This window comes from Thalassovita litoralis (genome assembly GCF_900182725.1).
Taxonomy (GTDB): domain Bacteria; phylum Pseudomonadota; class Alphaproteobacteria; order Rhodobacterales; family Rhodobacteraceae; genus Thalassobius; species Thalassobius litoralis.
In genome coordinates, this window is sequence record NZ_FXTO01000029.1 from 1 (window position 1) to 40,399 (window position 40,399).

General features: G+C 60.0%; 41 protein-coding genes, 1 tRNA gene and 1 pseudogene. 17 read left to right on the plus strand and 26 right to left on the minus strand.

Annotated features, from left to right (window positions below; genetic code table 11):
• Positions 1-549: 549 nt before the first annotated feature.
• The 4 genes from eno to FN828_RS16100 all read right to left on the minus strand — a co-directional run bounded on the left by eno (position 550) and on the right by FN828_RS16100 (position 4,354).
• On the minus strand, positions 550-1,824 hold the full coding sequence (eno, locus tag FN828_RS16085; RefSeq protein WP_142494442.1) for a phosphopyruvate hydratase: 1,275 nt from the start codon (positions 1,822-1,824) through the stop codon (positions 550-552).
• A gap of 121 nt (positions 1,825-1,945) precedes the next feature.
• Entirely contained in the window at positions 1,946-2,833 is an 888-nt protein-coding gene (locus tag FN828_RS16090; RefSeq protein ID WP_142494443.1) for a DMT family transporter, read from the minus strand.
• Between the two features lie 138 nt (positions 2,834-2,971).
• Positions 2,972-3,862: a restriction endonuclease gene (locus tag FN828_RS16095; protein ID WP_142494444.1), complete on the minus strand. Its 891-nt coding sequence runs from the start codon at positions 3,860-3,862 to the stop codon at positions 2,972-2,974.
• A gap of 75 nt (positions 3,863-3,937) precedes the next feature.
• Positions 3,938-4,354, minus strand: a complete 417-nt coding sequence (locus tag FN828_RS16100; RefSeq protein ID WP_142494445.1) for a Fur family transcriptional regulator — start codon at positions 4,352-4,354, stop codon at positions 3,938-3,940.
• Positions 4,355-4,699: 345 nt separating this feature from the next.
• On the opposite strand from FN828_RS16100, the gene FN828_RS16105 reads away from it, so the two are divergent.
• Entirely contained in the window at positions 4,700-5,998 is a 1,299-nt protein-coding gene (locus tag FN828_RS16105) for a DEAD/DEAH box helicase (RefSeq protein WP_235891507.1), read from the plus strand.
• A 141-nt stretch (positions 5,999-6,139) separates the two neighbouring features.
• On the opposite strand, the gene FN828_RS16110 is transcribed toward FN828_RS16105, so the two are convergent.
• From FN828_RS16110 to FN828_RS16120, 3 genes are all read right to left on the minus strand, one after another.
• Positions 6,140-6,982: a PhzF family phenazine biosynthesis protein gene (locus tag FN828_RS16110; RefSeq protein ID WP_142494446.1), complete on the minus strand. Its 843-nt coding sequence runs from the start codon at positions 6,980-6,982 to the stop codon at positions 6,140-6,142.
• Positions 6,979-8,247: a cation:proton antiporter gene (locus tag FN828_RS16115; protein WP_142494447.1), complete on the minus strand. Its 1,269-nt coding sequence runs from the start codon at positions 8,245-8,247 to the stop codon at positions 6,979-6,981. The genes FN828_RS16110 and FN828_RS16115 overlap by 4 nt, the downstream gene beginning before the upstream one ends.
• A gap of 63 nt (positions 8,248-8,310) precedes the next feature.
• Positions 8,311-9,021: an endonuclease/exonuclease/phosphatase family protein gene (locus tag FN828_RS16120; protein ID WP_142494448.1), complete on the minus strand. Its 711-nt coding sequence runs from the start codon at positions 9,019-9,021 to the stop codon at positions 8,311-8,313.
• Positions 9,022-9,059: 38 nt separating this feature from the next.
• Between FN828_RS16120 and FN828_RS16125 the strand changes: the two genes are divergently transcribed.
• On the plus strand, positions 9,060-9,695 hold the full coding sequence (locus tag FN828_RS16125; protein WP_142494449.1) for a hypothetical protein: 636 nt from the start codon (positions 9,060-9,062) through the stop codon (positions 9,693-9,695).
• Between the two features lie 42 nt (positions 9,696-9,737).
• Entirely contained in the window at positions 9,738-10,625 is an 888-nt protein-coding gene (locus FN828_RS16130; protein WP_142494450.1) for a DMT family transporter, read from the plus strand.
• An 83-nt stretch (positions 10,626-10,708) separates the two neighbouring features.
• On the opposite strand, the gene FN828_RS16135 is transcribed toward FN828_RS16130, so the two are convergent.
• From FN828_RS16135 to mazG, 5 genes are all read right to left on the minus strand, one after another.
• Entirely contained in the window at positions 10,709-12,130 is a 1,422-nt protein-coding gene (locus FN828_RS16135; protein WP_142494451.1) for a protein adenylyltransferase SelO, read from the minus strand.
• A gap of 55 nt (positions 12,131-12,185) precedes the next feature.
• Positions 12,186-12,632 carry a GNAT family N-acetyltransferase gene (locus FN828_RS16140; RefSeq protein ID WP_142494452.1) on the minus strand — a complete coding sequence of 149 codons (447 nt, stop codon included), beginning with the start codon at positions 12,630-12,632 and terminating at the stop codon, positions 12,186-12,188.
• Positions 12,629-13,570 (minus strand): nucleoside hydrolase, encoded by a 942-nt coding sequence (locus FN828_RS16145; RefSeq protein WP_142494453.1) that lies wholly within the window; start codon positions 13,568-13,570, stop codon positions 12,629-12,631. The genes FN828_RS16140 and FN828_RS16145 overlap by 4 nt, the downstream gene beginning before the upstream one ends.
• Positions 13,571-13,798: 228 nt before the next feature.
• A complete protein-coding gene (locus FN828_RS16150) occupies positions 13,799-14,812 on the minus strand; it encodes a Fe(3+) ABC transporter substrate-binding protein (RefSeq protein ID WP_142494454.1) in 1,014 nt (337 codons plus the stop codon).
• Positions 14,813-14,896: 84 nt separating this feature from the next.
• On the minus strand, positions 14,897-15,727 hold the full coding sequence (gene mazG / locus FN828_RS16155) for a nucleoside triphosphate pyrophosphohydrolase (protein WP_142494455.1): 831 nt from the start codon (positions 15,725-15,727) through the stop codon (positions 14,897-14,899).
• Between the two features lie 63 nt (positions 15,728-15,790).
• Here mazG and FN828_RS16160 point away from each other — a divergent pair, with 63 nt between their 5' ends.
• From FN828_RS16160 to FN828_RS16185, 6 genes are all read left to right on the plus strand, one after another.
• Positions 15,791-16,951 carry a M20 aminoacylase family protein gene (locus tag FN828_RS16160; protein WP_142494456.1) on the plus strand — a complete coding sequence of 387 codons (1,161 nt, stop codon included), beginning with the start codon at positions 15,791-15,793 and terminating at the stop codon, positions 16,949-16,951.
• A 59-nt stretch (positions 16,952-17,010) separates the two neighbouring features.
• Positions 17,011-17,976, plus strand: coding sequence for an agmatinase (speB, locus tag FN828_RS16165; RefSeq protein WP_142494457.1), 966 nt, complete (start codon positions 17,011-17,013; stop codon positions 17,974-17,976).
• Positions 17,977-18,049: 73 nt separating this feature from the next.
• Positions 18,050-18,466, plus strand: a complete 417-nt coding sequence (locus FN828_RS16170; protein ID WP_142494458.1) for a DUF1499 domain-containing protein — start codon at positions 18,050-18,052, stop codon at positions 18,464-18,466.
• 69 nt (positions 18,467-18,535) lie between these two features.
• Complete coding sequence (prfA, locus tag FN828_RS16175; protein ID WP_142494459.1) at positions 18,536-19,585, plus strand: peptide chain release factor 1; 1,050 nt, start codon at positions 18,536-18,538, stop codon at positions 19,583-19,585.
• Complete coding sequence (gene prmC / locus FN828_RS16180; RefSeq protein ID WP_142494460.1) at positions 19,582-20,415, plus strand: peptide chain release factor N(5)-glutamine methyltransferase; 834 nt, start codon at positions 19,582-19,584, stop codon at positions 20,413-20,415. Before prfA ends, prmC begins: the two co-directional genes overlap by 4 nt.
• A 231-nt stretch (positions 20,416-20,646) precedes the next feature.
• A complete protein-coding gene (locus FN828_RS16185) occupies positions 20,647-21,315 on the plus strand; it encodes a DUF4167 domain-containing protein (protein WP_142494461.1) in 669 nt (222 codons plus the stop codon).
• Positions 21,316-21,376: 61 nt separating this feature from the next.
• Here the strand turns inward: FN828_RS16185 and rsmA are convergent, their stop codons facing one another.
• Genes rsmA through lptF form a run of 6 tightly spaced genes read right to left on the minus strand, consistent with a single transcriptional unit; the run spans position 21,377 to position 28,818 of the window.
• Complete coding sequence (gene rsmA / locus FN828_RS16190) at positions 21,377-22,219, minus strand: 16S rRNA (adenine(1518)-N(6)/adenine(1519)-N(6))-dimethyltransferase RsmA (protein ID WP_142494462.1); 843 nt, start codon at positions 22,217-22,219, stop codon at positions 21,377-21,379.
• Positions 22,216-23,193: a 4-hydroxythreonine-4-phosphate dehydrogenase PdxA gene (gene pdxA, locus FN828_RS16195; protein ID WP_142494463.1), complete on the minus strand. Its 978-nt coding sequence runs from the start codon at positions 23,191-23,193 to the stop codon at positions 22,216-22,218. Before pdxA ends, rsmA begins: the two co-directional genes overlap by 4 nt.
• Positions 23,190-24,419, minus strand: coding sequence for a peptidylprolyl isomerase (locus tag FN828_RS16200; protein ID WP_185959057.1), 1,230 nt, complete (start codon positions 24,417-24,419; stop codon positions 23,190-23,192). The genes pdxA and FN828_RS16200 overlap by 4 nt, the downstream gene beginning before the upstream one ends.
• A 3-nt stretch (positions 24,420-24,422) precedes the next feature.
• Positions 24,423-26,603 carry an LPS-assembly protein LptD gene (locus FN828_RS16205; protein WP_142494464.1) on the minus strand — a complete coding sequence of 727 codons (2,181 nt, stop codon included), beginning with the start codon at positions 26,601-26,603 and terminating at the stop codon, positions 24,423-24,425.
• Entirely contained in the window at positions 26,600-27,697 is a 1,098-nt protein-coding gene (gene lptG / locus FN828_RS16210) for an LPS export ABC transporter permease LptG (RefSeq protein ID WP_142494465.1), read from the minus strand. The genes FN828_RS16205 and lptG overlap by 4 nt, the downstream gene beginning before the upstream one ends.
• Positions 27,694-28,818, minus strand: coding sequence for an LPS export ABC transporter permease LptF (gene lptF, locus FN828_RS16215; protein ID WP_328592216.1), 1,125 nt, complete (start codon positions 28,816-28,818; stop codon positions 27,694-27,696). The genes lptG and lptF overlap by 4 nt, the downstream gene beginning before the upstream one ends.
• A gap of 125 nt (positions 28,819-28,943) precedes the next feature.
• Here lptF and FN828_RS16220 point away from each other — a divergent pair, with 125 nt between their 5' ends.
• Both FN828_RS16220 and FN828_RS16225 read left to right on the plus strand, forming a co-directional pair.
• Complete coding sequence (locus FN828_RS16220) at positions 28,944-30,413, plus strand: leucyl aminopeptidase (RefSeq protein WP_142494466.1); 1,470 nt, start codon at positions 28,944-28,946, stop codon at positions 30,411-30,413.
• A gap of 4 nt (positions 30,414-30,417) precedes the next feature.
• Positions 30,418-30,873, plus strand: coding sequence for a DNA polymerase III subunit chi (locus FN828_RS16225; RefSeq protein WP_142494467.1), 456 nt, complete (start codon positions 30,418-30,420; stop codon positions 30,871-30,873).
• Between the two features lie 17 nt (positions 30,874-30,890).
• On the opposite strand, the gene FN828_RS16230 is transcribed toward FN828_RS16225, so the two are convergent.
• The 4 genes from FN828_RS16230 to FN828_RS16245 all read right to left on the minus strand — a co-directional run bounded on the left by FN828_RS16230 (position 30,891) and on the right by FN828_RS16245 (position 34,373).
• Entirely contained in the window at positions 30,891-31,469 is a 579-nt protein-coding gene (locus tag FN828_RS16230) for a retropepsin-like aspartic protease family protein (protein ID WP_142494468.1), read from the minus strand.
• A 50-nt stretch (positions 31,470-31,519) separates the two neighbouring features.
• The gene (locus tag FN828_RS16235) at positions 31,520-32,140 is read right to left on the minus strand and encodes a MarC family protein (RefSeq protein ID WP_185959058.1); all 621 of its coding nucleotides are present in this window, start codon (positions 32,138-32,140) and stop codon (positions 31,520-31,522) included.
• A gap of 63 nt (positions 32,141-32,203) precedes the next feature.
• Entirely contained in the window at positions 32,204-34,057 is a 1,854-nt protein-coding gene (locus FN828_RS16240; RefSeq protein WP_142494470.1) for an ABC-F family ATP-binding cassette domain-containing protein, read from the minus strand.
• 31 nt (positions 34,058-34,088) lie between these two features.
• Positions 34,089-34,373 carry a hypothetical protein gene (locus tag FN828_RS16245; protein WP_142494471.1) on the minus strand — a complete coding sequence of 95 codons (285 nt, stop codon included), beginning with the start codon at positions 34,371-34,373 and terminating at the stop codon, positions 34,089-34,091.
• Positions 34,374-34,545: 172 nt separating this feature from the next.
• On the opposite strand from FN828_RS16245, the gene ndk reads away from it, so the two are divergent.
• Together ndk and FN828_RS16255 are read left to right on the plus strand one after the other, a co-directional pair.
• Positions 34,546-34,968: a nucleoside-diphosphate kinase gene (ndk, locus tag FN828_RS16250; protein WP_142494472.1), complete on the plus strand. Its 423-nt coding sequence runs from the start codon at positions 34,546-34,548 to the stop codon at positions 34,966-34,968.
• A gap of 341 nt (positions 34,969-35,309) precedes the next feature.
• Positions 35,310-35,654 carry a RidA family protein gene (locus FN828_RS16255; RefSeq protein WP_142494473.1) on the plus strand — a complete coding sequence of 115 codons (345 nt, stop codon included), beginning with the start codon at positions 35,310-35,312 and terminating at the stop codon, positions 35,652-35,654.
• 452 nt (positions 35,655-36,106) lie between these two features.
• Here FN828_RS16255 and FN828_RS16260 read toward each other — a convergent pair whose 3' ends face one another.
• On the minus strand, positions 36,107-37,729 hold the full coding sequence (locus tag FN828_RS16260; protein WP_142494474.1) for a long-chain-fatty-acid--CoA ligase: 1,623 nt from the start codon (positions 37,727-37,729) through the stop codon (positions 36,107-36,109).
• 294 nt (positions 37,730-38,023) lie between these two features.
• Here FN828_RS16260 and FN828_RS16265 point away from each other — a divergent pair.
• A tRNA-Ile gene (locus FN828_RS16265) sits at positions 38,024-38,099 on the plus strand.
• A 75-nt stretch (positions 38,100-38,174) separates the two neighbouring features.
• Here FN828_RS16265 and FN828_RS16270 read toward each other — a convergent pair.
• The 3 genes from FN828_RS16270 to FN828_RS16275 all read right to left on the minus strand — a co-directional run bounded on the left by FN828_RS16270 (position 38,175) and on the right by FN828_RS16275 (position 39,771).
• The gene (locus FN828_RS16270; RefSeq protein WP_142494475.1) at positions 38,175-39,239 is read right to left on the minus strand and encodes a tyrosine-type recombinase/integrase; all 1,065 of its coding nucleotides are present in this window, start codon (positions 39,237-39,239) and stop codon (positions 38,175-38,177) included.
• A gap of 14 nt (positions 39,240-39,253) precedes the next feature.
• Positions 39,254-39,430, minus strand: coding sequence for a hypothetical protein (locus FN828_RS20625; protein ID WP_185959059.1), 177 nt, complete (start codon positions 39,428-39,430; stop codon positions 39,254-39,256).
• 65 nt (positions 39,431-39,495) lie between these two features.
• Entirely contained in the window at positions 39,496-39,771 is a 276-nt protein-coding gene (locus FN828_RS16275) for a DUF2312 domain-containing protein (RefSeq protein WP_142494480.1), read from the minus strand.
• A gap of 173 nt (positions 39,772-39,944) precedes the next feature.
• Between FN828_RS16275 and FN828_RS16280 the strand changes: the two genes are divergently transcribed.
• The 3 genes and pseudogenes from FN828_RS16280 to FN828_RS16285 all read left to right on the plus strand — a co-directional run.
• Positions 39,945-40,202 (plus strand): tail fiber assembly protein, encoded by a 258-nt coding sequence (locus FN828_RS16280; protein ID WP_221930562.1) that lies wholly within the window; start codon positions 39,945-39,947, stop codon positions 40,200-40,202.
• A gap of 14 nt (positions 40,203-40,216) precedes the next feature.
• Positions 40,217-40,342 (plus strand): hypothetical protein, encoded by a 126-nt coding sequence (locus FN828_RS21020; RefSeq protein WP_268987214.1) that lies wholly within the window; start codon positions 40,217-40,219, stop codon positions 40,340-40,342.
• A pseudogene (locus tag FN828_RS16285) lies at positions 40,306-40,399 on the plus strand (IS66 family transposase zinc-finger binding domain-containing protein); the annotation flags it as partial. The gene FN828_RS21020 and the pseudogene FN828_RS16285, both read left to right, overlap by 37 nt.

Below are 40,399 nucleotides of genomic sequence, written 5' to 3' on the forward strand. Positions count from 1 at the left end.
GGGAAAGAACGGTCGCAGCCGCGCCATCTGTTCGTCGGTCAGCCAAAATAGATTGCTCATGATACCCCCTGAAAGTTTGGGGATTTGAAGCATGCGACCAATGCGATCTCAAGCCGATTAATGGGTCCTGAGCCTAGGGTGGGCTGTGCTGTGATCGGCAACATGTGGGGGCAGATGCCGGGCCGGGGCTGGCTGGGCAACGGACAGGGCCAGTATCAGGGCCGGGACAAAGATCGGCCAAGAGGGAACCACCCGCGAAATGCAGGCAGCCCGAGACAAAGGGGCGGAGTGGCGCATGGTGAATGGGCGGCGAATGCCGTTCCTGTGCTGTTTCGGTTTTCCCCACCCGAAACACTGTCATTACAGTCTATTCCACGAACCGTTTTCGCAAGGAAATGTTCCCTCCATAGGGGAATAAATTTCAAATAAATCTATCCTGAGGTTAATGACTTCTGTCGCCGAAAATTGTCCTCATCCGCGCAACAAAAATCGCACAAAGAAAAGGCCCGCCAGATTGGCGGGCCTTTATTCGGGTCCGTCGAACCAAGATTATTTCAGGATCGAACGGCCTGCATATTCGGCGGTTTCGCCCAGCAGTTCTTCGATGCGGATCAGTTGGTTGTATTTCGCCAGCCGGTCCGAACGCGCCAGCGATCCGGTCTTGATCTGGCCGCAGTTGGTGGCAACTGCCAGATCGGCAATCGTTGCATCCTCGGTTTCGCCCGAACGGTGCGACATCACATTGGTATACCGTGCGCGATGGGCCATATCGACGGCCTTCAGGGTTTCGGTCAGCGATCCGATCTGGTTCACCTTCACCAACATCGAGTTGGCAACACCCTGCGCGATACCATCGGCCAGACGGGCGGGGTTGGTCACGAACAGGTCATCACCGACCAGTTGCACCTTGTCGCCGATTTTATCGGTCAGCAGTTTCCAGCCCGCCCAGTCGTCCTCGGCCATGCCGTCTTCGATGGAAATGATCGGATAGTCATTGCAAAGCTCGGCCAGATAGTCGGCGTTTTCTTCGGATGTCAGCGATTTGCCTTCGCCTTTCATCTCGTACTTGCCGTCTTTGTAATATTCGGTCGAGGCGCAATCGAGCGCCAGATAGATATCTTCGCCCGGCTTGTACCCGGCCTTTTCGATCGACGCCAGAATCAGGTCCAGCGCGGCGCGGGTCGATTCCAGATTGGGGGCAAAACCACCTTCGTCGCCCAGCCCGGTGTTGTGGCCTGCGGCGGTCAGTTCCTTTTTCAGGGTGTGGAACACCTCGGAGCCCATGCGCACGGCATCACGGATATTCGTGGCCGAAACGGGCATGATCATGAATTCCTGAATGTCGATGGGGTTGTCGGCATGTTCGCCGCCGTTGATGATGTTCATCATCGGAACCGGCAGAACACGGGCCGAGGTGCCGCCGACATAGCGGAACAGCGGTTGCGCGGTGAAATCGGCGGCTGCCTTGGCGCAGGCCAGCGACACACCCAGAATGGCGTTTGCGCCCAAACGGCCCTTGTTGGGGGTGCCGTCCAGTTCGATCATCGCCATGTCGATGGCAACCTGTTCGGTCACGTCGAAACCCACCAGAGCCTCGGCGATTTCGCCGTTCACGGCAGCGACGGCTTCCAGCACGCCCTTGCCCATGTAGCGGGATTTATCGCCGTCACGTTTTTCCACGGCTTCGTGTGCGCCGGTCGATGCGCCCGACGGAACAGCAGCGCGGCCCATGGTGCCGTCTTCCAGGATCACGTCCACCTCGACGGTGGGGTTGCCGCGGCTGTCCAGAATTTCGCGGGCGTGGATGTCGATAATGGTGCTCATTGGGTCGTTTCCCTTTTGCAAAAGCCGTTTGATCGGGCTTTTACGGCGGGAACCGCCCGGTGAAAAGGCCCAGCAGGGACGTTTGCGCAAACGGTGGGAAATTGCCGCGCTTGTGCGTGTTTTAGGTGGCAATCTTCGGGGCATAGCGGGCCGCAAGGCGGCGTTCGCGCAGATAGGTATACAGCCCCGATCCGATAATCAGCGCCGACCCCACATAGGTCATCAGGTCAGGCTGTTCGCTGAACATCATCATGCCAAGGATGATGGAAAAGATCAGGCGCGTATACCGGAACGGGGTGATCGCGGCGGCATCGCCAGTGCGTGTGGCGGTCACAATGGCATAATAACCCAGAACCCCGCACACCATCGCAGCCGCCAGTTGCCCAGCCTGAACGGTATTCGGCAGGGCGGGCAGGTCCGTTTTCGCCAGCATCAGGAACGGGCCGACAACCGCCAGCGCGGCAAAGCCATGAAAGCTGACCACAAAGCTGGACATATCCGACGGCAACCGGCGCGAGATCAGATCCCGCGTGGCAATCCCCGCCACGGCCCCCAACACGATCAAGGACGCGGGGTTAAACCCGGCCATGCCGGGACGAATGATCAACAGAACCCCGCAGAACCCAACCAGAATGGCGCTCCAACGCCGCCAGCCCACCTGTTCGCCCAGAAACAGCGCCGCGCCAAGGGTGATCGCCAGCGGTGTAGCCTGAAACACGGCGGCCACCGTGGACATCGGCACCAGCGACAAAGAGGTGATAAAGAAACAGGCCCCGACCCCTTCGGCAATGGTGCGGATCAGCAGGGCGCGGTTCGTGAACAGGGGCGGCAACAGCCTGTGCCCCTTGGCGCGGGCAATCGTGCCAAAGATTGCGGCCCCGCCGACCCCCAACAGGCACATGACCTGCCCGGTGGGCAGATTTTGAGTCAGGGCTTTGACAAACATATCTTCGGTTGCAAAGGCCAGCATTGCCAAAACGACCAGAATGATCCCGCGCAAATTATACATGTTGAATTCCCATTCGCCTGAACGCCGCTGTAGTGCGGGCGTGGGCGAAGGTAAAGGATCGTCAGACGCCGCAGGAATGCGTCCAGTGCATAGCCGGGTGTCACCTTCCGATTATAAAAAATAATCCTCGTCTACTGATCAGATGACGTAAGTTTTACGAGTGCGAACGCCTACGTCATGTTCGATCATGAGGTCTGCAAGACGATAGCCGTTAATTAATACAATCCTCTGCGGGACACGACTGATGTAGTCTTTAGCGTCACGTGAAAAATCGGACGTAGTGACGAAAACCCCTTTTGTCGCTCCTTCGCCGTTTAAAGATCCAACAAATCGCTGAATGTCTGGTCGACTGATTTTGTTTTCGGGAGCGTAGCGTTTGGCCTGAATGTACACGGCGTCCAAGCCAAGGGCATCTTCGTGGATGATACCATCAATTCCGGCGTCGCCAGTCATTGCTGTCATGTGGGTGTTTTCTAATCTTCCCCCACCAAACCCCATTACTGAAAGCAGGTCTAGAATGACACGTTCGAAGCGTTGGGGCGTCAGTTCCAGCAGCAATGCAAGTAGATCGTCCCGAAGTGATGTTTGCATCAGTCGGGTGGCCGCCTCAATAGCGTCCTCTGGCGTCTGTGAGGCTTCCAGTAGATCACGATCTTGGCTCTGGCTATTGACTTGTCCTGAGGGAGTGTTTTGTTCACGCCAGTCAGCGAATGTATCGAATTGTGCCAAAATGGTATTGTCAATTCGATCAGGGTGCTGAGCCAAGAGCGATTTACCTGCCTTGGTAATTTCGTGGCAGTTACGTCTGGGCGATGTGAGCAGACCTGCTTTGGATAGATAGGTTCTTGCCCAGTGCGCGCGGTTCCCTAGAACGGTCATTCGTCCGCTTGGCAGTAATTCTTGGGCTTCTTCATCTGTTATGGAGAATTGTTCCTGTAGAGCAGGCAGACACTCTGACACGTTTTCTGCGCCATCCGCGATCAGCTTCAATACGGGTAGCATTAATGTTTGATAGTCGGGAATAGTCATACTAGCTCTGTGGTTTGAATTTTAGAGATAATACTCAAGCCAAAGCAGGATCAGCAACCAAAAGCTGTTGTTATCTTATTGCGGTTTCTTAACCGGAACCCCGTATAGTTCCAGCTTATGCCCCTTCAGCGTATACCCCAGCTTGGCCGCGATTTTTTCCTGAAGCGCCTCAATCTCTGGGTCGCAAAATTCGATGACGGCGCCGGTGGTCATGTCGATCAGGTGGTCATGGTGATCGCGTTCGGCATCTTCGTAGCGTGCGCGCCCGTCGCCGAATTCCAGCTTGTCCAGAATGCCCGCTTCTTCGAACAGTTTGACTGTCCGGTAAACCGTGGCCAGCGAAATCCCGGAATCACGGGCCGATGCGCGGGCATACAGTTCTTCGACATCGGGGTGGTCGTCCGAATCTTCCAGAACGGCGGCGATGGTCCGGCGTTGGCCGGTCATGCGCAGGCCAATAGCCTCGCAGCGGGCGGTGATTGTTTCGGTCATGGCGGTTTCCATCGTGTTTCAACCTTTGTAAGGCGGTCGAACCCGTATTTCCAGCCGGGAACGACATGGGCGTGGTGGCGAAATGGCTTGACTTCGCGGGGGGACGCCCCCATGTGGCGGTGAAGCGATGCCCTCTGCCGCGTGAGCAGGGGCGCAAGTGGGGCCAGATGCCCCGCGTCACGGGGTATCGCCACAGGATTTCCCAAAATCACGCGTGGGATTGGCTGATCGGCGGCACATAGGCACGAGGCATATGGCGCAGCGACCGGCAGCAACCACGAGGCCCGCCGCAAGGGGCGGTCGGGCAATCGGCCATGCTTTTGCGTGGTCAGAAGGAACAGACGTTTGAACCAATTTGAAATGATGGGTCTTGCACCCAAGCTGGTCGCCCGTATCGAAGCGATGGGGCTGACCGAACCGACCCCGATCCAAAGCCGCGCCATTCCGCTGGCGCTGGAAGGGCGCGACGTGATGGGGCTGGCGCAGACCGGCACCGGCAAGACCGCCGCCTTTGGCCTGCCGCTGGTGGAACTGATGGCGGGGCAGGGGAAACCGCTGCCCAAAACGGTGCGGGCGCTGGTGCTGGCTCCCACGCGGGAACTGGCGAAACAGATCGCGGACACGCTGGCGGCTTTTGTTCAGGGAACACCGATGAAGGTGGCGCTGGTGGTCGGCGGGGCGTCGATCAATGCGCAAAGCAAGCGGCTGGAACGCGGGGCGGATATTCTGGTGGCCACGCCGGGGCGTCTGATGGACCTGATGGACCGCAAGGCGCTCAGCCTGCGCGAGGCCAAGTTTCTGGTGCTGGACGAGGCCGACCAGATGCTGGATCTGGGCTTTATCCATGCCCTGCGCAAGATCGCGCAAATGCTGCCCGAAGAACGCCAGACCATGCTGTTTTCCGCCACGATGCCGAAACAGATGGCTGAAATCGCCGAAGCATACCTGAGCAATCCCATGCGGGTGCAGGTCAACCCTCCGGGTAAGGCGGCGGATAAGATTGACCAGTCGGTGCATTTCATCGCCAAGGCGGAAAAAACCAATCTGCTGGTGGAATTGCTGGATACCCATCGCGATGAACTGGCGGTGGTGTTCGGGCGCACCAAACACGGGATGGAACGGCTAAGCCGGATGCTGGAAAAAGCAGGCTATGCCGCTGTGGCCGTGCATGGCAACAAAAGCCAAGGGCAGCGTGAACGGGCAATTTCGGCGTTTAAATCGGGCGAGGCGAAGATCCTTGTCGCCACCGATGTGGCGGCGCGGGGCTTGGATATTCCCGATGTGAAACACGTCTATAACTATGAACTGCCGAATGTGCCGGAAAACTATGTTCACCGTATCGGTCGTACCGCGCGGGCGGGCAAGGACGGCAAGGCCGTGGCCCTGTGTGCGCCAGATGAAATGGACCTGTTGAAGGACATCCAAAAGGCGATGAAACTGACGATCCCGGTAGCCTCGGGCCGCCCGTGGGAAGCGATGCCCGGCGAGGCCAAACCCGGTAACGGCGGCGGTGCGCGGCGTGGCGGTAAGCCCGGCATGGGGCGCGGTGGCCGTGGTGGCGCTGGCGGGGCCGAAGGCAAACCCGGCGGCCCGCGTCGGCGTCGTGGCCCGTCGCAAAAACGCAGCGCCCGCAAACAGGCGTAACGCGGCGGTTTCGATCTTTCACTTATGAAACAGGGGGCGGGTGCGTCCCCTGTTTTTTTGGCGCGGCCCTGCTTTCATCTTGCCAAAAATACTCAGATCGCAGGTCCAGCCACAGGCGCGCGGTCCATCAGGTGCGGCAGGTCAAACCCGCAAATTCCCCTCCATCGTCACAACGGTCTGCCCGGAAACGGTGACAGCGGTCCCGTTGGTTTGCAGTGTGATACGGCTGGGGCGGCCCATGTCTTCGCCTTGATGCAACACCAGCGACAGGTCGCGGTTTTCGATCCGGGCCAGCAATGCCGCCAGTGTTGCCGCCGCGCTGCCAGTGGCGGGGTCTTCGGGGATGTTATCCAGCGGGGCGAACATGCGGGCGTGGATCGTGTTTTCCTGCCGGACATAGACCATCTGGGCAAAATCCAGCCCCGCCGGGAAAAGCGTCGCCCCGTCACGAAAGGCGCTGATATCCGTGCTGATGCGGGACAGGGCGGCGCGATCTGTGACCTCGGTCAGGGTAAAGGGCAGGCCAAGCGTGGCCAGAACCGGCGGGTGGGTGTCGGTTTTCACATCAGCCGTGGACAGGCCCAAGGCCCGCGCCACCAGCGCAATATCGGGGGTGCCGATCTGTTGCAGCGGAACGGCGGTGGTAAACCGGGCCTGTTGCGGTGTGGCATGGGCGTGCAGCGGCCCAACGCCCAATTCCAGTACCATGTCCGGGCCATGCCCCGCCTGCGCCAGCGCCACAGCGGTGCCGATGGTCGGATGCCCGGCAAAGGGCACTTCTGTCGTTGGGGTGAAAATGCGGATTTTCGCAGTATGGGCGGGATCGTCCGGCGGATACACAAAGGTGGTTTCCGAGAAATTGAATTCACGCGCAATCCGTTGCAGCGCCGGTTCAGGCAACCGGGTGGCATCGGGAATTACAGCCAGTTGGTTGCCGCCAAATGGCTGATCGGTGAACACGTCCAGAACAAGGTATCGGGTCATCCTGTGGGCAGCTCCGGTTCGCGGCCTACCTTGGCGGCCAGTTTGGCCACGGTCAGCCCTTGTACGATGATGGAAAAGACCACGACCAGATAGGTCGCCGTCAGGATCAGCGGTTTCCAGTCGCCATCTGGCAGCGACAGGGCCAGCGCAACGGAAATGCCGCCCTTTAATCCGCCCCATGTCATGATCGGGATCACACCGGGGCCGAATTGGCGCGGGCCGCCCAAAAGCAGGATCGGAATGGCAACCGCCGCCAGCCGGGCCACCAGTGCCAGTGCAATCGCCAGCACCCCGGCTGTCAGATACGATGTGTCAAAGGCCACGGCGAACACCTCGAACCCGATCAGCAAGAACAGCACGGCGTTCAGGATTTCGTCGATCAGTTTCCAGAACGCATCGACATAGCGGCGGGTTTCTTCGGACATGCCGTGTTTTGCGCCGATGTCGCCAATCAGCAGACCCGCACAGACGGCCATGATCGGGGCTGACACATGCAGCGCCACCGCCAGTTCATAGCCACCAAAGGCCAGCCCCAGTGTCAGCAACACCTCTAGCGAATAATCGTCGATCAGGCGCATGACGCGAAAGACCAGCCAGCCCAGCACGATGCCCAGCACCGCGCCGCCCACTGCTTCTTGTACAAACAGGGTGGTGGCAAATTCGATCTGGCTTTGGTGGCCCGCGCCATGCCCCCCGCCAATCGCGGGAAAGGCCATCGCCACAAGGACCAGATACACCACATAGCCCACCCCGTCGTTAAACAGGGATTCCCCGGCGATTTTGGTTTCCAGCGATTTGCGCAGGCTGGCTTCGCGCAGGACCCCCATAACGGCAACCGGATCGGTGGGGGAAATCAGCGCGCCGAATACCAGTGCCACAATCAGCGGCATTCCGGTCAGCCAGCTAAAGCCAACCCCGACAATGGCGGTGGACAGGCCCACACCCAGCGTTGCCATCAGCACCACGATTTTCCATTGCGCCCGCAGATCGGCCAGCTTCACATGCAGCGCCCCGGCGAACAGCAACAGGCCCAGCATCCCTTCTAGCAAGGCATCGGAAAAGTCGATGCCAAGGACCACGCGGCGGGCAGTGTCGGCCATGCCAAGCTGCGGCGCGAACAGGTCCAGCACCAGCACGGAAACCGATGCCAGCAGCGATACCACAAGAATGCCAATGGCCGAGGGCAGCTTCAGAAACAGATAGTTGACCGCGCCAAAAGCACCGGCCAGCACGATCAACAACGAGGTGATTTGCAAAAAGGTCATTGGGAAAATTCCGCTATGGGTTTGTCGTGGGCTAGCACGGATCGCGGGTTCGGTGAAGCGTGTTCATTCCGTGGTCGGGCGTTGTGCCAGATCGGCCCAAACGGGCAGGTGATCGCTGGTGACGCGGGCGGGTTGCGCCAGATGGGTGCCAGTCTGGGTGGCTATCAGGTCCGGGGACAGGGCAAAGCGGTCCAACCGTGCCACCGGGCGCGGGGCCGGATAGCTGGGCCGGGTCAGCACAAATTCCAGCCCCGTGGCCGCGTGATCCATTGCCGCGACAGACCCCCATTCGTTCATATCCCCGGCCAGCACCGTGGGGCGGGGCGGTAAATCGGCCAGATAGCGGGAAATTGCCGCCATTTGCATGACGCGATAGCGCCGGATCAGGCCCAGATGGGTGCCGATCACGCGAAGCGGCCCGATCGGGGTGTCCAGCTCGGCCCGGATGGCCCCGCGCGGTTCCAGCCCCGGCAGGTCCAGATGCGCCGTGTCCTGCACCGTGATGTCCGGGCGCACCAGCATGGCGTTGCCGTGCCAACCCAACGATCCACCCGGCTGCCCAAAGGGCAGGATGCGCCATCCGTCATCCTCGATCATCGCATGGGGCAGGGCAGTGGGCCGGGGCGGCAGGCGTTTGTCGGCCTCTTGCAAGACAACGACTTGCGCCGACAGCGCCCCGATCACGGTCAGCGACCGATCCGGGCGGCGGCGCAAATCCATGCCGACGCATTTCTGAAGGTTGTAGCTTGCAATGCGTAGGGTCGGTGCGATCATGGGCGCATATCAGCATGGGCAGCAAAGGAAGTCACGGGATGTTCAAAGGTCAGGCATGGCTGACGCGCGTTGTCTGGGTGCTGTTGCTGATTTTGTCGGCAGGGGCAATGGCAACAGAGCTTTGGTCGCTGGCCTTTGTGTGTCTGGCGACTTTGGTGTTGTCTTATGCGCCGCTTTGGCTGGCGCGTTGGGCGCGGGTCGAGGTGCCGCCCGGTTTCGTCGCGGCCATTGTCCTTTTCGTGGCCGGGACGCTGTTTCTGGGCGAGGCGTTTGATTTCTATAACCGATTTTGGTGGTGGGATATCGCCATGCACGGCGGCAGCGCCGTTGGGTTCGGGCTGATTGGTTTTGTTCTGGTTTTCATGATGTTTCAGGGCGACCGATTTGCCGCGCCGCCGATTGCCGTGGCGTTCTTTGGGTTCTGTTTCGCATTGGCCGTCGGTGTCGTGTGGGAAATTTTTGAATTCGGCATGGATCAGGTTTTTGGGCTGAATATGCAGAAATCGGGGTTGATGGACACGATGGGCGACCTGATCATAGATACGTTTGGCGCATTGATCGGATCGACCGCAGGGTTTTTGTATCTGAAAGGGCAGGCGCTAGGTGGGTTGATGGGCGTGATTGACGAATTCGTCCGCCGCAATCCACACCTGTTCAAGCGGTTTCGGAAATAAATTCCATTGACGCCACCGCCAATTGCCCCTTGAGTGGCGCGCATGGAGCGCAAGGACAAAATGGACGCCTTCGGGGCGATTTCTTTGATCGTGTTCGGGGTCGTGTTGGCGCTGAATCAGGTCGTCGTGAAATTGGGCAATGGCGGGTTTCAGCCGGTCTTTATGGCCGGGGTCCGATCCGTTGGCGCGTTGGTCGTGCTGCTGATCTGGATGCGCGTGCGCGGTATCCGGCTGGAGTTTCGCAAAGGCACGATCTGGCCCGGTATCCTGCTGGGAACGTTGTTCGCACAGGAATTCGTGGCGCTGTTCTGGGCGCTGGACCGCACAACGGTGTCCCATGCCTCGTTGCTGTTTTACACGATGCCGGTGATCCTTTCGATTGCGGCGCATTTCCTGCTGCCGGGGGAACGGCTGACGCCGCGCCGGATCGTTGGATTGGGCTTTGCTATGGTGGGGGTTGCGTTGGTGCTGTCGGGGCAAGCGGGCGGACAGGCCAGCCTGCTGGGGGATCTTGTGGCCCTGACCGGAGCGTTCGGCTGGGCCGCGATTGCCCTGACGCTGCGATTGACAAAACTGCGCGAAATCCGCCCGGAAATGCAGCTTTTCTGGCAATTGTCGGTGTCGGCGGTGATCCTGCTGGCGGTGGCCCCGCTGTTTGGCCCCTTCCTGCGTGATCCGGGGCCGTGGCATTATGCCGGTCTGGGGTTCCAGATCATCGCGGTTGCCAGTTTCGGGTTCCTGTTCTGGGCCTTTCTGATCACCATTTACCCGGCTTCGGGTGTGGCCAGCTTTGCCTTTTTGACGCCGGTGCTAAGCGTCTGTCTGGGTTGGTTGCTGCTGAATGAAACTCTGGGGTGGAATGTGATTGCGGCTATGGTGATGGTGGCCGTGGGGATTGTGTTGATCAACCTGCCCAAACGCAAACGATAGCGCCCCGGTGCGCTGTCGGGATTTGGATATTTTGACCAGGAAAGAACCGTAGGACAGTGTCCCCCATCGCTGTGGCGTGGGGGTCAGGTGCCGCAAAAGGTTTGCTGGACGACCTCTTGTGGCATTGGCGGGCGGGTCAAATCCTGCGCCTGTGGCTGATCGCTAAAGGGCGTCGCCAGTACCGTCAGCAGGCGGTGGAACGGGGCCATGTCGCCCTGTTCGGCGGCTTGTATCATCTGCTCCACCCGATGATTGCGCGGGATAAAGGCGGGGTTCACCGCCTGCATGCGTTGCGCCGTATCGGTTTCACGTTGCAGCCGGGCCTGCCAACGCGGTTCCCAGACATCAAAGGCGGCTGGGTTGGTGAACTGATCCCGCGCGGCGGTGTTCGTGGCCAGCGCCCGGAATGTATTTGTGAAATCCGCCTGATTGTCCGCCATCATGCTAAGCAGATCAGTGATCAATGGCTCGTCTTCCGGGGTGGCGTGAGCCAGCCCGATTTTCTGGCCGAACGCCTGTAACCACGCGGTTTTGATCTGATCGGCCATGCCATGAATCGCGTCGGTAAAGGTTTTGATTGCCTCATCTGTGGCGGGCATCAGCGGCACAAGGCTGGTGGCCAGTTGCGCCATGTTCCACGCCAGAATATTGGCCTGATTGTCATAGGCATAGCGCCCGTGCTGGTCGATCGAGGAATAGACCGTGACCGGGTGATAGCTGTCCATAAAGGCCGCTGGGCCATAGTCGATGGTTTCGCCAGACAGGCTGGTGTTGTCGGTGTTCATGACCCCGTGAATGAACCCGACGGACAGCCATTTCACGACCAGATCAATCTGTCGCACGATCACGGCATTCAGAAATTCCAGCGCGGTTTCCGTTTCGGGGTAATGGCGTTGGCGGGTATAATCGAACAGGGTTTGCAGCGCTTCGGTGTCGCGGCGGGCGGCGAAATACTGGAACGTTCCCACGCGGATATGGCTGGCGGCCACGCGGGTCAGGATTGCGCCGGGCAGTTTTCGCTCGCGCAGGATGGTTTCGCCTGTGGTCACGGCGGCCAGCGCGCGGGTGGTGGGAATGCCAAGGGCAAACATTGCCTCGGACAACAGATATTCGCGCAGGACCGGCCCCAACCATGCCCGCCCATCGCCCCGGCGGGAATAGGGGGTGGGACCGGACCCTTTGAGCTGAATATCGCGGCGGTGCCCGTAGGGGTCGACCACTTCGCCCAGCAGGATCGCGCGGCCATCGCCCAGTTGCGGGGAAAACCCGCCGAATTGATGCCCGGCATAGGCCTGCGCCAGCGGGGCCGCCCCTTCGGGAACCAGATTACCGGCAAAGACCTGTGCCATTTCCGGGGGCGTGCCGGGGGTGATCCCCAGATCGGCGGCTAAGGCTTCGTTAAAGGCCAGAAGCGTAGGTGCCGCCACAGGCGTGGGATGCTGCCGGGTGTAAAACCGTGGCGGCAGGGTGGCATAGCTGTTGTCGAAAGGGATCAATATGGTCATGCGCTGGCAGATATGTCGACGAAACAGGAAGGCAAGCCGGGCGGGTGGGTTGAACTTAGGGGAGCAGCGTCATCAGCATATAATCCGCGCGGTCGCGGAACCGAAGCCTGCCGTAAAACCGGCGGGTTTTGTCATCATCGCGCTTTACTTCCAGATGCAACGCCTTCAACCCGGCCCCCGCCAGTGCCTTGGGGAGTGATGTCAAAACCTCGGACCCGATGCCGCGCCCACGCACGCCGGGGCGGATGAAAATCTCGTCCACGAACCCATCCATCCCGCCAAATTCCAGCGCCCAACCAAAGCTGATCACCACATAGCCGATGGGGGCGCGTTGTGGCCCGATCAGATAGGCCACCCCATGCGGTGATCCATCCAGCAGCGGTTCCAGTCCGGCGCGGCGGGTGGCGTCTGTCGTGTCAATTCCCTGTTCGGCATGAAAGGCCGTAATCATCGGCAACAGGCGGTCAATATCCTCGGGGCGGGCCAGATGCAGGGCTGTCATAGCAGCGCCAGCCGTTCTGTCAGCAGGGCAAAGAACCCATCCGCATCGACCCCGCCCATGAACATCGCGTTGGGCTTGCGGTCGCTGACGCGCCACCAGTCGGCCACGGTCATGCCCAGGGTCAGCTCTGACCGGGTTTCGATTTCCACGTTGATATGGCGGCCCGTGAATAAATCGGGCCGGATCAGATAGGCCGTCACACAGGGGTCGTGCAGTGGTGCGCCCAGACTGCCGTATTTTTCCTTGTCATAGCGTTCGAAAAATTCGGTCATTTGGGCCACGGCCTCGCCCACGCGGGTGTTCAGCGCACGGAATGCATCGTTGCGGGCCTGTGTGACCAGTGCCTTGTGGGTGACATCCAGCGGCATCACGGTCAGTTTCACGCCCGATCCGAACACGATCCTCGCGGCTTGCGGGTCGACATAGATATTGAATTCGGCGGCTGGGGTGATGTTGCCCACCTCGAAATAGGCCCCACCCATCAGCACGATTTCCCGCAGCCGGGTCACGATGTCGGGCGCTTTTTCAAAGGCCAAGGCGATATTGGTCAACGGTCCCAGCGGGCACAGCGTTACTGACCCGGCGGGTTCGGCGCGGATCGTGTCGATGATGAAATCCACCGCGTGCGCGGTCTGTAGCGGCATTTCAGGGTCGGGCAATACCGGCCCGTCCAGCCCGGTTTTGCCATGCACATGTTCCGCCGTAACCAGGTCCCGCCCCAATGGACGGTCGCATCCGGCAAAGACCTTTATATCGGGACGCCCGGCCAGTTCGCAAATCTTCCGCGCATTCAGCTCCGTCAAGGCCAAGGGCACGTTCCCGGCCACGGCGGTGATGCCCAGAACCTCGATCTCTTCGGGGCTGGCCAGCGCCAGAAGAATGGCTACGGCATCATCCTGTCCGGGGTCGGTGTCGATGATGATCCTGTGTTTCTGCATCTTATCGCTCCTGCTCTGGCGCCGACCCTGCCGCCTCTGCCCGCCAAAGTCCATATCCCAACCAAACCCGAACCAGTGCTGCATTGGTTCTTTCTTGGGGAAAATATCCTGGGGGGAATGCGCGCAGCGCAGGGGGGCAAAGCCCCCAACCCGCCCGCCGCAGGCGATCACCAATGAAAAGGGCGGACCCGTTACCGGACCCGCCCTCATTCACATATCCCAATCAGATTAGCCGTCGAAATCCACCGTTTCGGTCAGTTTCAGCGCAGCGGGGCGCAGTTTGGCCAAATCCATCAGGTTCACGCTGTCCGCAGTGAAGCTGCCCCAGCTTTTCACCAGATCACCGGGTTCCGATCCGGGGGCAATCGGGTATTCGTGGTTTGCCTCGGCATAGATTTTCTGCGCTTTGGGCGAGGACAGGAATTCCATCAGCTTCAGCGCGTTTTCCTTGTTGGGGGCGTATTTCGTCATGGCCACGCCGGAAATATTCACATGCGCGCCACCGTTTTCAAAGACCGGGAAAACGATGTTCACGCTTTCCGCCCATTCTTTTTGTTCGGGGTCTTCCAGCATTTCACCCATGTAATAGGTGTTGCCGATGGCGATGTCGCATTCCCCGGCCCAGATTGCCTTGACCTGCGCACGGTCGTTGCCCTGCGGTTTGCGGGCCAGATTGGCTTTGACGCCTTCCAGCCATGTTTTTGTGGCCTCTTCGCCGTGGTGGTGCAGATAGGCGGCGGTCAGCGCCACGTTATAGGCATGGGTGCCGGACCGGGTGCAGATGCGCCCCTTCCATTTCGGATCGGCCAAATCCTCATAGGTGGTGACTTCGCCGGGTTTGATGCGGTCCTTGCTGGCATAAACCACGCGGGCGCGGGTGGTCAGACCCCACCAGTGGCCTTCGGGGTCATGGAAAGCCGCAGGGACATTCGCGGCCAGCACATCGGAATGCACAGGCTGGGTCAGCCCAGCGTCGACCACGGCGGACAGGCGGGAAATATCCACGGTCAGCACCAGATCGGCGGGGCTGCGTTTGCCTTCGGCGTTCAGGCGTTCCACCATACCTTTGTTCAGATACGCGACATTGACGTTAATGCCGGTTTCTTCGGTGAAAGCATCGGTCAGCGGCTTCAGCAGTTCGGGCTGGCGGTAGGAATACAGGTTCACATCGGCGGCCAGTGCTGGCGCTGCAATCAGGGCGGCCAGCGCCCCGGCAAATACGGATTTCGGCGATACGAGCATTTAGGTTTCCCCTTGGGATGGTGCGTATATGCGAGCAGGCTTTAATCTGACTAAAACAGTCGGGTCAATACCTGATTATTTGAATCACCCTTTTGTGGCGGTTGCCCGCTGTTCCAGTTTTACCGCATCCCAAAGCGCATCCATTTCTTCCAGATCGGATTCTTCGGGGCGTTTGCCACGTTCGGCCAGCTTGGCTTCGACCCCCTGAAAGCGTTTGATAAACTTGGCATTTGCAGCCCGCAAAGCGGCCTCGGGTTCGATACCCAGATGACGGCCCAGATTGGCCATGACGAACAGCAGATCGCCAAATTCCTCTTCCACCTCGGTCTGGGTCAGGGTGTCGCGGGCCTCTTTCAGTTCGGCGGCTTCTTCGGCGATTTTGTCAATCACATTGTCGATGGCAGGCCAGTCGAATCCCACCCGCGCGGCGCGTTTTTGCAGCTTATACGCCCGCAACAGGGCGGGCAGCCCCACGGCGACCCCGTCCAGCGTGCCTTGCTGTGCCTTGCTGGCGCGTTCCTGCGCCTTGATGGCTTCCCAGTCCTGCGTTTGCTGTTCGGCGGATTTGTCACGGGATTCGTTGCCGAACACATGCGGATGCCGGGCGACCATCTTATCCGACATGGTGTCGGCCACCTGATCAAAGGTAAACAGCCCGCGTTCCGCCGCCATTTGGGCATGGAACACTGACTGGAACAGCAAATCGCCCAGTTCGCCCTTCAATTCATCCCATGCTTCGCGTTCGATCGCATCGGCGACCTCATAGGCTTCTTCGATCGTGTAGGGGGCGATGGTGGCGAAATCCTGTTCGATATCCCACGGGCAACCAGTCTGCGGATCACGCAGGCGGCGCATGATTTCCAGCAGGCGCGGCATTCCGCCGGTGGGGTTATGGATCAGGCTGTCATCGGGCATTGCGGCGGCTCCGTTATTGCGATTGAGTGGAAGACTGACGTTTTGGCCCAAAGGAGTCCACCCATGCCCGTCCTCAATCGTATCGCCGGTCTGTCCGAGGAAATGGCGACATGGCGGCAGCACCTGCACCAGCACCCGGAACTGGGGTTCGATCTGCATGAAACGGCGGATTTCGTGGCGGCGCGGCTGCGCGAATTTGGCGTGGATGAAATTCACACCGGCATCGCAACCACGGGCATTGTGGCCATCATCAACGGGCAAAAAGACGGGCCAACGGTGGGGCTGCGGGCGGATATGGACGCGCTGCCCATCGTAGAAGAAACCGGGGCCGACTATGCCTCGGTCAATGATGGTGTGATGCACGCCTGCGGCCATGACGGGCATACGACGATGTTGCTGGGCGCGGCGAAATACCTGTCGGAAACCCGCAATTTCGCGGGGCGCGTGGCGCTGATTTTCCAACCTGCCGAAGAAAATGGCGGCGGTGGCGGCGTGATGGTCGAAGAAGGCATTATGGACCGTTTCGACATTGAACAGGTCTATGCCCTGCACAACGCGCCCGGCTTTGCCGAGGGGCATTTTTTCACCACCCCCGGCCCGATCATGGCGGCGGTGGACACGTTCCATATCCATATCAAGGGCGTGGGCGGCCACGGGGCGATGCCGCATGACAGCCGCGATCCGGTGGTGGCGGCGGTGGGGATCGTGCAGGCGATCCAGACCATCAGCAGCCGCAACCATTATGCGCTGGACGATCTGGTGATCTCGGTCACGCAAATTCACACTGGCAGCGCGGAAAACATTATTCCCGAAACCGCCTATATCAATGGTACGGTGCGCACCTTTGATCCTGAAGTTCAGAAAATGGTGATGGCCCGGATGCAGGAAATTGTCAGCGGTATGGGACCGGCCTATGGTGTCACCGCCGACCTGAATTACGAGGTCTGGTATCCCGCCACGGTGAACGATGCGGACAAAACCGCCTTTGCCGCCACGGTCGCCCGCAATGTGGCCGGGGCCGATAACGTGGTGGACGATTATCCGCGCGAAATGGGGGCCGAGGATTTTTCCTATATGCTGAACGCGCGGCCCGGTGCCTATCTATTCCTGGGGGCAGGGCCGGGGGCGGGGCTGCACCAGCCGGGGTTCAATTTCAACGACAGGATCGCGCCGGTCGGGGCGTCGTTCTTTGCGCGGGTGGTGGAAACCGCGCTGCCGCTGTGATGGCTTGACGCGGGATGTGCTTCGGTTAGATTTGATCAAATTTTTCAAAGGGGGCCGGAATGGCACTGGAAGACGCGAAAAAACAGATCGACATGGCGTTCACGCGGTCCGATCTGCGGGGGCTGAGCTATGAAAACGCCTTTGCCGGGGCAACCTCGTTCCTGCGCCGCAAATATACCAAGGATCTGACCGGCGTGGATCTGGCCGTGACCGGGGTGCCGTTCGATCAGGCGGTGACAAACCGGACTGGCACCCGCATGGGACCGCGCGCGATCCGCGAGGCCAGCACCCTGCAACCCTATGACCCGCCCTATGGCTGGGGGTTCGATCCGCTGGGGGAATTCGCGGTCATTGATTATGGCGATCTGGCTTTTGATTACGCCAATACCAGCAGCACGCCCGCCGCCATTCAGGAGCATTTCCGCACCTTGCTGGCGGGGGGCGTTGGGACTGTGACGCTGGGGGGCGACCATTTCATCACCCTGCCGATCCTGCGGGCCTATGCTGAAAAATATGGTCCGCTCAGCGTTATCCAGTTCGATGCGCATTCGGACCTGTGGGCAGATGATGATATGGACCGGATCGACCACGGTACCTTCATGTACAAGGCGGTGAAGCTGGGGCTGGTGGACCCGTCCCGATCCGTGCAGATCGGCATTCGCACGGAATGCGATGATTATTGCGGTATGAATTATATCGACGCCCGCACGGTACACGAGGCAGGCTCGGCCGAGGTGGCCCGGCGTGTGAAGCAGATCGTAGGCGATCACCAGACTTATCTGACCTTTGACATTGACGCGCTGGACCCGGCCTTTGCCCCCGGCACGGGCACCCCGGTTTGGGGCGGTCTGTCCAGCGGGCAGGCGGCGATTATCCTGCGTGATCTGGCAGGGATCAATCTGGTGGGGGGCGATGTGGTCGAAGTGTCTCCGCCCTATGACACCACTGGGGCGACTGCTGTGGCCGGGGCGCATGTGGCGATGGAGCTGATCTGCCTGTGGGGCTGGACCCGGCGGCAGGGGTGAAATTGATCGGAAAATTGGGAATTTTCCGAGCTTCCGGCGGGAGTATTTGGGATCAGAAAGAAGGCACAGGCGCGTGAAGATTTTGGGTGTGGCGCTTTTGGCAGTGATCGGATTGGCGGGTTGGGTGCGACTGGCCCCCAGCGATCCGGTGCGGTGGCATGTGGCGGTTGATGGGCAACAGGATGCGGATTTTCCCGGTGGGGTGCGGCGCGTATTGATGGGGGATCGGCAGGCGTTCGTTCGGCTGGATGCGATCATCCGTGCCACGGCCCGGACCCGTGTTTTGGCGGGGTCCGTTGCTGATGGGCGCGTGACCTATATCACGCGTAGCGCGGTTTGGGGCTTTCCCGATTATACCACGGTCGAGCTGCGCAAGGACGTGCTGGTGATCTATGGGCGGCTGCGGTTTGGGCGGTCAGATTTTGGGGTCAACCGGGCGCGGGTCGAAGGGTGGCTTGCGGCGTTGGTGGACGGCGGGGGGCAAGCGTAAGCAGCATCGTTCGCCGCCCCGTTGTTTGCGCCCCTTGACCAAATCCCGGCGATAGGACAGGAACAGCGCATGATTTCCATTGACCGGCTTATCCAGATCACCCAACGGTTCCAGTTCCTTGAGGCCAAGATGTCCGAGGGGGGCGGGGATATTGCTGCGCTTGGGCGCGAATATGCCGAATTGCGCCCTGTGGTCGAACAGGTTGCCGCATATCGCCAGTTGATCGACGATATTGCCGAGGCCGAATTGATGCTGGTCGACCCGGAAATGAAGGCGCTGGCCGAGGATGAATTGCCAGACCTGAAGGCGCGCCTGCCCGAGGTGGAAAAGGCGCTGCAACTGGCGCTGTTGCCCAAGGATGCTGCCGACGCCCGCCCGGCGATGATCGAAATCCGTCCCGGCACGGGGGGGGACGAAGCCGCGCTGTTTGCGGGCGATTTGTTGCGGATGTATCAGCGTTATGCGGAAACGCGGGGCTGGTCGTTTCAGATCATCGAATATCAGGAAACCGAATTGGGCGGCATCAAGGAAGTTGTGGCCCATGTGAAGGGCGAGGGCGTGTTCGCCCGCCTGAAATATGAAAGCGGTGTGCATCGCGTGCAGCGCGTGCCGGAAACCGAAAGCGGCGGGCGTATTCATACCTCGGCGGCGACGGTGGCCGTTCTGCCCGAGGCCGAAGATGTGGATATTCACATTGATCCCAATGATTTGCGGATTGATACGATGCGATCCTCGGGGGCGGGGGGGCAGCATGTGAACACCACGGATTCAGCGGTGCGGATCACCCATATTCCCAGCGGGATCGTTGTCACCAGTTCCGAAAAATCCCAGCACCGGAACCGGGAAATCGCGATGCAGGTGTTGAAAACCCGGCTGTATGACATGGAACGCCAGCGGGCGCATGACGAACGCGCCGCCAGCCGGAAATCTCAGGTCGGGTCTGGGGATCGCAGCGAACGGATTCGCACCTATAATTTCCCCCAAGGCCGGATGACCGATCACCGGATCAATCTGACGCTGTATAAGCTGGATCAGATCATGCAGGGCGATCTGGACGAAATCATCGACGCGCTGATTGCCGAGCATCAGGCCGCGCTGCTGGCCGAGATGGACACATGACCCCGACAGTTGTGCAGGTGTTGCGCGATGGCGCGGCCCAGTTGGCCGAGGCCGGGATTGATGCGGGCGATGCCCGGCATTTGTTGGCCTTTGCTATGGGGGTGTCGCGGGATCGGCTGGTGTTGATGGGCAGCGACCCGGTGCCGGATGCGGCGGTGGCGCGGTTCCGTGCGGCGGTATCGCAGCGGATGGCCCATGTGCCGGTGTCAAAGATCACCGGGCAGCGACAATTCTGGGGGCGAGTGTTTTATGTGACCGGCGATGTGCTGGACCCGCGCCCGGAAACGGAAACCCTGATTGCCGCGGCACTGGATGCGCCTGCGCCTGCGCGGGTGCTGGATCTGGGAACAGGCAGCGGTTGTATTGCTGTGACCTTGCTGGCGGAATGGCCGCACGCGCAGGGCGTGGCCACGGACCTGAGCGATGCGGCGCTGGCGGTGGCACAGGGCAATGCGCAGGATTTGGGGGTCACGGATCGGCTGACGCTGGTGCGTGCGGATTGGTTCGATGGCGTGCAGGGCAGTTTTGATCTGATCGTATCGAACCCGCCCTATATTTCCGATGCGGAAATGGCCGATTTGTCGCCCGAGGTACGGGACCATGATCCGCATATGGCGCTGACGCCGGGGGGCGATGGTTTGGCACCTTATCGGATAATTGCGGCTCAGGCTGCGACATATTTGACCGCCGGGGGCCGGGTGCTGGTGGAAATCGGCTGGAAACAGGGGCCGGATGTCGCGGCCCTGTTTCAGGCGAATGGCTGGCAACATGTACAGGTTTTACCCGATCTGGACGGGCGCGACCGGGTTGTTTCGGCAAAACGCGGCTGAAAAGCCACGAAAGAAATGAAAATTTTATCTTTTCCCCGTGAAATTACTGTGATTTCACTTGTCATCGGCCCCTCTTAGGCATTAGTCAGGGCGTGTCGATCCGGTGGATGCTATCGTGCGGTCCCGGATGACGCCAAGCCAAAATTGTTGTGATCCCGTCAGGTGTTCAGAGCGCAAGAGGCGCGAAACGGGTGCAACGCATTGATGATGTGAAGGCTGGACAGCAGGAATATGAGATCTTCGAAAAGCCGCTCGCGGTCAAAATCGAACCGCAATAACAACAGGTCCGTTGGCAATATTGTCAACCGAGTCTTTGACAGCAACGGTCCCGAGGGCAAAGTGCGCGGTACGCCGCAGCAAATTATTGATAAATATAACCAACTGGCCCGTGATGCACAGTTGGGCAATGATCGGGTTGCGACTGAAAATTTTCAGCAACATGCCGAACATTACCTGCGCATGTTGTCCGAAGCGCAGCGTGAACAGGATGCGCGCCGCGAGGAGCAAGAGCGTCAGAACCGTGAACGTCAGGCCGAGCGTGACCGTGAACGCGCCGCGCGTCAGGACCGCGAGTCCGAGACCGGAGCGAAGGCCGACGACAAACCAGAGGCCCAGCAGCCTGTTGCTGCGGCCGGTGGTCAGGCGGATGTTGTCGATCTGGGGGGGGATGACGATTCGGGTCTGGTGGAAACGCCGGAAAACCAGGCTGAAAGCAAACCCGTTGTGGATGATGCCCCCAAGGCAGACAAGTCTGACAATGGCGAAGAAAAGCCCAAGCCGAAGCGCACGCGTACTTCTACGCCGCGCAAACCGCGGGCCAAGAAGACCACTGATAAGGACGCTGATAAGGAACCTGCGGCAGAGCCAGAGCCGCCGCAGACCCCTGAAGCGGCAGAATAAAACAAAAACGCGGGCCAAATGGTCCGCGTTTTTTGCTGTGGGGGGCTTGTGGGGGTGGGGATCAGCCCGCGCTGAGGTTCCGCGACAGCGCGCAAAACTGTTCCAAGGATACCGTTTCCGCCCGGTCCGTGGGCTGAATGCCCGAGGCAAGCAGGCGGTCCTCGATATCCGGGGCCATGCCTTTGAGCGCAGCGCGCAGCATCTTGCGGCGCTGATTGAAGGCGCGGGCCACCACTTGTTCCAGCTTCTTTGGATCAGCCGGATATTTCGGTTCGGGCAGGGCGGTCAGATGCACCACTGCCGAATGCACCTTGGGCGGGGGGCTGAAGGCCTCGGGGGGCAGGTGCAGCACGATCCGCGCATCCGTGCGCCATTGCGCCAGCAGGGCCAGCCGTCCGTATGCTTTTGATCCCGGTTGCGCGACGATGCGTTCCGCCACCTCTTTCTGGAACATCAGCGTCAGCGATGACCAGAACGGCGGCCATTCCTGCGGTGTCAGCCAGCGGATCAGCAATTCCGTCCCTACGTTATAGGGTAGGTTGGCGGCAATGCGGATGGGGGGCGTCAGATGGGCCAACGGGTCCACATCCAGCGCGTCACCATTGATCACTTCCAGCTTGCCGGGATAGGCGTCGGCGATTTCCGCCAGTGCGGGCATACACCGGCTGTCCTTTTCAATCGCCAGAACCCGCCGCGCGCCTTCGGCCAGCAGCCCACGGGTCAGCCCGCCGGGGCCGGGGCCGATTTCCAGCACATCGCATTGCGACAAATCCCCCGCCAGCCGTGCGATTTTGGCGGTCAGGTTCAAATCCAGCAGGAAATTCTGCCCCAGCGATTTTTTCGCCGCGATCCCGTGATCGTCGATGACCTGCCGCAGGGGGGGGAGGGTATCAATGCCGCTCATGCGGTGGCCTTTCTTGCGTCGGCCATCTGGCGGGCCAGTTTCAGCGCCTCGATCAGGGAATTGGCGTCTGCGATGCCTTGCCCGGCAATATCGAACGCGGTGCCGTGATCGGGCGAGGTGCGGATAAACGGCAGGCCCAGCGTGACATTGACGCCCCCGGCGAAATCCAACGTCTTGATCGGGATCAGCGCCTGATCATGATACATGCAGATGGCCGCGTCATAGCGGGCGCGGGCGGTGGCATGGAACATCGTATCGGCAGACAGCGGCCCGGCAATCGCCAGCCCTTCGGCCCGCAGTTGATCCAGAACCGGGGTGATCAGGGTGATTTCCTCGGTCCCCATTGCACCGCCTTCGCCTGCGTGGGGGTTCAACCCTGCCACCGCCAGACGCGGTGCCGCCAGACCGAAATCGCGGATCAGCGCGGCATGGGTGATCCGGATCGTTTGCTCCAACAGATCGGCGGTTAGCAGGGCAGGCACATCGGCGATGGCTTCGTGGATCGTGGTTGGCACCACACGCAGTTGCGGGCAGGCCAGCATCATCACGACACGATCCACCCCACCCAGCGCGGCCAGATATTCGGTATGCCCCGGATAGCCAAAGCCAGCGCCGTCCTTCAGCGCCTTTTTGTGGATCGGCGCGGTTGTCAGCGCTGCGGCACGCCCCTGCATGACCAGATCGACGCCCCGCGCGATGACATCAATCACGCCTTGCGCATTGGTGGGGTCTGGCTGCCCCGGCACCGCTGGCGCGGCAAAGGGATGAACCAGCACCGGAAGCCCGGATTTCGCGGCTTCGGACGTGTCGGCGGGGTCGTTTATTTCCACGATGGCGGTGCCGCGCGGCAGGTGGTGCGGATCACCGATATAGAAAAACGGCAGGCTGTCACGCAACGCGGCCCAAGCGGTCGCCGCAATTTCAGGGCCAACACCTGCCGGTTCTCCGCAGGACAGCGCGATGGGCAGGCTCATTCCTCGACGATCCGGGCGTCAGCGCGCATCTGTTCCAAATAGCCATTGGCCAGCGCCTCGATCCGGCGGTTGCGCAATTGCGCTGCCAGTTCTTCGCGGCTGGCATCCTGCGTCAGCGCCGGGGTGCGGCCACACATCATCAGCAGCATCAGCGTTTGGCCGTTGTTGCGGGTCAGCAGGGTGGAAAATTCGCCCTTGTCCAGCTTTGACAGTTCAATCGCAATGTCGCGCGGGATTTCGCCCGGTTTCTGCGTGGTCACGGTCAGGTTTTCCGGCGGCTGCCCCTTGGCATGGCCATACAGGTCGTCGCAGGTATCCGTGTCGTTGATGATGTTTTGTGCCTGTGCCAGCGCCTCGGGGGTGCGACCGCCGGGGATCAGATAGGTGGCATATTCGATCGCGGAAATTTCCGGTGCGCGGTAATCCGATTCCGCAAGTGACCGCAATTGAAACAGGGCTACGGCCCCTTGCAGGGGCAGCGGTTGGGTTACTTCGCCGGGTTTCAGCGCCAGAATGACAGGGCGCAACTGTGGCGGTAGTTTGGTGATGGGCATCCAGCCCACGCGCCCGCCCTGATCGCGGGTGGGGGCCGCCGAAAAACGGCGGGCATTCGCTGCGAACCCGTCCAGCGTTTGATCCTGCGCCAGTTCGGTTGCCAGTTCCAGCGCCTCGGCCTCGCGGCCCTGTGGGGCGGGGATAAAGATTTCCGAAATTAAGACTTGGGCAGATGTGCCAGAGTTCAGTGCCCGCAAGGCTTTGTCAATGTCAGCATCCGTCACCGCTGCCCGACCTGCAAACCGTGCGCGCACAACCTCGCGCCATGCCAGACCGGCGAACAGGAAATCCTCGAATGTCTGCCGGGCCACATCGCGCGATGCCAGATATTCAAAGAACTTTTCGGTTTCCAGCTTGGCACGCCCGGCGAATTCCTTGGTGCCTTCGGTGATCATTTCTTCGGTGACTTTAATCCCGACAGCTACGGCGGCATCCAGTTTCAGCCGTTCTTCGATCAGTTGTTTGCGGGCTTCTTTTTCCAGATCACCGGGCGCGTTCAACGCCTGCATCAGCAGGATACGCTGTTCGATTTCATAATTGGTGATTGCGCGGTCATTGACCCGGATCGCGGGGCTGAACAACCCCTTTGCCTGGACGGGCAGGGGGGCAGTCAACAGCAGGCCAAGGGCGGCGAAAGCCAGAAAAATCCGGTGCATGGTCAGTGTTTTCATTCTTTAGTTCCTGCAAGTGCGGGCATAGCTGCGATCTTCACTTTGGGCGCTGAACCCCCGTAACCCCACGGTAAACCCGAAATTCGTCGATGGTTCAACGATAGTCGATGAGGTGAAGCGACGCGAGAGGCTCAGATTCAGCTCGATACATTCATTCATATAGCGCAGGCCAAGGCTGGCCTCGGTGGCGCGGCGGTCTGCGACGTCATAGCGCCAGTTCGCCGTCCCGGACCAATGCCGAGACAGTCGATGATACCCATCCAGCGACCATTCGGAAACGGTGTCGCTGCGGTCTTCGTCAGGATCGGCCCCCAACCAGACATAGGACAGGCCAAAGCCGGAATTTGGGGTCAGCCAACTGGCGCGGGCTTCGGCTTTGTGGACTTCCATATTGCCGCCCAGCAGGGTGCGGGCGGTCAGGCCCAGCCCCTTGGCGGTGCGGAATTGCGCGGCGACCAACACATCCGATGTCATCCCGGACAGGCCCGACGTGACTGAAAAATCAGATGTATCGTCCTCGCGATACACCTGCCCCAACGTCAGCATCGTGTTCCAGCCATTCGCGGCGGTCCGCGACCAGTTCACCCCAAGCGCCGCCGTCGCCCCGCGTTCACGCCGATCCGGGGCCGGGAAATGCGACAGCGCCAGCAGGTTGCCCTCGTCGAATTCTACGCGGGTGCTTTCATCATTGGGGATGTTTAACCCATCGCCGCCAACCCAGCCCATCATCAGCACGGGTTCCACCACATGCACGGCCCCGCCGGGCGACAGTTTTACCCAAGGCCAGCGCAGCGTCAGTGCGGTTTGCGGCGTCACCAGAATTTCATTATCCACCGCAACCGAGGCATCCTGCCGGATCGTGTAGGCATCGACGGACGCCCCGGCGGTAAACTGCGCCCGAATACCGGGGCCAAAGGTCCAGCCCCGCAGCCACATTGCCGCCGCTTCGGCCCGGCTGACATCGCGCCCATCGCCCCAGATGTCGCTGTCCGGCCCGTCCGTAGCAATATCGGAATAGCGGTAATGGGCGTGGGTAGCGAAATTCATCCGCAATTCCCCGCCCATATGCGCCGGGAAAAATCGCCGTTCATACACAGCATCCCCGATGATGGTGGGGATGGTGGAGTTATCCTCGCTTTCGCGCAGGGTTTGGAATGACACCAGTGCCAGCCGACGATAATCGTCGCGCTTGGTGCGGGTCAGCGCCACCTCGCTTTTCAGGCGGTCTTTGTCGGAATAATCGTAATCCAGCAGATAGGCGCGGTCCGTCACGGCCTCGACCCCGAAGGACAGTTTGTAATCATCCGCCAGATTGAACAAACCACTGCCGAAGACATAGCCGCGCCAATCGCCCGGTTGCAGCGTGTCCTTTGACATTGCGCCTTCAAACTCGATCCGTCCGGTGCGGAATGCCTGCCGATAGCGCCATTCCAGCGTGCTGGTTTCAGCCGAGGCATAGGGTGTCAGCGTCAGATCCTTGTCATCGCCCATCTTGATGAAATAAGGGATCTTTATCCCCAATCCCAGTTCAGAACTTTGCTTCAGCGACGGGATCAGAAACCCGGTGGCGCGGGCCAGCGTTGGGTCTGGCAGACGCATCCGGGGCAGCCACATCACGGGCACATCCATCAGCCGCAACTGTGCATTTTCAAAATAAAGCTGGCGTTCCTGCTGATCGTGAATCGTGCGTTCTGCCCGGATTTGCCAGACCGGGGGCTGATCCGAATTGCACACCTGACAAGATGTCGCCGCCACCTTGTAAAGCTGGGTATAGCGCCCGCCCACGCGGTCAATCTGATTGGCGGCCAATTGCACCTGCCGGTCCATGATCATCCGCGCCCCGCGCAGGATGCCGTTTTCCAGCTTACTGTCCAATTCGCCCGATCCGGCCAGAATGATCGTGCTGTCGCCCTGTGTCAGCGTGATCGGCCCTTCGATCAACAGCTTTTCGGTTTTGCGGTCATATTCGACACGGGCGGCTTTCATTCGCACATCGTCATACATGACTTCGACATTGCCGGATGCAACCAGCCGGTCGCGCCCATCCACCCGCAAGCTATCGGCCACCAGAACCGCAGGCGGCGGCGGGGCGTCTTTTTCCACGCCCTGCGCATGGCCGGGCAGCACCGGGGCAGCCAGCACCAGCGCGGCAGACAGCAGATAGGGGGCGAAACGGCGTGTCATCCGTCCTCCATATGCAGAAGCAGACCCAACGCCAATAGGACAGAAGCCACAGGCGGCGCCCATGCAGCCAGCATTACGGGAATCTGGCCGTTCTCCCCTAAAATCTGCGCGAAATTACGGATATAGTACAGGCTGAAGCCCAACATGATCGCAGCCAAGACTGCAATCCCGGTATGCCCGAACCGTGTGTGCCGCATGGTAAAAGCCGAAGCAATCAACACCATCGCCATCAGGAACAGCGGTCGTGCCAGTTCCATTTGCAGCCAAACGGAATGCCGCCGCGCCGAAAATCCGGCCTCCTGCAATTGCTGAATATAGTGCGGCAAATCCCAAACGGAAATCACGCCGGGGGTGCCGAAACTGTCGCGAATGCGGTCCTGTGTCAGGCTTGAGGGCAGCGTCATCGTGTCATGCGTTTTGGCCCCCGCTTCGGGGTTCAGGCCCGCCGTTAACGGCCAAACTTTTGCATGGGTCAATTCCCACGCGCCTTTGATCAGCGTCGCGCTGTCGGCCTGAATGCGGCGGATCGGTCCGCCTTCGGGGGCGTAGGACAAAAAGGTTACGTCATACAGCGTCGTGCCATCGGTATTGGCGCTGGCGGCGCGGATCACGGTTTGGCCTTCGCTGCCGCCTTGGCGTAGCCACAGCCCTTCGGCGCTGATCGACAACACGTCAGCCCCTTCGTTTTTGTAGCTCTCGTACAGTTCGTTATAGCGTTTCGAGGTGGCAGCCACGATCGGGTTGAACATGGCCACGGCCAGAACACCAATCAATATTGCCACCGCCATCGGTGCCATAAGGCTGCGTAACGCTGACCGCCCCGCAGCCCGCGCGACCACCAGTTCCGACGACCGCGCCAGACCCAGAAACAGCGTGATCGTCGCCAGAATCATCACAAGCGGCAGAATGTTGTAAATCGCCTGCGGGGTGTTCAGCAGTGTCAGTTCTAAAATCTGCGGCAGTGCCACCCCCAGCGCGGAAAACCGTCCGATCTGTTCGACCAGATCAATCATCGCCATCAGCAGGAAAAACACGCCAAGAATGCCCAGAAAGATCGTGGCGAATTTGCGGGCGAAATAGAAATACAGCGTCATGTCTGTACCTCGGGCAGGGGGGCGGGGCGTCGGGCGCGTCCGGCCCAGCCCAGCAGCGCAACCGCGATCAACACCCCTGTCACTGACGAGGCATAGGCCGCAGGCCACATGTGCGGGTCGGCTTGTACAGTGTCTGCGCCCAAGCCCTCGAACAGCTTGACCAACACCAGCAGCACCAGCGCCGCAACGATCTGACGCCAGACGCCGAACCGTGAAAAACTACCAATCAGCAGCGTTGCAAATCCGATCAGCGCCGCCGCCAGACATTGAAGAGCCTGATTGATCCGTCCGTGTGCCTCTTCTGTGACGCGGCCCACGGTTTCGCCGGTTTCCGCGGCTATCTGATCGGGGTGCAACAACATTTCCAGCGTTCCCGTATGCCGAACACCGCGCGTCTGGGCTGCGGTTTTACGGATCAGGTTGGTAATGTCATAGGAAAAATCGGCAAAATGGGTGGTGAACAGCCGATTGCCATCGCGGGTGAAGCTTTGTGCCATCCCGTCCAGCATCACTAATTTTACCGTGCCGTCCTCGTTCACCAGATACGCGCGGGTGGCGGTATAAGTCTGTGCGCGGTCGTCCTGACGGCGGTCGGACAGGAACACATCTTCCAGCGCGCCTTCGGGTGAAATCTTGCGGATGAAAAAGGTCACGCCATCTGTGGGGTGCAGGAACGTGCCTTCTGTCAGCAGTTTGGCTGTGACGTTTTCGGCGATTTCCGCCTCGCGCTGTTGCATCTGAAACAGGCTGGCGGGAACCAGAAAATGCGTCAGAACTGACATCATCAGCCCCACGATCAACCCGTAAATCGCCACGGGCCGCGCCAACCGCCACGGGCTGTATCCTGTGGCCTGCATGACGACCAATTCAGATTCACTGCTCAGCCGGTTGGTCACATAAACCGACGCTGCGAATGCGGCCATCGGAAGCACCAGCCGGATCACATTTGGCAGGGTCAGGGCGGTGAATTCCAGAAACACAAAGGCCGACTGGCCGTCGCCAATCAGCTTGTCAAACAGTCGTACTGCCCGGTTGATCCAGTACACGGACACCAGCACCAGCGAAAAGAATCCAAACAGGACCATCAACTGGGACAGCATATATCTGTCGAATCTGGCCAAGATACCCCCCGGGAACCAAATATTGTGTCCTGTGTTACCCCAAGCTGCGCCGGGGGAAAACTGCTATCTGGTCAAGGTGGCAAGGTCGCGCTAGGACTCGGGGTAAAGCAGGCAAGGAGGCCCAGATGACCACACCCGTTTCCATCCAGTTCACCGAAACCGATCTGGATCAGATCGCCACCGCCGAAGGCCGGGTGGCCGTTGTGATCGGAGCCGAAGGCCGGATGAACCCCGCCGCTGCCCGGATCAACAAACTCAGCAAGGGTGCACTGAAGCGGTATGTGGAATCCGATGCGTTTGAAAAGCTGAAGCCGGGTGACGTGGCGATGCTGGGCTGGCCTGTCGGGTTGGCTGCCGAGGGGCTGTGCGTGGCGAAACTGGGCCATCGGGCCGACGTGGAAACCGTGCGCAAGGCTGGCGCCGCGCTGGCCCGTGCCAAAGGCACCGGGAAATTGCTGGTTCTGGCCGGAAATCTGCAACGCGTAGAAGAGCTTGCACTGGGCGTTGCCCTACGGGCCTATGCGTTCAGCGCCCGCAAAAGCAAACCTGCGGATACACAGGACCCCGTGACTGTGATGTGTTCGGGGGCCGAAGCGATGACCGCCAAGGCCGCGCCGCTGCTGGCCGCTGCCGAAGGTGTGTTTTTCACCCGCGATTTGGTTTCGGAACCTGCCAATTTCCTGACCACCACGGAATTTGCCCTGCGGCTTGAAGCGCTGCGCGATCTGGGGGTGCAGGTCGAAGTGCTGGAAGAAGACAAACTGGCCGAACTGGGCATGGGCAGCCTGCTTTGCGTGGGCCAAGGCAGCGCCAGCCCGTCCAAGGTGGTTGTGATGCAATGGCAGGGGGGCGCGGCAGACGCGGCCCCGCTGGCGTTGGTCGGCAAGGGCGTGGTGTTCGACACCGGCGGGATTTCGCTGAAACCGGCGGGTGGTATGGAAGATATGACCATGGATATGGGCGGCGCTGGCGTCGTGGCGGGCGTGATGAAAACGCTGGCCCTGCGCAAGGCCAAGGCCAATGTCGTCGGTCTGGTCGGGCTGGTGGAAAATATGCCTTCGGGCACGGCCACCCGTCCGGGCGATGTTGTTACCTCGATGAAGGGGGACACGATCGAAGTCATCAATACCGACGCCGAGGGCCGCTTGGTGCTGGCCGATGTGCTGTGGTATGCGCAGGAACGGTTCAACCCGGCGGGCATGATTAACCTTGCCACCCTGACCGGGGCCATCATCGTGGGGCTGGGCCATGAAAATGCAGGGGTGTTTTCCAACAACGACACGATCTGTAACGCCTTCCTGAAAGCCGCTGCCGCCGAGGGCGAAGGCGCATGGCGGATGCCGCTGGGGCGGGCCTATGACGATATGATCAAGTCGCAGATCGCGGATATTAAAAACTCGGGCGGGCGTCCTGCCGGGTCGATCACTGCGGCGCAATTCCTGAAACGGTTCGTCAAGGATGAAACCCCGTGGATTCATCTGGACATTGCTGGGGTCGCCAGCGTCAAAGCGGAAACCAAATACGCCCCCAAGGGCGCGACCGGCTGGGGCGTTCTGGCGCTGAACCGTCTGGTGGCGGATAGCTACGAAAGCTGATCGCATGGGGGCCGCGTTCTTTTACCACCTGACACATCGGCGTCTGGAAGATGCCTTGCCGGCCCTGTTGGGGCTGTCGCTGAAAGCGGGGTGGAAGGTGGCGGTGCGCGGCCCGGATCGGGGGCGGCTGGACTGGCTGGATCAAAAGCTGTGGCTTGGCCCGGATGATGGGTTCTTGCCGCACGGTCTGGCCGGTGGCCCGCATGATGCGCTGCAACCCATCCTGCTGACCACTGCCGCCGCCGCCAATGACCCCCAATGCCTGATGAGCGTGGACGGCGCACAGGTTTCCCCGCAAGAGGTGCAGGCGATGGAACGCGTCTGCATCCTGTTCGATGGTGGCGACCCGGACGCCGTGCAACAGGCGCGGGTGCAGTGGAAAACCCTGACGGATGCGGGATGTTCGGCACAATACTGGTCCGAAGAAACCGGGCGCTGGGAAAAAAAGGCCGAAAAATAACATTTTGCAGGCTGTGACTAACGCGTCAGCACCAAGGCGCGGGGTGTCATTTCGATCTTGGAAAACCGTTGAAGATAGGACATGCCCATCAGCGATGTGTCCATTTGGCCGCCATTGACCCACGCCCGCACGTTATGATCGTCAATCGGCCCGACGCTGACCTGTTTCAGCCGCACAGGAGCGGTTTTCACGGTGCCGTTGGCTGTCATCGCTTCCCCGACAAAGGCCAGATTGCGGGTGTCGATCCCGGCGGCCTTGGCGTCATCGCTGCTGATCACAATATCCGTGGCCCCGGTATCCACGACAAATCGGATCGGCGTGCCGTTTACCTGCGCGGTCAGGTAAAAATGTCCGTTGGGCGCGCGCGGCAGTTCGATTTTCCCATTTCCATGAACGGCTTGCATGGGGCGGACGGTGCTGCGAATGTCATCCCACAGCCCCACGGCGGCAATCAGACCGATGAACAGAAACACCCAGACCAAGGCCTGTTGCAGCGTTTTGTTCAGGGTTTGACGGTTTTGCGCCAGAAACCACACTACCACGGCAATCAGCAGCAAAACCAAATAGGCGCCGCGCCCGATGTCCCAACTGCTCATGCCCGATGATCCCTTGGCGATTATCTTTGTTCAGATATAGGGGGGCGTCCTTAATTCGCCAGACCGAAGGCCCGCAAACCGTCCAGCACGAATTGCACCGCCAGCGCCGACAGCAGCATCCCCAGCAGCCGAGTCACCACGTTGATTCCGGTTTTCCCAAGCGCGCGTTCCATCCAGCCCGCCGTCATGAACAGCAGAAACGCGATCAGCAGCACCGCAATCATGACACCCAGAACCATGCCCAGCCCCAGCAATCCGGGTTGTTGTCCGGCCAGCAGGATCATCGTGGCAATTGCGCCCGGCCCGGCAATCAGCGGAATGCCCAGCGGAAAAACCGACGGGTCGTCATGGTGTTCGTCTTCTTCGGCCTGATCCTCGCGCCGTTTGCTGCGGCGCTGAAACAGCATGTCCAGCGCGGTCAGGAACAGCAATAACCCGCCTGCAATACGAAAGGCGGGCATGGAAATCCCGACGAAACCCAGAACGGCCTCGCCGAACAGGGTGAACAGGCTTAGCACGAAAAACGCCACAGCTACGGCGCGTAAGGCAATGATCCTGCGCCGTTTTGAGGACATGCCCTGTGTCAGTGCCACGAACAGCGGCGTCAGGCCGATCGGGTCGATGATCACAAAAAGCGTCACAAACCCGGTGATCAAAAAGGCAGTATCCATGATAAATCCCAGTGCTTTTTCGCAACCTAGCGTGCGGGCACCTGTAACGCAAAGGGCGCGTTTTTACGGGTTTTCCGCCGCTTCCAGTTTTTCCAGCGCGTCCATCCACAGGGATTCAGCCCGCGCCATCGCCTCTTGCAATTCGGCATATTTCTTTTGCAGCGCGACCGCCTGATCTTTTTTTGTGGTGAACAGGTCGGGATCGTTCAGGCGTTCTTGCAGCTTTTCTTCCATTTCAGAAAGCTTTTCGACCCGTTCTTCGCATTTGCGCACCTCCGCCCGCAGCGCAAGGATTTGATCCCGGCTGGCGCGTTTCGGGGCGGCGGGGGCGGTTTCGGTTACGGGTTTGGCTGGGGCGTCCGATTGCAACAACAGCTTGCGATAGGCGTCCAGATCATCCTCGAATGGGGTCACGGCCCCGTCTTTGACCAGCCACAACCGATCCGCTACCATCGACAGCAAATGCATATCGTGGCTGACTAGGATCACCGCGCCGGAATAGGCATTCAGCGCCTCCATCAGCGCTTCGCGGCTTTCAATGTCCAAGTGGTTGGTCGGTTCGTCCAAGATCAGCAGATGCGGGGCGGGCAGGGTGGCCAGCAACAGCGACAGCCGCGCCTTTTGCCCGCCGGATAGGCGACCCACCTCGGTTTCGGCCTGTTCGGCCATCAACCCGAACCCGGCCAACCGCGCCCGCAATTTCGAGGGATGCTGATCCGGCAATTCCCGTTGTAGATGTTGCAGCGGTGTTTCGTCAATCCGCAGTTCATCCACCTGATGCTGGGCAAAGAACCCGATCCGCAGCTTCGAGGACCGGCTGATCCGTCCCTCCATCGCGGGCAGACGATCCGACAGCAGTTTGGCCAGCGTGGATTTCCCCTGACCGTTTTTGCCCAGCAGGGCAATCCGGTCGTCCTGATCAATCCGCAGGTTCAGCCGTTTCAGGATCGCGGTGCCGTCATAGCCCACTGCGACGCCTTCGGTGGCAATGATCGGTGGGGACAGGGCTTCAGGTTCGGGAAAGCTGAACACTGTCCGCGCCGCATCTTCGGGGGCGCGGATGACTTCCATCTTTTCCAGCATCTTGACGCGTGATTGCGCCTGTTTGGCCTTGGTCGCCTTGGCCTTGAACCGATCCACGAAAGATTGCAGATGGGCGCGGCGCGCTTCTTGTTTCTTGGCTTGTGCGGCCTGAATGGCGCGTTGTTCGGCCCGCTGGCGCACGAATTGATCATAGGGACCGCTGTAATAGGTCAGTTTGCGGTTTTCCAAATGCAGGATCGCCCCCACGGCCCGGTTCAGCAGGTCGCGGTCGTGGCTGATGATGATCACCGTATGCGGATATTTCGACAGGTAATTTTCCAGCCACAACGCGCCTTCCAGATCCAGATAGTTGGTCGGTTCGTCCAGCAGCAAATAATCGGGTTGCGAAAACAGCACCGCCGCCAGTGCCACCCGCATCCGCCAGCCGCCCGAAAAGGCGCTGCATGGCATCAATTGTTCTTCGGCATCGAACCCCAACCCCCGCAGGATCGAGGAGGCCCGCGCCTCGGCGCTCCATGCGTCGATGTCGGCCAGTCGGGTCTGAATTTCCGCAATCCGTGCCGCATCGGTGGCGGTTTCGGATTCCGCCATCAGCGCCGCGCGTTCGGTATCGGCGGCCAGCACGGTATCCAGCAGCGATACCTCGTTTCCCGGCACCTCTTGGGCGACGCCGCCAATCCGTGCCCGTGCGGGCAATTGGATGGACCCGGAATCCAGATGCAGATCACCCCGGATCAGCTTGAACAAGGTGGTCTTTCCGGCCCCGTTGCGCCCGATCAGGCCAACCTTGTGGCCGGTGGGAATGGTGGCGCTGGCCCCGTCGAAAATGGGGCGGCCTTCGATGGAATAAGAAAGGTCGTCGATCCTGAGCATTCCCGTGCTGTGGACCAGCGCCAAGGCCAAGTCAATCGGGGATCGGCGTTTTCAGAAGCGTATGGATTTTTGATGCGTCATAGCTCAGGAAATCCACCATCGGCTGATCGCCTTCGTCCTGAAAGACAAAGATATGAAAGGCATCCATATACAATGTCGCCCGGCAAAACCGATCCGGCGCGGCCAGTTCGGGCGGGCATTCGGCAATATCGGTGTGGGGAATGGCCGCTTCGAACAGATCATATGTCAGCGGCAGCGGATCATCCGCCAGCACGGGGCTGGCAAGCAGGGATAGCAAGACAAACAGGCGTTTCAAGGGCGCAGTCCTTTGACAGGCGGGTAAGGTGTGGTTAATCTGACTAAAATAATCAGAATAACAATGCGGCAGTTTGACAAGCCCCCCGCGCATTTGCCAAAGCCCCTTTATCCCTGTCCGGTCCCGTGTTAGAGGCGGCGCAGATATTCAACATGTGAACAGGAGTGAGCCAATGGCCATTCAGCGTACCTTCTCGATCATCAAACCCGATGCCACCGCGCGTAACCTGACCGGCGCCATCAACGCCAAGCTGGAAGCCGCTGGCCTGCGTATCATCGCGCAAAAGCGTATCCACCTGACCAAAGCTCAGGCTGGCGTTTTCTACGCGGTCCACGCCGAACGCCCCTTCTATGATGAACTGTGCGAATTCATGGCATCGGCCCCGATCGTTGTGCAGGTTCTGGAAGGCGAAGACGCCATCGCGAAAAACCGCGAAGTGATGGGCGCAACCAACCCCGCCGAAGCCGCCGAAGGCACCATCCGCAAGGAATTCGCCCTGTCGATCGGTGAAAACTCGGTCCACGGTTCGGACGCGGCAGAAACCGCAGCGGTGGAAATCGCGTACTTCTTCGCAGGTCTGGAACTGGTCGGCTAAGCCACCTGTTCTGAACTGACTACGGGAAAGCCCGGACCGGATCGGTCCGGGCTTTTCTGTTGATGGGCTGGTGGACTCTGTCACCGATAATGGCATTGCCGGGCCGATCCCGAAATGGGCAGGGGGCTTTGCCCCCTCGGGCTACGCCCGTACCCCCAGAGTATTTGAGATCAGAAAGAAGCCGTTCCGGGAACGTGATGAGCCGTCAGAATACGGGGCGGGCTGGGGCGGGCTGAGGGGCCAAACGCTGAATTCCCCTTTACAGGGGTGGGGTTGGAGCCTAGATGCCTGCTACCCTGAAAGGGGCGTTTGGACCCTTAGTATACAGAAGGAAAAGCATCATGATCACCCGTATCGGCGTTGGCGCGCGCATGTCGCAGGCTGTGGTTCACAATGGCACCGTCTATCTGGCGGGGCAGGTTGGCGAAGGCGCGACCGTTGCGGAGCAGACCCGCGATTGTCTGGCGCAGGTGGATGCGTTGCTGGCGCAGGCCGGTTCGTCCAAAGAGGCAATTTTGTCGACAACGATCTGGCTGGCTGACATGGCGGATTTTGCCGATATGAACAGCGTTTGGGATGAGTGGGTCCCCGCAGGTCACACCCCCGCCCGCGCCACCGGCGAGGCAAAACTGGCAGCCCCCAAGTACAAGGTGGAAATCATCGTGGTTGCGGCGGTTACGGCCTGATTTTAGCCGGGTTTCGGTCACGCCCTCTTCCTCCGGTTGCCCGGATTGCGAGGTAAGGTGAAGCTCTGACCAGTATGGCCCGTCCCGATGCGGGGCGGGGAGTGAGTGACCAACAAAAGGAAACGCAGCAATGGCACAGCAGCAAGATCCGGCGCAGAAGCCGCAGCAACAACAGAGCGCAGCCCCGCAACCGGCGCCGGTTGCGGGACAGCAAGGGCAGGCGATTTTTACGGATTACGCCAGCATTTGACGTCTGTGACGCTTTCATCGCCCCGGCTGTGGTTCGCTGGGTCGGGGCGGTCCTTTGAAAACGGAAAGAAGCGGATGGTTTCTTTCTGATCAAAAATACTCTGTACGCGGATGCAGCAGGCGCGCGGTTTTGGGAACGAACGCAGTCTGGCCACAAATCGCACCGGCAAAGCTGGGCCTTGCCGATGCGGATTTTATCAGGTTCAGCCGTCGATCAGGACATCGCCAAACTGTTCACGCAGTTTGTTTTTCAGCACTTTACCCGTGCCGCCCAGCGGCAGGGCGTCGACGAAGATCACCTTGTCCGGGATTTGCCATTTGGCGATTTTGCCGTCGTAGAAGGCCAAAATCTCTTCCTCGGTCACGGTTTGCCCGGCATGGGGCAGAACCACCACTACGGGCCGTTCGTCCCATTTTTCGTGGCGGGCCGCGATAGCAGCCGCATTGGCCACGGCGGGATGCCCGATAGCGATATTTTCCAATTCCACGGTGGAAATCCATTCGCCGCCGGATTTGATGATGTCCTTGGAGCGGTCGCGGATGATCATATAGCCATTGGGATCAATCGTCGCCACATCGCCGGTATCGAACCAGCCGTCCATCGTCAGCGCGGTTTTTTCCACCTTGAAATAGCTGTCCACGATCCAATGGCCGCGAATTTGCAGCTCGCCTTGCGATGTACCGTCTTGGGGCAGGATGTGGCCTTCTTCGTCGACGATGCGTAGTTCGACGCCATAGGGCGGACGGCCCTGACCCTCGCGGATTTTGTTCTGATCTGCCACGGACAGGGTGTCGTGCTTTTTCAGCAGGTTGTTCAACGTTCCCAGCGGGCTGGTTTCCGTCATACCCCAGGCATGAATCAGCGTGACGTTGTATTTTTCCCGGAACGTCTGGATCATCGAGGGCGGACAGGCCGACCCACCCACCACAGTTCGTTCCAGCGACGGGGCGGTTGATCCCGCTTTTTCCAGTGCTTGCAGCAGACCCAGCCAGATCGTCGGCACGCCAAGCGCCAATGTCACCTGTTCGCCGTCGATCAGCTTGACCAGACTTTCGCCATCCAGCCCCGGCCCCGGCAACACCAGCTTACAGCCGGTTCCGGCGGCGATATACGGCACGCCCCACGCATTGACGTGGAACATCGGCACCACCGGCATCACGCTGTCGCTGGCGGAAATCGCCAGCCCGTCCGGCTGGTTCCCCCCGATAGAGTGCAGCACGGTGGAGCGATGGGTGTACAGCACGCCCTTGGGGTTGCCCGTGGTCCCGGATGTATAGCACAGCGAGGACGGCGCATTTTCATCAACGTGCGGCCATGCGTAATCATCGCTGCCTTCGGCAATCAGGTCATCATAGAACAGCAGCCCCGGCACCATCTGCGCGGCTTCTTCGTCGTGTGCCCCCATCAGAACGATATGTTTGACGGTTTTCAGATGTTCACCCAGCTTGGCCGCCACCGGCAAGAACGTCTTGTCCAGAAACAGAACCTTATCTTCGGCGTGGTTGATGATATAAACCAATTGTTCCGGGAACAGGCGGGGGTTGATCGTGTGGCAGATCATGCCAGCCCCGGCGACACCGAAATAGATTTCAAGGTGACGCATGTTGTTCCATGCGATTGTGGCAACGCGGTCGCCTGCCTCGATCCCGCGGTTTTCCAGCGCCGAGGCCAGTTTGCGGGCGCGCAGTTCGACCCCCGCCCAATCCGAACGATACAGGCTGCCATCGGTTTCAACCGAGACAACTTCGCCATCGCCATGATAGCGGGCGGCGTGTGCAATCAACGAGCTGATCGTCAGCTCTTGGCGCATCATTTGACCAAGCATTGGGTCCTCCTCTGATCTCCGCACAGGGCGGCCAAATGGGCCACGCGGAATTGTGTCGGGCGCGAACTGAAACAATCGGTTCAGTTTTGTCCAGCGCCGCACTGCGGAATATAGGGGAAACGGTGCGTCACTTGTTGGGTGTCGTAGCGTCATTAAGCGGTTATTTACAGGGTCGCGGCCCGTGTTGCGATAGCCGGGGGTGCGTGCAAGGTATCAAGGACTGCAATGCGTCTGGTCTGGGGCAAAGTGCATGGCTTGACGGGTCGGGCTGTGCAGCCTATTCAACGGTCAGGCGGGCCTGTAGCTCAACGGTTAGAGCAGAGCGCTCATAACGCTTTGGTTGCGGGTTCAAATCCTGCCGGGCCTACCATCTGCCGACTATTTTTATTTGTTTAGAATTGCTTGCACATGATTGTGTACCGCGAAAATTTGCGCGTGGTACACTTTACCATTCCATACCTTCCAGTTTCTTCATCGCATCGGCTGCGAGTCTCCACCGTTCCAGCCCCTTGGTGTACACCTCTGAGGTCTTCGCCTGGGTATGACCGTGGATGGTCATGATCTGGTATTGGGTGCAGCCCTCATGGGCCAGAAGGTGCCCAGTAGCTTTCCTAATGCCGTGGCTGGACAGGCCGTGCAGCCCGGCCTCATTGCACCATTTGCGCAGGCGATTGCGCAGACCCTCTGGGGATCTAAACGGTTTGCCATAATCGGTCAGCAGATAGGTTTCCCCAATCACCGGCGCGGCGCGCGTGGCGCGGTAAAGTGGCGGCATCATTGGGATAATGACCTCCGCCGATCCTTTCTTTACGGGCTGCCAGCGCAGGGCCCGGACCCCGTCGATCATCACTTCGTGTTGCCGCCCAAGGCGGACGGCGTCTGAAATCCGGCAGGCGGTGAACATGAATAATGTTAGGCACAGGTGGGCTGTAGTCCCTGCAGGATGGCACTTTCGGAAGGTTTTCAGGTCGTCAATGGTCCAGGGTTTCGCACCACCTTGGCCCCGATTGATTTTGCCCACCCCCGTTGCGGGGTTTACCTGTGCCATGCCGCGTTCGATTGCCCAGACGAACATGGCACGGATCGACTTCACCATGTTGTCCGCTGCGCCCGGAGTTGCCGATAGGGTGTCGCGGTATTCCACCAGCTTTTCGCTGGGCATGTTTAGGGCATAGTCACCGTATTCTTGGCAGAATCGTTCCAGCATCCACTTGCGCTGCTTTCGGGTGGCCGGGTGCATTTGGCCGGATTTAACCATCGCGTCCATCGCAATGCCGTATTTGATTGCCAGCCACTCGATAGACTGTGGGATGGATTTTGCAGCGGGGTCTTCCTGAAGAACTGGTTTTGCACCTGCACGGGCGGCAAGGTATTCCTCAACGAAATCTGGATGGTCCGGCGTGACGTTCAGCCGGATTTTCCTTTTTGGATTGCCTTCGGGGCGCACACGGTATCGCAGGTTGCCAGATGGCAGGCGTTCTTCCACCAAGCCCGGATATTTGATCTTCATTTATTCCCCCGGCGTTACCATTGCTTCGGAATTCGAGAATCTGATGGATGGACGGCTTTGTCCGCCACGCTTGTAAGTACTCGGATCGTGCCATCAGCCTCAATCTCTACGCCCGAGACCGGCAGGCCGCACGATTTCGTCGCCTCGATGGCGCGGGTAATTTCGGCTTTTGTGACGCGAGACTTGGGCATATCGGTTTTCCTTGCTTTCCGTCGCTGGCCCCTGTTTCCAAGGGCCAGAAAGAGAGAGTAATTGTTCAGCTCATGCCGAGGGCTTCTTTGTAGAGGGCCATGACGGCCTCTTCTTCGGCTATGTCGTCTGCGTTGCGTTTGCGCAGGGCGATGATGCGGCGCATGACCTTGGTGTCGTAGCCACGCGCCTTGGCCTCGGCCATCACGGATTTCTGCTGGTCTGCTAGCTCGGCCTTTTCCTGCGCCAGTCGTTCGAAGCGTTCGATGAACTGACGCAGCTCGTCGGCGGTCACGCGATAGCTGGTCTGGTTGTGTTTGCGAAAGTCAGGGTCGTCTTTCATCGGCGGGCGGCCTTGGCGGGCCTTGGCCTCCATCTTGGCGTGGAGCTGATCGGTGGCGTTCTGGATCGGGTCGTGGCTGGTCATCGTTGCCCCGCGATACGGCCCGTCCAGGCGTCAAACTCAGTGCGCATTGCGTCGAACCGCGCCCGTGCAGTGGCGCTGCTGGCCAAGGGGTGATTGACGGTGAGTTCGGTTCCCTGACCGGCAAGCTGGTCGAAAATGGGCAGCTGATCGATGCTGCGCCGGATGCGGCGGCAGCTTTGGCGGCCCTGCGCAAAACCCGCAATCGGCTGTTGGCGGAGAGCGACTGGACCCAGATCCCCGACGCTCCCGTCGATCAGGCGGCATGGGCCAGCTACCGGCAGGCCCTGCGTGATCTGCCACTGACGGCAGACTTCTTCAACCCGGTGTTTCCCACCAAGCCACAGTGAAAGGAATATGAACCATGTCCAAGGGCAACACGTTTGAGAACGACCTTCTCAAGCTGATCTTCAATGGCGATGCGATTGCCAATCTGGCCGATAACGCAGGCGCAGCACCTGTTCGTGCTGCGGGTCCGATCGCATCGTGAAGATGGGCGAGGACATCACCGAGACGCTGGAGGTCATTCCCCGCCAGTGGAAGGTGA

Coding starts and splice junctions, on each gene's coding strand:
- FN828_RS16235 (WP_185959058.1), bottom strand. CDS start 32,140: ATGGATACTGCCTTTTTGATCACCGGGTTTGTGACGCTTTTTGTGATC.
- lptG (WP_142494465.1), bottom strand. CDS start 27,697: ATGACGCTGTATTTCTATTTCGCCCGCAAATTCGCCACGATCTTTCTG.
- FN828_RS16125 (WP_142494449.1), top strand. CDS start 9,060: ATGTTCAAAGGTCAGGCATGGCTGACGCGCGTTGTCTGGGTGCTGTTG.
- FN828_RS16150 (WP_142494454.1), bottom strand. CDS start 14,812: ATGCTCGTATCGCCGAAATCCGTATTTGCCGGGGCGCTGGCCGCCCTG.
- FN828_RS16095 (WP_142494444.1), bottom strand. CDS start 3,862: ATGACTATTCCCGACTATCAAACATTAATGCTACCCGTATTGAAGCTG.
- FN828_RS16230 (WP_142494468.1), bottom strand. CDS start 31,469: ATGAGCAGTTGGGACATCGGGCGCGGCGCCTATTTGGTTTTGCTGCTG.
- FN828_RS16090 (WP_142494443.1), bottom strand. CDS start 2,833: ATGTATAATTTGCGCGGGATCATTCTGGTCGTTTTGGCAATGCTGGCC.
- eno (WP_142494442.1), bottom strand. CDS start 1,824: ATGAGCACCATTATCGACATCCACGCCCGCGAAATTCTGGACAGCCGC.
- FN828_RS16160 (WP_142494456.1), top strand. CDS start 15,791: ATGCCCGTCCTCAATCGTATCGCCGGTCTGTCCGAGGAAATGGCGACA.
- prmC (WP_142494460.1), top strand. CDS start 19,582: ATGACCCCGACAGTTGTGCAGGTGTTGCGCGATGGCGCGGCCCAGTTG.
- FN828_RS16115 (WP_142494447.1), bottom strand. CDS start 8,247: ATGACCTTTTTGCAAATCACCTCGTTGTTGATCGTGCTGGCCGGTGCT.
- FN828_RS16240 (WP_142494470.1), bottom strand. CDS start 34,057: ATGCTCAGGATCGACGACCTTTCTTATTCCATCGAAGGCCGCCCCATT.
- FN828_RS16255 (WP_142494473.1), top strand. CDS start 35,310: ATGATCACCCGTATCGGCGTTGGCGCGCGCATGTCGCAGGCTGTGGTT.
- ndk (WP_142494472.1), top strand. CDS start 34,546: ATGGCCATTCAGCGTACCTTCTCGATCATCAAACCCGATGCCACCGCG.
- FN828_RS21020 (WP_268987214.1), top strand. CDS start 40,217: ATGTCCAAGGGCAACACGTTTGAGAACGACCTTCTCAAGCTGATCTTC.
- FN828_RS16275 (WP_142494480.1), bottom strand. CDS start 39,771: ATGAAAGACGACCCTGACTTTCGCAAACACAACCAGACCAGCTATCGC.
- FN828_RS16260 (WP_142494474.1), bottom strand. CDS start 37,729: ATGCTTGGTCAAATGATGCGCCAAGAGCTGACGATCAGCTCGTTGATT.
- prfA (WP_142494459.1), top strand. CDS start 18,536: ATGATTTCCATTGACCGGCTTATCCAGATCACCCAACGGTTCCAGTTC.
- FN828_RS16100 (WP_142494445.1), bottom strand. CDS start 4,354: ATGACCGAAACAATCACCGCCCGCTGCGAGGCTATTGGCCTGCGCATG.
- FN828_RS16120 (WP_142494448.1), bottom strand. CDS start 9,021: ATGATCGCACCGACCCTACGCATTGCAAGCTACAACCTTCAGAAATGC.
- FN828_RS20625 (WP_185959059.1), bottom strand. CDS start 39,430: ATGCCCAAGTCTCGCGTCACAAAAGCCGAAATTACCCGCGCCATCGAG.
- FN828_RS16225 (WP_142494467.1), top strand. CDS start 30,418: ATGGGGGCCGCGTTCTTTTACCACCTGACACATCGGCGTCTGGAAGAT.
- FN828_RS16130 (WP_142494450.1), top strand. CDS start 9,738: ATGGAGCGCAAGGACAAAATGGACGCCTTCGGGGCGATTTCTTTGATC.
- FN828_RS16140 (WP_142494452.1), bottom strand. CDS start 12,632: ATGACAGCCCTGCATCTGGCCCGCCCCGAGGATATTGACCGCCTGTTG.
- FN828_RS16270 (WP_142494475.1), bottom strand. CDS start 39,239: ATGAAGATCAAATATCCGGGCTTGGTGGAAGAACGCCTGCCATCTGGC.
- FN828_RS16200 (WP_185959057.1), bottom strand. CDS start 24,419: ATGAAAACACTGACCATGCACCGGATTTTTCTGGCTTTCGCCGCCCTT.
- FN828_RS16110 (WP_142494446.1), bottom strand. CDS start 6,982: ATGACCCGATACCTTGTTCTGGACGTGTTCACCGATCAGCCATTTGGC.
- speB (WP_142494457.1), top strand. CDS start 17,011: ATGGCACTGGAAGACGCGAAAAAACAGATCGACATGGCGTTCACGCGG.
- FN828_RS16220 (WP_142494466.1), top strand. CDS start 28,944: ATGACCACACCCGTTTCCATCCAGTTCACCGAAACCGATCTGGATCAG.
- FN828_RS16135 (WP_142494451.1), bottom strand. CDS start 12,130: ATGACCATATTGATCCCTTTCGACAACAGCTATGCCACCCTGCCGCCA.
- rsmA (WP_142494462.1), bottom strand. CDS start 22,219: ATGAGCGGCATTGATACCCTCCCCCCCCTGCGGCAGGTCATCGACGAT.
- FN828_RS16185 (WP_142494461.1), top strand. CDS start 20,647: ATGAGATCTTCGAAAAGCCGCTCGCGGTCAAAATCGAACCGCAATAAC.
- FN828_RS16205 (WP_142494464.1), bottom strand. CDS start 26,603: ATGACACGCCGTTTCGCCCCCTATCTGCTGTCTGCCGCGCTGGTGCTG.
- FN828_RS16145 (WP_142494453.1), bottom strand. CDS start 13,570: ATGCAGAAACACAGGATCATCATCGACACCGACCCCGGACAGGATGAT.
- pdxA (WP_142494463.1), bottom strand. CDS start 23,193: ATGAGCCTGCCCATCGCGCTGTCCTGCGGAGAACCGGCAGGTGTTGGC.
- mazG (WP_142494455.1), bottom strand. CDS start 15,727: ATGCCCGATGACAGCCTGATCCATAACCCCACCGGCGGAATGCCGCGC.